This is a genomic window from Cutibacterium modestum (assembly GCF_008326345.1).
Classification (GTDB): Bacteria; Actinomycetota; Actinomycetes; order Propionibacteriales; family Propionibacteriaceae; genus Cutibacterium; species Cutibacterium modestum.
Map to the genome: position 1 here is coordinate 575,888 of NZ_BJEN01000001.1, position 57,153 is coordinate 633,040.

Annotated in this window: 55 protein-coding genes, 1 tRNA gene, 7 pseudogenes and 1 riboswitch (2 of these 64 only partly in view); of the genes and pseudogenes, 13 read left to right on the forward strand and 50 right to left on the reverse strand. The window is 59.5% G+C overall.

Annotated features, from left to right (window positions below; genetic code table 11):
• On the reverse strand, positions 1-595 hold the start of the coding sequence (gene leuS, locus F1563_RS02855; RefSeq protein WP_002527524.1) for a leucine--tRNA ligase. 1,886 nt of this gene lie to the left of the window's left edge; the window shows 595 of its 2,481 coding nt (coding positions 1-595); the start codon lies at positions 593-595; the stop codon falls past the left edge of the window.
• A gap of 190 nt (positions 596-785) precedes the next feature.
• On the opposite strand from leuS, the gene F1563_RS02860 reads away from it, so the two are divergent.
• Positions 786-1,580 (forward strand): VIT1/CCC1 transporter family protein, encoded by a 795-nt coding sequence (locus F1563_RS02860; RefSeq protein WP_172623589.1) that lies wholly within the window; start codon positions 786-788, stop codon positions 1,578-1,580.
• 9 nt (positions 1,581-1,589) lie between these two features.
• On the opposite strand, the gene F1563_RS02865 is transcribed toward F1563_RS02860, so the two are convergent.
• The gene (locus F1563_RS02865) at positions 1,590-2,612 is read right to left on the reverse strand and encodes a DUF4192 domain-containing protein (protein WP_002527526.1); all 1,023 of its coding nucleotides are present in this window, start codon (positions 2,610-2,612) and stop codon (positions 1,590-1,592) included.
• A gap of 105 nt (positions 2,613-2,717) precedes the next feature.
• Positions 2,718-3,071 (reverse strand): hypothetical protein, encoded by a 354-nt coding sequence (locus F1563_RS02870; protein ID WP_002527527.1) that lies wholly within the window; start codon positions 3,069-3,071, stop codon positions 2,718-2,720.
• Between F1563_RS02870 and F1563_RS02875 the strand changes: the two genes are divergently transcribed.
• Complete coding sequence (locus F1563_RS02875) at positions 3,064-3,306, forward strand: hypothetical protein (protein ID WP_002527528.1); 243 nt, start codon at positions 3,064-3,066, stop codon at positions 3,304-3,306. The two genes, F1563_RS02870 and F1563_RS02875, sit on opposite strands and share 8 nt — an antisense overlap.
• A 69-nt stretch (positions 3,307-3,375) precedes the next feature.
• On the opposite strand, the gene F1563_RS02880 is transcribed toward F1563_RS02875, so the two are convergent.
• From F1563_RS02880 to thiM, 4 genes and pseudogenes are all read right to left on the reverse strand, one after another.
• Positions 3,376-5,082 (reverse strand): NAD-dependent malic enzyme, encoded by a 1,707-nt coding sequence (locus F1563_RS02880; RefSeq protein ID WP_002527529.1) that lies wholly within the window; start codon positions 5,080-5,082, stop codon positions 3,376-3,378.
• A 41-nt stretch (positions 5,083-5,123) separates the two neighbouring features.
• Positions 5,124-6,092, reverse strand: coding sequence for an L-lactate dehydrogenase (locus tag F1563_RS02885; protein WP_002546764.1), 969 nt, complete (start codon positions 6,090-6,092; stop codon positions 5,124-5,126).
• A 112-nt stretch (positions 6,093-6,204) separates the two neighbouring features.
• Positions 6,205-6,855 carry a thiamine phosphate synthase gene (gene thiE / locus F1563_RS02890; protein ID WP_036958298.1) on the reverse strand — a complete coding sequence of 217 codons (651 nt, stop codon included), beginning with the start codon at positions 6,853-6,855 and terminating at the stop codon, positions 6,205-6,207.
• Positions 6,842-7,661, reverse strand: a pseudogene (gene thiM, locus F1563_RS02895) (hydroxyethylthiazole kinase). Before thiM ends, thiE begins: the two are co-directional and overlap by 14 nt.
• Positions 7,630-7,743, reverse strand: a riboswitch (TPP riboswitch). Its footprint overlaps the pseudogene before it by 32 nt.
• On the opposite strand from thiM, the gene F1563_RS13995 reads away from it, so the two are divergent.
• From F1563_RS13995 to F1563_RS14005, 4 genes are all read left to right on the forward strand, one after another.
• Complete coding sequence (locus F1563_RS13995; RefSeq protein WP_007433717.1) at positions 7,722-7,937, forward strand: hypothetical protein; 216 nt, start codon at positions 7,722-7,724, stop codon at positions 7,935-7,937. (Overlaps the previous riboswitch by 22 nt.)
• Positions 7,938-8,059: 122 nt before the next feature.
• Complete coding sequence (locus tag F1563_RS14580) at positions 8,060-8,191, forward strand: hypothetical protein (protein ID WP_002527534.1); 132 nt, start codon at positions 8,060-8,062, stop codon at positions 8,189-8,191.
• 15 nt (positions 8,192-8,206) lie between these two features.
• Entirely contained in the window at positions 8,207-8,434 is a 228-nt protein-coding gene (locus tag F1563_RS14000) for a serine hydrolase (protein ID WP_002527535.1), read from the forward strand.
• A gap of 285 nt (positions 8,435-8,719) precedes the next feature.
• Positions 8,720-8,899: a hypothetical protein gene (locus tag F1563_RS14005; protein ID WP_002527536.1), complete on the forward strand. Its 180-nt coding sequence runs from the start codon at positions 8,720-8,722 to the stop codon at positions 8,897-8,899.
• 33 nt (positions 8,900-8,932) lie between these two features.
• Here F1563_RS14005 and F1563_RS02905 read toward each other — a convergent pair whose 3' ends face one another.
• The 6 genes from F1563_RS02905 to F1563_RS02930 form a co-directional block, all read right to left on the reverse strand.
• A complete protein-coding gene (locus F1563_RS02905) occupies positions 8,933-10,291 on the reverse strand; it encodes an MFS transporter (RefSeq protein WP_002527537.1) in 1,359 nt (452 codons plus the stop codon).
• Between the two features lie 34 nt (positions 10,292-10,325).
• Positions 10,326-11,276, reverse strand: a complete 951-nt coding sequence (locus tag F1563_RS02910; RefSeq protein ID WP_149302542.1) for a sugar kinase — start codon at positions 11,274-11,276, stop codon at positions 10,326-10,328.
• Entirely contained in the window at positions 11,273-11,941 is a 669-nt protein-coding gene (locus tag F1563_RS02915) for an L-ribulose-5-phosphate 4-epimerase (protein WP_002527539.1), read from the reverse strand. Before F1563_RS02915 ends, F1563_RS02910 begins: the two co-directional genes overlap by 4 nt.
• An 86-nt stretch (positions 11,942-12,027) precedes the next feature.
• Positions 12,028-12,915, reverse strand: a complete 888-nt coding sequence (locus tag F1563_RS02920; protein WP_002527540.1) for an L-ribulose-5-phosphate 3-epimerase — start codon at positions 12,913-12,915, stop codon at positions 12,028-12,030.
• A complete protein-coding gene (locus F1563_RS02925; protein WP_002527541.1) occupies positions 12,912-13,565 on the reverse strand; it encodes a 3-keto-L-gulonate-6-phosphate decarboxylase UlaD in 654 nt (217 codons plus the stop codon). Before F1563_RS02925 ends, F1563_RS02920 begins: the two co-directional genes overlap by 4 nt.
• Before the next feature lie 5 nt (positions 13,566-13,570).
• Positions 13,571-14,563, reverse strand: a complete 993-nt coding sequence (locus tag F1563_RS02930) for a phosphotriesterase family protein (protein ID WP_002527542.1) — start codon at positions 14,561-14,563, stop codon at positions 13,571-13,573.
• Positions 14,564-14,742: 179 nt separating this feature from the next.
• On the opposite strand from F1563_RS02930, the gene F1563_RS02935 reads away from it, so the two are divergent.
• Positions 14,743-15,687, forward strand: a complete 945-nt coding sequence (locus F1563_RS02935) for a sugar-binding transcriptional regulator (protein ID WP_002527543.1) — start codon at positions 14,743-14,745, stop codon at positions 15,685-15,687.
• Positions 15,688-15,822: 135 nt separating this feature from the next.
• Positions 15,823-16,563, forward strand: a pseudogene (locus tag F1563_RS14010) (Ldh family oxidoreductase).
• Positions 16,564-16,762: 199 nt separating this feature from the next.
• Here F1563_RS14010 and F1563_RS14015 read toward each other — a convergent pair.
• From F1563_RS14015 to F1563_RS02975, 4 genes and pseudogenes are all read right to left on the reverse strand, one after another.
• Positions 16,763-16,957: a glycerol-3-phosphate responsive antiterminator gene (locus tag F1563_RS14015; RefSeq protein WP_230845039.1), complete on the reverse strand. Its 195-nt coding sequence runs from the start codon at positions 16,955-16,957 to the stop codon at positions 16,763-16,765.
• Positions 16,958-17,392: 435 nt separating this feature from the next.
• Positions 17,393-18,046, reverse strand: coding sequence for a class II aldolase/adducin family protein (locus F1563_RS02955; protein WP_002527547.1), 654 nt, complete (start codon positions 18,044-18,046; stop codon positions 17,393-17,395).
• 25 nt (positions 18,047-18,071) lie between these two features.
• Positions 18,072-18,699: pseudogene (locus F1563_RS14020) on the reverse strand (NAD(P)-dependent oxidoreductase).
• Between the two features lie 387 nt (positions 18,700-19,086).
• Positions 19,087-19,521, reverse strand: coding sequence for an FGGY-family carbohydrate kinase (locus tag F1563_RS02975; protein ID WP_230845040.1), 435 nt, complete (start codon positions 19,519-19,521; stop codon positions 19,087-19,089).
• A 375-nt stretch (positions 19,522-19,896) separates the two neighbouring features.
• Between F1563_RS02975 and F1563_RS02980 the strand changes: the two genes are divergently transcribed.
• From F1563_RS02980 to F1563_RS02990, 3 genes are all read left to right on the forward strand, one after another.
• A complete protein-coding gene (locus F1563_RS02980) occupies positions 19,897-20,265 on the forward strand; it encodes a hypothetical protein (protein WP_227431979.1) in 369 nt (122 codons plus the stop codon).
• A gap of 222 nt (positions 20,266-20,487) precedes the next feature.
• Positions 20,488-22,158, forward strand: a complete 1,671-nt coding sequence (locus tag F1563_RS02985) for an ABC-F family ATP-binding cassette domain-containing protein (protein WP_149302544.1) — start codon at positions 20,488-20,490, stop codon at positions 22,156-22,158.
• Between the two features lie 5 nt (positions 22,159-22,163).
• The gene (locus F1563_RS02990) at positions 22,164-22,769 is read left to right on the forward strand and encodes a TetR/AcrR family transcriptional regulator (protein WP_002527554.1); all 606 of its coding nucleotides are present in this window, start codon (positions 22,164-22,166) and stop codon (positions 22,767-22,769) included.
• A 278-nt stretch (positions 22,770-23,047) separates the two neighbouring features.
• Here F1563_RS02990 and F1563_RS03000 read toward each other — a convergent pair.
• The 32 genes and pseudogenes from F1563_RS03000 to F1563_RS03155 all read right to left on the reverse strand — a co-directional run.
• Positions 23,048-23,120: transfer RNA gene (locus F1563_RS03000), tRNA-Ala, on the reverse strand.
• 223 nt (positions 23,121-23,343) lie between these two features.
• Positions 23,344-24,654, reverse strand: coding sequence for an N-acetylmuramoyl-L-alanine amidase (locus F1563_RS03005; protein ID WP_002527556.1), 1,311 nt, complete (start codon positions 24,652-24,654; stop codon positions 23,344-23,346).
• A 137-nt stretch (positions 24,655-24,791) separates the two neighbouring features.
• Positions 24,792-25,418, reverse strand: coding sequence for a histidine phosphatase family protein (locus F1563_RS03010; RefSeq protein WP_002527557.1), 627 nt, complete (start codon positions 25,416-25,418; stop codon positions 24,792-24,794).
• Positions 25,415-25,801 (reverse strand): ribosome silencing factor, encoded by a 387-nt coding sequence (rsfS, locus tag F1563_RS03015; RefSeq protein ID WP_002527558.1) that lies wholly within the window; start codon positions 25,799-25,801, stop codon positions 25,415-25,417. The genes F1563_RS03010 and rsfS overlap by 4 nt, the downstream gene beginning before the upstream one ends.
• Entirely contained in the window at positions 25,798-26,463 is a 666-nt protein-coding gene (nadD, locus tag F1563_RS03020) for a nicotinate-nucleotide adenylyltransferase (RefSeq protein ID WP_002527559.1), read from the reverse strand. The genes rsfS and nadD overlap by 4 nt, the downstream gene beginning before the upstream one ends.
• A complete protein-coding gene (locus tag F1563_RS14585) occupies positions 26,463-26,585 on the reverse strand; it encodes a hypothetical protein (protein WP_002527560.1) in 123 nt (40 codons plus the stop codon). Before F1563_RS14585 ends, nadD begins: the two co-directional genes overlap by 1 nt.
• A 47-nt stretch (positions 26,586-26,632) precedes the next feature.
• Complete coding sequence (locus tag F1563_RS03025; protein WP_002527561.1) at positions 26,633-27,880, reverse strand: glutamate-5-semialdehyde dehydrogenase; 1,248 nt, start codon at positions 27,878-27,880, stop codon at positions 26,633-26,635.
• Positions 27,881-27,950: 70 nt separating this feature from the next.
• Positions 27,951-29,084, reverse strand: coding sequence for a glutamate 5-kinase (gene proB / locus F1563_RS03030; RefSeq protein WP_172623559.1), 1,134 nt, complete (start codon positions 29,082-29,084; stop codon positions 27,951-27,953).
• A complete protein-coding gene (gene obgE / locus F1563_RS03035; protein ID WP_002527563.1) occupies positions 29,077-30,594 on the reverse strand; it encodes a GTPase ObgE in 1,518 nt (505 codons plus the stop codon). The genes proB and obgE overlap by 8 nt, the downstream gene beginning before the upstream one ends.
• 938 nt (positions 30,595-31,532) lie before the next feature.
• Positions 31,533-31,727 (reverse strand): annotated as a pseudogene (locus F1563_RS03040) (50S ribosomal protein L27); the annotation flags it as partial.
• Between the two features lie 49 nt (positions 31,728-31,776).
• Positions 31,777-33,534: an MDR family MFS transporter gene (locus tag F1563_RS03045; protein ID WP_149302546.1), complete on the reverse strand. Its 1,758-nt coding sequence runs from the start codon at positions 33,532-33,534 to the stop codon at positions 31,777-31,779.
• A 90-nt stretch (positions 33,535-33,624) separates the two neighbouring features.
• Positions 33,625-34,233, reverse strand: coding sequence for a TetR/AcrR family transcriptional regulator (locus F1563_RS03050; protein WP_002527566.1), 609 nt, complete (start codon positions 34,231-34,233; stop codon positions 33,625-33,627).
• 100 nt (positions 34,234-34,333) lie between these two features.
• A pseudogene (locus F1563_RS13460) lies at positions 34,334-35,016 on the reverse strand (hypothetical protein).
• A 170-nt stretch (positions 35,017-35,186) separates the two neighbouring features.
• A complete protein-coding gene (gene rpmA, locus F1563_RS03065; protein WP_002527569.1) occupies positions 35,187-35,456 on the reverse strand; it encodes a 50S ribosomal protein L27 in 270 nt (89 codons plus the stop codon).
• Positions 35,457-35,467: 11 nt separating this feature from the next.
• Positions 35,468-35,776, reverse strand: a complete 309-nt coding sequence (gene rplU / locus F1563_RS03070; protein WP_007433702.1) for a 50S ribosomal protein L21 — start codon at positions 35,774-35,776, stop codon at positions 35,468-35,470.
• A 159-nt stretch (positions 35,777-35,935) separates the two neighbouring features.
• A complete protein-coding gene (locus F1563_RS03075; protein ID WP_172623590.1) occupies positions 35,936-38,359 on the reverse strand; it encodes an Rne/Rng family ribonuclease in 2,424 nt (807 codons plus the stop codon).
• A 485-nt stretch (positions 38,360-38,844) separates the two neighbouring features.
• Positions 38,845-39,579: a TIGR03936 family radical SAM-associated protein gene (locus F1563_RS03080; RefSeq protein WP_002527572.1), complete on the reverse strand. Its 735-nt coding sequence runs from the start codon at positions 39,577-39,579 to the stop codon at positions 38,845-38,847.
• 2 nt (positions 39,580-39,581) lie between these two features.
• Positions 39,582-41,538, reverse strand: a pseudogene (locus F1563_RS03085) (TIGR03960 family B12-binding radical SAM protein).
• 45 nt (positions 41,539-41,583) lie between these two features.
• On the reverse strand, positions 41,584-42,000 hold the full coding sequence (ndk, locus tag F1563_RS03090; protein WP_002527575.1) for a nucleoside-diphosphate kinase: 417 nt from the start codon (positions 41,998-42,000) through the stop codon (positions 41,584-41,586).
• Positions 42,001-42,033: 33 nt separating this feature from the next.
• Entirely contained in the window at positions 42,034-42,420 is a 387-nt protein-coding gene (locus F1563_RS03095) for a DUF4233 domain-containing protein (protein ID WP_002527576.1), read from the reverse strand.
• Complete coding sequence (locus F1563_RS03100; protein ID WP_002527577.1) at positions 42,417-43,862, reverse strand: bifunctional folylpolyglutamate synthase/dihydrofolate synthase; 1,446 nt, start codon at positions 43,860-43,862, stop codon at positions 42,417-42,419. The genes F1563_RS03095 and F1563_RS03100 overlap by 4 nt, the downstream gene beginning before the upstream one ends.
• Positions 43,859-44,215 (reverse strand): RNA polymerase-binding protein RbpA, encoded by a 357-nt coding sequence (locus F1563_RS03105; RefSeq protein WP_007433696.1) that lies wholly within the window; start codon positions 44,213-44,215, stop codon positions 43,859-43,861. Before F1563_RS03105 ends, F1563_RS03100 begins: the two co-directional genes overlap by 4 nt.
• 113 nt (positions 44,216-44,328) lie before the next feature.
• Positions 44,329-44,571, reverse strand: a complete 243-nt coding sequence (gene secG, locus F1563_RS03110; RefSeq protein ID WP_181895249.1) for a preprotein translocase subunit SecG — start codon at positions 44,569-44,571, stop codon at positions 44,329-44,331.
• 157 nt (positions 44,572-44,728) lie between these two features.
• The gene (gene tpiA, locus F1563_RS03115; RefSeq protein ID WP_002527580.1) at positions 44,729-45,508 is read right to left on the reverse strand and encodes a triose-phosphate isomerase; all 780 of its coding nucleotides are present in this window, start codon (positions 45,506-45,508) and stop codon (positions 44,729-44,731) included.
• The gene (locus tag F1563_RS03120) at positions 45,508-46,716 is read right to left on the reverse strand and encodes a phosphoglycerate kinase (RefSeq protein ID WP_002527581.1); all 1,209 of its coding nucleotides are present in this window, start codon (positions 46,714-46,716) and stop codon (positions 45,508-45,510) included. Before F1563_RS03120 ends, tpiA begins: the two co-directional genes overlap by 1 nt.
• Positions 46,717-46,841: 125 nt before the next feature.
• On the reverse strand, positions 46,842-47,849 hold the full coding sequence (gene gap / locus F1563_RS03125; RefSeq protein ID WP_002527582.1) for a type I glyceraldehyde-3-phosphate dehydrogenase: 1,008 nt from the start codon (positions 47,847-47,849) through the stop codon (positions 46,842-46,844).
• 232 nt (positions 47,850-48,081) lie between these two features.
• Positions 48,082-49,071, reverse strand: coding sequence for a DNA-binding protein WhiA (gene whiA, locus F1563_RS03130; protein ID WP_002527583.1), 990 nt, complete (start codon positions 49,069-49,071; stop codon positions 48,082-48,084).
• 56 nt (positions 49,072-49,127) lie between these two features.
• Complete coding sequence (locus F1563_RS03135) at positions 49,128-50,096, reverse strand: gluconeogenesis factor YvcK family protein (protein ID WP_002527584.1); 969 nt, start codon at positions 50,094-50,096, stop codon at positions 49,128-49,130.
• Positions 50,093-50,968 (reverse strand): RNase adapter RapZ, encoded by an 876-nt coding sequence (rapZ, locus tag F1563_RS03140; RefSeq protein ID WP_007433695.1) that lies wholly within the window; start codon positions 50,966-50,968, stop codon positions 50,093-50,095. Before rapZ ends, F1563_RS03135 begins: the two co-directional genes overlap by 4 nt.
• Positions 50,969-50,989: 21 nt before the next feature.
• Entirely contained in the window at positions 50,990-53,005 is a 2,016-nt protein-coding gene (gene uvrC, locus F1563_RS03145) for an excinuclease ABC subunit UvrC (protein ID WP_002527586.1), read from the reverse strand.
• 209 nt (positions 53,006-53,214) lie between these two features.
• Positions 53,215-53,526, reverse strand: coding sequence for a hypothetical protein (locus tag F1563_RS03150; protein WP_007433694.1), 312 nt, complete (start codon positions 53,524-53,526; stop codon positions 53,215-53,217).
• A 50-nt stretch (positions 53,527-53,576) separates the two neighbouring features.
• Positions 53,577-55,159, reverse strand: a pseudogene (locus F1563_RS03155) (hypothetical protein); the annotation flags it as partial.
• Between the two features lie 186 nt (positions 55,160-55,345).
• On the opposite strand from F1563_RS03155, the gene F1563_RS03160 reads away from it, so the two are divergent.
• Together F1563_RS03160 and F1563_RS03165 are read left to right on the forward strand one after the other, a co-directional pair.
• On the forward strand, positions 55,346-56,092 hold the full coding sequence (locus F1563_RS03160; protein WP_002527590.1) for a histidine phosphatase family protein: 747 nt from the start codon (positions 55,346-55,348) through the stop codon (positions 56,090-56,092).
• A 24-nt stretch (positions 56,093-56,116) separates the two neighbouring features.
• Positions 56,117-56,524, forward strand: coding sequence for a Rieske (2Fe-2S) protein (locus tag F1563_RS03165; RefSeq protein ID WP_002527591.1), 408 nt, complete (start codon positions 56,117-56,119; stop codon positions 56,522-56,524).
• Positions 56,525-56,539: 15 nt separating this feature from the next.
• On the opposite strand, the gene uvrA is transcribed toward F1563_RS03165, so the two are convergent.
• Positions 56,540-57,153, reverse strand: partial view of an excinuclease ABC subunit UvrA gene (uvrA, locus tag F1563_RS03170; protein ID WP_069181683.1) — the 3' portion only. 2,356 nt of this gene lie beyond the right edge of the window; the window shows 614 of its 2,970 coding nt (coding positions 2,357-2,970); its start codon lies beyond the right edge, outside the window; it ends in the stop codon at positions 56,540-56,542.

Consider the following 57,153-nt stretch of genomic DNA (forward strand, 5'->3'; position numbering starts at 1 on the left):
AATACCACTGGTTGAGCTGACGCTTGGTAACGACCGCACCGCAACGCTCGCAGCACCCATCCTTGACCTGCTCATTGGCGAGCACCGTCTGGTCGTTGGGGCACCAGTTCGCCCAGGAACCCTTGCGGTAGGCCAATCCTTTCTCAAAGAAGCGGTTAAACAGCCACTGGGTCCAGCGGTAGTACTCCTCGTCGGAAGTGTGCAGTCTCATCGACCAGTCGAAAGAGACCGCGTACCGCTTAAAAGAGGCCGCCTGAGTGCCGATGTTGCGGTAGGTCCACTCCGCAGGATGGGTCCCGTGCTTAATAGCGGCATTCTCGGCCGGCAGGCCGAAGGAGTCCCAGCCCACCGGGTGCAGGACGTCGAATCCGCGCAGACGCCAGTAGCGGGCTAGCACATCGCCGATAGCGAATGCCTCAGCGTGGCCCATATGAAGGTCCCCGGAGGGGTAGGCGAACATGTCAAGCACGTAACGACGCTCCTTGGAGCCGTCGTCAAGGGCTGCGAAGGTGCGGTGCTCCTCCCAATACTTGGACCACTTTTCCTGGGCTGCGGCCGCGTCGTAGCCCGTCGTCTCGCGCACTTCGTCGCTCACGTCACACCTCTCGGATCCACTACGGGCCTAACCAGACCCACGACACATACGGACCCGAGTTTAGCGAAACGGCCCCACACCTAGCGTCAGGGTTCCCTGTCCTTCCTTGTGGACAGCTGTTGGTAAGTGCACAGTTGATGTCATGAGCACCGTGACACGATGCGCGAACACGCCCGACGAGAAGACGAAGATGCCCTCAACTCCGGCATTGTCCGCCCTCGCCCCCGCTCACGATACCTCGACAACGACGTGCCAGCCCTTGTACTCCTCCACCTTTGTCAATCAGCCCCGCAAAGCGGACAAGGGCATGGGCAGCCTCAACTCGAAACTCAATTGGCTGCGTGCCGCAGTGCTGGGCGCCAACGACGGCATTATCTCGACGGCGGGCATCGTGATGGGAGTCGCTGGCGCCACCGTCGATCGTTCCTCCCTCCTTATTGCTGGCCTGGCTGGTCTGGTCGCCGGTGCTTTGTCGATGGCTGGCGGCGAGTACGTTTCCGTGAGTTCCCAGCGCGACATTGAGAAGGCTGTCATGGCGAAAGAAGCCGCTGAGCTACGCGACTTCCCCGACGAGGAGCTTGAGGAGCTCACCGGGATATACACGGAGAAGGGATTGTCCCACGGTACCGCTCGTCAGGTAGCTCTGGAACTTACCGCTCATGACCCGCTGCGTGCCCACGCTGAGGCTGAACTAGGCATTGACCCTGACGAGTACACCAACCCGTGGCACGCCGCCTTCGCATCGATGGCCGCGTTTACTGTCGGTGCCCTAGTACCACTGCTGGCCATGGTGTGCTCCCCAACGGCGATTCGGGTCTACATCACCATCGCCGCGACCATCATCGCCCTACTCCTCACTGGTTTGGGCTCGGCAATCGTCAGTGGCAGCGGGAAAACCCGTCCTATCGCTCGCAACATCATCGTCGGTATCTGTTCCATGACGATCACCTATCTCATCGGGCACCTGGTCGGTACCCGGATGTAGCCTCCGTTGCTACGCCGATAAGTTGGATTCCTCACCCACTTGCTCCTCCAGAAGGGGGTGTGCAATCACTGTTGGATCATGATTCATGACGTCCCACAATTTGGGCGGCACGAAAGCGTCAACAATGACTGTCAGCGCAGCAGGCAAGTCAGCTGTTCCCGCCATAAATTCGCATCGACGTGCGCACACCGCTGCCACTGCCCCCTCACCGCTCAACCATCCCGCCAGCCCACAGAGAGACAGTGGAGCTGGCGCCATCCGATCCGGGATGATCTCGACTGCTCGACTCCATATCGCGAGCCAGCGCGATGCGTCGGCCCGCTCCATCGACATCCACAGTCTGCGCGCTATGCCCGGACGCTGGACGGCTACCGCTAGCTCCGTCACAATCGCATCGTCGGTTTCGTCGCGAGACTCAAAGAGGACCTGGCACCTGGTCTTCACGGCGTCGTCCTCCTTGCGGCAGAGCCGCCGCCGGGCACTAGCCAGGAGTCTGCGGGTATCTGGATCACATGTGCGCCCAGGGCCGGAGAGCGTATTGACAAGGCTGGTGCGACTAGGCAGAACAGTCAGCCCGCGATAGACCGCTTCGGCTGCGATGGACGGATCTGGAACAAAGCGGTGATTCTCGCCACAGCCCTGCTCATCACAAAAGATGCTGCGCCAATATTCACCGTCAGTCCACGCAGCATCACCAATATTCATGCTTCCCAACGCTTGGACGGCCGACATCAGAGTGCCCATGGCGCGATCTTGATTGTTACTGAACGCTAAGACGACCGTTCGACCTCGCCCTGCCAGGGGGCCGACCCGTGATGCGAAGGCATCCATAGTCACGGCAGATTCGAGGTCGTCGAGATCGGCTCGGGCAACGAAGCCCTGGCATGCGGCACCGTCGTCGGCAACGATGAGGAGCAGGCTCTCAGTAGGCTGAAACCCCAAGAGGTACGGTGCCAAAGTCACCGCTTCTTCGACGGTCCTGACGGTCAATGGATCACGGCCATCAGTGGTGGAGGAATGTAGTGCTGTCATACCTCCAGTTGTCGTCTCGACCCCGCCGAATCCGTCAAGCAATTTCGAATCTGTGGATAAGTCTCATCTGCGCCATCTCGTCTTGAAGCCAAGCTGTGGACAACATCATCCGTCGACAACAACGTACAGTAGAGCCACCATGAGCCAACCGCCTGACATCAGCCAGTACCAGCCACCAAAACGCCACAGCGGTTGGATCGCCGTCATCATCGTGGCAGCGATCATCATCGCACTAGTCATCATTGCACGCCGGGTCACCAGCGAGCCAGTGAATCCCGTCGCGCCGACACCATCCTCAATTGCGACGTCTACGTCTTCTACTCCAACGTCGATCCCGGCATCAGCTACTGCGGTCGCCTCCTCGTTACCGTTCTCCTCGAAGGACGACGACACCGAGGGACGGTGGTCGATCGACAACGTGAAATGGGGACCTAACACCGTCACTCTCACGGTGACCATTGAGGTCACCAGGGGCTCTCTGACCGACTACACCTTCTTCATCATGGAAAACGAGTCGACCGATATCCATCAGGCGAGCCAACCCTCCACAGGCTCTCTCGGCGCTGACGTATCCCAAGGCCACAAAGTTCACGGCACGATCACCATCGACTGCCCACGGACTAACGCCACCGTCATGCTCACTCACAGATCGGGGATGTCTTCCCCCATTTCGGCATTAACGATCAAGGCGTAGTTCGCGCCCCCTACAAGATATGCGTAGAGGGCGCGAGTCCGGTACCGGTCGTCTTCTCTCCTCAGCGCATCAGTCGACCGCGATGCGCGGGTACCGCGGCTGCCACATCGCTGAGAACACCTTCTCAACGGGATTGTCCGTGACCTCGGTTGCCACGCCCTCCTCCATCGCCTGTTCAGCGACAGCAATGGCCACCGACGCCGACAGCGGCCTCAGATTCTTGATCGATGGCAGCAGCGAGGCCCCCACAACACGGCTGTCGGCGCGCAGCGCTACCGCCTCAGCAGCGGCCGCGATCATGCCGCTGGTGACGCGGGACGCCCGAACGGCGATGGCCCCCAAACCAATTCCCGGGAAGACCAGAGCGTTATTAGCCTGCGCGATCTGGTAGGTCACGCCATTAACCATGACCGGCTTGAACGGAGACCCAGTAGCGACCAAAGCGCGTCCGTCAGTCCACTTGAGGATGTCAGACGGTAGGGCCTCGGCCTTACGAGTTGGGTTCGATAGCGGCATGATTACCGGACGCTCGCAGTGGGAAACCATCGTCGTGACGATGTTCTCGGTAAAGGCTCCAGGTTGGGCGGAACAGCCGATAAGGATCGTCGGGTGGACGTTTCGTACCACGTCATTGAGCGTGTACTGGTCTGGGCTGTCGAGGATCCAGCCTTCCAGCTCCTTCTTGCTGCGAGCGAAGGGGCGCTGGAAGTCGCGCAGCCGTAAGCCTTCACGCAACAGACCCCGTGAACCGAGCCCCCAGAAGTGGGAGCGAGCCGTCTTTTCGTCAACGCCTTGACTAACCATGAGCTGCACCAGCAGATTGGCAATGCCGGTACCCGCCGAGCCCGCCCCGTAGATAACAATGCGGTGCTTGCTCAGCGGAATACCCGAAGATTTGACGGCGCTCAGCACCGCCGCAACGACGACGGCCGCGGTGCCCTGGATATCGTCATTAAAGGTGCAGTAGTCGTCGCGGTATTTGTTGAGGATCCGGGTAGCGTTGCCGGCTGCAAAGTCCTCCCAGTGCAGTAGAGCGTGAGGGAACATCCGGTGGGCGGTTTCGACGTATTGCTGGACGAAGGCGTCGTAACGCTCGCCGCGCACGCGGGGATGGCGCACTCCGAGGTAACCATCGTCGTTGAGACGTTCCATGTTGTCGGTACCGACGTCGAGGATAACCGGGAGTACACGGTGAGGGTGGATCCCTGCAGCGGCGGTGTACACGGCCAGCTTTCCTACCGTGATCGCGACGCCACCGACACCTTGGTCACCGATGCCAAGGATGCCCTCCGCATCGGTGGCCACGATGAGGTCGACATCGTCAGGACCATGACCCAACTGTGCCAGGGCTTGTTCCATGCCCTCCGGATCGTCAATAGACAAGTAGATGCCGCGCGGACGGTCGTACCAGTGGCTGTACTCCTCAATCGCCCTACCAATGGTTGGCGTGTAAACGATCGGAAGCATCTCCTCAATGTGCTCAGCAAGGAGGCGGAAATACAGCACCTCATTGCGGTCATGCATGTGGTTGAGGTACAGGTACTTGGCCAAGTCATCGGGCTGTGCCGAGTACTGTGCGTAGACCCGCTTAAGCTGATCAGTGATCGTCATGACCCCTGACGGCAGCAGGCCGGTGAGACCAAGCGCCTTTCGCTGCTCGATGGTAAAAGCCGTACCACGGTTGGTCAGAGGGTTCGTCAACACCTCCTGGCCACGAGCCGCAATCCTAAGAAGGTCTCCGTCGTCATCGTGCGCATACTGAAAGGGAATTGACATACCCCTAGCTTATGCGACCGGTAGCACAGATGTTCATCAGGTCATGCGATCGATGACAGAGTGTCACGCAGTCGTTCCGCTGAAGCCTTGAGAGAAGCAATCTCTTCGGTATCCATGACGACGGGGACGACCCCCTCAATACCGTCGCGGGAGACGATACAGGGCATCGATAAGGCTACCCCCGAAATTCCGTGCACGTCCGTCATAACACTTGACAATGGCAGGACGGAACGGCCTGGGCGGAGCAGAGCCTCGGCCAGACGGGCACCCGTCAAACCAATGGCGTAGTTCGTAGCGCCCTTGCCCTCAATAATCTTGTAAGCTGCGAAAGCTGCCTCTTGAGCGAGGTCAGCCAGCACCTCCTCGGTGAACACCCGGTCGCCATCGACCGTCCAGTCACGGATCGGCACACCGGAGATATTGGCTGTTGACCACAAAGGGAACTCCGAATCACCGTGCTCGCCCACGATGGTGGCGTGAACGTGACGCTGTTCAACGTTGGCCCACTGACGAATGAGCCAGCGCAACCGCGAGGTGTCAAGCATCGTGCCAGTGGAAAAGACGCGGTTGGTGGGAAGACCCGTGGCCTGCTGAGCAACAACGGTGAGGACGTCGCAAGGATTGGTCACCAACACGAACAGGGCGTTCGGGGATTGCTCAACGAGCTGCGGCATGAGGGAGCGCAAAATATTGGCATTGACGCCGGCAAGGTCCAGACGAGTCTGACCCGGCTTCTGCCTGGCCCCGGCTGTGATAAAAACGACGTCAGAGGCGGCAGTGTCGTGGACGTCAGCGCCGCCCATGACCGAAGCAGGAGTGAACTGAGTGCCGTGGGCGAGATCTGCCACCTCAGCCTCGACCTTGTCCTTGGCGATGTCATAGAGGGAAACGAGGTCAGCCGATCCACGGATAAGGCAAGCGTAGGCCAGTGAAGAACCGACCGAACCGGCACCAACAACGGAAATCTTGGAGGCGCGACGGGTGGCGTCAAAAGTACTCATGACGGTCATCTTAGGGTGCCCTCGCGCCTGGTTCAGAACGCTGCGCACCAGGGCCGCTCATCTGAACAAGATGCCAGTAACTGTGGCCGTTTGTGCATCCCCTGACGTCAGGCCACACTCATCACTCCTTCGCCCTGCGCCATGCCTCGGCGAGTTCCCGTGCACTGGACTCGGGATCGGTGCTGCCGCAAATCGCCGAGACAACACTCAGGCCGTCACATCCCATCCGGGACACGTATGGAGCATCGGATGCGCTCACCCCACCGATGACGCACACCGGCCACGGGCTAGCGTTGACGACATCGCATATCCCAGCCAGGCCGAGCTCCTCGGCCTCCGGCTTGGTACCAGTGCCATGCAGGGCACCAACTCCCAGATAGTCGATGACGTCACGACCATGGGACAGGGCTGCCTTCACATGGACAGGGGCCTGCGCGGACAAGCCGATGAGCAAATCGTCACCTAGAACCGCACGGGCTTGGTCGACCGGCATGTCAGACTGCCCGACATGGGCGCCGTCAGCCCCGATCTCGGCAACGAGATGAACCCGGTCGTCAATGATGAGGGGCACTCCGCCCGAAATACACGCATCCCTGACGCGTCGTCCCAAGGTGACGAACTCATCGTCGGATAAGTCGTGGTCGCGGAACTGGACTAGGGTCACCCCACCGACGATGGCGCGCCGCACGGTCTCGACGACCCCGTCTGGCCCGCCACATTGGGCGGTGTCGGTGACGAGGTACACCGACAGATCAAATTCAGGCCGAGACATCGCGAAGCCCTCCCCGCGCGCCGACTTCATCGGGTGACGCCAGGAATAGCTTGAGCGAAAGCGCCCGGACCCACACTGCGCTCTGCTGCCCGTTCGGCGGCTACGCACAACATGGCGGTCGCGGACGTAGCCGCAATGAGGTAATCATTCTGGACGCCTGCAAAGGCCGCTGTGAGCGCTCCTAGCGAGCATCCCACCCCAGTAACCCGCGTCATCCACTCATGCCCCGATGACACGGTCACATGCCGGTCCGCATCGATGATGTGATCGACGGGACCGCTAATGGCCACCACGCAGCCGTGGTTGCGCACGAGCTGAGCCGCCGACGCCAAAGCATCCTCGACGCCATCTCCCGCCTCCGGCCCCCGGGCGGAGGCATCCGTACCAGCCAATGTCAACACTTCGGAGGCATTCGCCCGGATGACGGCTGGAGCCGCGACGTGCAGGGCTTCAAGGGCTACCTGGGTGCGCCATGACATACCCACTCCCACGGGGTCGAGCACCCATGGCGTGTTACTGCTTGCGGCACCGCGCACAGCAGCAACCATGGCCTCAGCAGTCTCCCGGTAGGGAGTCCCCGTGTTGACGAGCACGCCGTCAGCCACAGAAGCGAATTCCTCAGATTCCTCGGAGTTATCGACCATGGCGGGAACCGCCCCTGCGGACAACAACACGTTGGCGGTGAAATTGGCAACCACAATGTTCGTCAGGCACTGCACCAGCGGCCTGTCCCGGCGCAGCCGTTCCACAGACTCCGCCACTAGATTCGACAATTCAGTCATGTCAACCACTCCCTTCGCCGGCATAACCCGGACAGGTTCAGGCGGTCGGCACCTTCACGGCACCCTCTCAGCCCACAGCGGTCAGTGGGCTCCCGCGTCGTTACCTCCCAACCTATCCCCATACCGAGCGCTCCCGACGTTGCTTTCGTCCTTATGGGGGAACTGCCGTCCCAAGCCAGCTCTACCCAGGCAAACATCTGGGTGGCACAGTGGGCCATCGACGCCCGCCTTGACCCTGCTGTCGAAGTTCTCGACATGGGTGCGTCAAAAGCTACCGAGACCGGGACCTCGTTGTCCTAAGCAAGCGTCTTAAACAGGGAAGTGCTGTACGAGGACCCCAAGGATCGCGTACACAGCATCGCTTCCATGTCGAAGCCTTCATCGTTACCAGCATTCAAGGAATCTGCCAGGGGCTCGTCAACGTGACTTCTCGGCGACCCACTCGTGACGACACGCTGGCACGTTGGATTCCGCAACTGCGGCCATCGGTGACGGGCGCGACGATTCGTGACGCCCTGACGATGTCGACCGGCCTACTACCGGGTGATCCCTGAGCGGACTGCCAGCAGATGATGTCTCGTGACGAGTTCGAGACCCTGCTTACCGAACCATTCCTCACGAATTTCGCCTCGGGCACGAGGTACGCGTACTCAAACCTCAGCTATACCCTCCTCAGGCACGTCGTCGAACTCACCACCGGGCAATCGTTTCTTAATGTCGCCACAGCGAACATGCTGCGCCGGGTTGGGATGACCGAGTCTTATCTCGACGTCGCGCAGGTGCCCGAGGGAAGCTAGTCCCAGGTCTCGGCAAGGGTAGTAACGTCCAGCCCCTGCCCGGCCCCAAATCCTTTCTCCCATTGGAGGTCTCATCTGCACAGCCAAGAAGGTCAGCGTTTAGGTAAGTCAGTTATCACCACATGGACGTCAGGTATTCCGTGATATGCAGCAGATATACCGACATTTCACGATGCATGGCCGGGTCACCGATGAGTCCGATCAGATGAATCCGATTATGCGAAAGTAGCTGACCAATGGATCATTCGCAATTGGTCGGACGTCGATCGTGATTGGAGCCCGAGGGTGGATACGGATCTTCCATTGGATCAACGCAAGGTGGCCTTCGCGGACATTGTCAAGGTCACCGGAGAATCTCCTGATGCCGCTGCCAACCTCGTCGAAACCGCTCCTTGTCGCTCAATCTGGCGTGTCGAGGGCCCCGGCCACCCGCAAGTCACGGCTTCGGCCGACCCTTTGAGTTAAGTACAAGCCCTCGACGTCAGGATCGTCCGTCGATCAGATCGTGTCGAGCGAGGTGCCGCGAGTTTCACGCGCGAACATGTACGTCACACCGCCAATAACCAGCAGCACAGTGAACAAGATGAACGCCGGGAACACCGCATCCAAGGTGACATTCTGCTTGACGGCAGATCCACCCACCATGAGTCCCATGAGGGCCGGACCGATGACCTTAGCGGTGGCACCGATCCCATAGCCCAACCCCAGGCCGGTCGAGCGAGCCTCGTTGGGGAATTGCTCGGCACCGAACGCATTGAGAATACCGAAGGCACCGTCGGCGAAGGCCATCGCAACGAGGACACCGACGAAGAAGATCTGCCAGCCCCAACCCAGGTGGGCCGAAAGCGCGACAATGAGGGTTCCTGCTGCACCGATGAGACCGAACGACAACATGGTGCTCCTCCGGCCGATGCGGTCAGCCAGCCATGCTGACAGAAAGCGGCCTACGAGATCCGCCAGAGAAACGAACATGAATAGGATCCCAACTTGTTCGGGAGACTTTCCGAAGCCGGTTTTGAGCAGCGTCTGGCCCCACGACTGGATCGTGAAGGAACCCAGAATGAAACAGAACGATCCCAGACTGACGATGAGAAGGCTCTTGCGGTACTTACCAAAGACGAGCGAGTAGGAGGCGTCTTGGACGTGCTCGACGGCGGGCAGATCTCCAATATCGTCAGCGGGCATCTCGAGTGCCCAAGCCAGGGCTTCACGGGCTTCCTTCTCGCGTCCATGACTCTGCAAGAACCGTGGCGATTCGGGAACGAAACGGATCCACACCAGCAGAAAGACGGGAATAGCGCCTAAGGCGATGAGGGCACGCCAATTATCGCCCAAGGCATTTTGAGCGAGGGATCCCAGGAACAGACCGAGGGGGATAAATACCGACGCCAGACCGGCGAGAAGACCGCGCTGCTTCGCAGGTACGAATTCCTGAACGTAGGGAATCGAGGTGATGTTGAGCCCACCGACGCCGATCCCCACACCAATACGCAAAATGGCGAGCATAATCCAGCCACGGTCCGGGGTAAGCACCGACACTACGGTGAACACAACGAACATGAGCACGCACCAGAAGAAGGAGGAGCGGCGTCCAATCTTGTCGGCGAAGCGCCCCCACATGATGGCACCGATGACCGTCCCCAGACCGGAACAGGCGAGGATGACGCCTGCTTCGGTGCCAGTCAGGTTCCATGGCTTAGTAAGGACGGATACAACGAAACCAATGAGGAAAATGTCGAAGAACTCGGAGATATTTCCAACAATGGCTAACGCAACAAGATTCTTCTGATTACGCGTCAACGGACGCGAATCAATGAGGTCTAAGGCTGATTGTTTGGCTGTTGTTGAGGTGGACATGTGAGTGTGCCTCCTATCTACGCCGTGATCGGGGTCAGCGCAGAATGTCGGTATTCGGGGGAATGTTGAGTTCGCTGGGACTCACACGAGTCAGATCACCGTAATGGGTCAAGGCGTAGGCGGAGGTCCGCTGACCATAATGGATTCCCTGCACCACGTCACCTCCGAGGTACCCGTGCAGGGTTCCCGCGACGAAAGAGTCTCCAGCGCCTGGCCGGTCGACGACGGGCACCTGGACCACGGGGAAGGTACGGTCTCCGCGTTCAACGTCCGAGAGGTACACACCGTTAATCTGATCGGTGGACACGACCGTCGGGGTTCCGAACAATTCACGCAATTCGCGGCATGCCTGTTCCCCGTTGGACTCAATACCGAAGACGGCTTTGCCGTCGCGCACCGAGCAGAAAACGATATTCGACATCCTCGCAATAGGTTCCAGCACCGCACGAGCGCGCTCCGGGTCCCATAACAGAGACCGATAGTTGACGTCAAGGGCGACGGAAATGCCTCGACGGTGGGCCTCGTCAACAAAGTGACGCACCACGGTCGCGGTGTTCTCGGTCAGGGCAGCGGTGATGCCTGTGATGAAGACCAGGCGGGTGTCGAGCAGTGCCTCCCAGTCGAGGTCCTCAACGGTGACGTCGCGGAAGGGGGTGTGTTCCCGGTCATAGAGCACGCGGGCAGGCATCGGGTATTCGCCGGGCTCCATGAAGTACAGCGCGACGCGTCCCTCGGGTTTCATGCAGATGTGGGAAACGTCAACCCCAACGCTGCGGAACTCATTGACGACCCGGTCAGTGAGATCACCCTTGGGCATGACGGAGGCCCAGCAGGTGTTGCGTCCAAGCTGGGACAGCAGGCCCGACACATTGGCCTCGGAGCAAGCTGCGGTGGCGCGCAGTTGCTGGGCATTGATAAGCCGTTCACCTTTATAGCAGGTAAGCCTGATTTGTCCCTCACCAATGGTCGAGATGTCGTACGTCATGCCGTCACCCCCGTGGATGCTGCCGCGGTGCCATAACGGTTGGTGTATCGATCGTGGTTGAAGTCGATCTCCGACTGCGGAAGTGAGGAGATTTCGCCGATAAGTGTGGCGTAGGTGAGAGTCTTGGCGACGTCCTCGACCATGACGGCTGCCTTGACGGCCCTTTCGATGGAGGTGCCGACAGTGAAGACACCGTGCTTTTTGAGTAGCACCGCCGGAGACTGGTCGATGAACCGCATAATCTGCTCGCCAATCTGTTCGGTGCCGATCTGGGCGTAGTCACCGCACGGCACTGGCCCACCAAACTCGTCAGCGATGGCTGTTATTGCGCAGGGGATGTCCTGACCGGTAGCCGCCCACGCGGTGGCGAAGGTGGAATGGGTGTGGATGATGCTCCGAATATCGTCGCGACGCCGGTATACGTACAGGTGTGAGGCGGTGTCCGAAGACGGTCCTCGATGCCCCTCGACGACCTTGCCGTCAAGGTCGACGACAACCATATCGCCTGGGGTCATGTTGTCGTACAGCATCCCAGACGGCTTAATGACGACAAGGCCGGTTTCAGGGTCTCGGGCGGACAAGTTGCCCGAGGTCCACGTCACAAGGCCATGACGGGGCAGTTCGAGGTTACCTTGACAGACGTCTGTCTTGAGCTTTTCCAGCATGGAAGGTTCTCCTTTGAACGGTGATGAAAATTTGTTGGGATTCAGAGCCGGTCGACCCGGGACCATACCGGGCTTACCAGCCATGGTCAGACGACGGCGCAGCGGATCGGGATTCCGGCGGCTCGAAGATGGTCCTCAATGAATGTTCGTGCTGACGCGCTGCGCCTGTTGGAATCGGGAGCGTCGTCGTTCCACATCTCGATCATCATTCGGCCGCGCCAGGTCTGTTCGGCAAGGATGGCGAAAGATTCGTCCCAGTCGACGGTTCCCTCCCCCATCGGCACCCGCCGGGGCTCGCCTGGGCGAACATCCTTGACGTGAATAGCGACCATGTGGCCGCGCCCAGCCTCAAGTTCGGTCGCGGCATCGAGCTGCTGCTCGGCGATGTTGCCGAGGTCCGGGTACACTTGCAGGTAAGGCGTGTCGGCAAGCCTGACAAACTCCATCGCCTTGCATATGGAGGTGACGTCGGTGCCGTCAACGTTTTCGATGCCCATGACGACCCCCAACCGTGCGGCCATCGGGACGGCGTCGAGCAGGAGGTCGGTGTACCACTGCTCGGCATGGCCGTTCATCTTCTCGTAGTAGCAGTAATACCCCGCAACCTGAAGCACGGGAGCGCCGAGGTCGTGGCACAACTGCAGTCCTTCGGCCATCGTCTCCCGAGCGCGCTGACGCATGGCTGGGTCGGCACTGCCAGGGCCAATGCGCCGATGTACCGACAGACATATGCCACCAATCGCAGTTTCTTCAGCCTCAGCGCAGTGGCGCACCATGCGACGCTGGCTCTGATCCCATCCGAGCCGTGCCATCCTCTCCTCGGTCTCGTCGACGGACAGGTCAATGAAGCTGAATCCCGCTTCGGGCACCTGGCTCAGGAAGCGTCGCCAGTCATCGTTGGTGGTCAGTGGATTACTGATGAGGGCTTTCTCATAGATGCCGAGTGTCACCCCGTCGGTCAGTGATTCGGTCATTGCGGCCACACCTCGTTCAGGGTGGATCGCAGCCGTTGCGCGGCAGCCTTCGGGGCTTTAGCGGCGACGATCGACCGGCCAGCAATGACGATGCCGACCGGGTGTCCAGCGAAAAGCGGGAGATCCTCGGGGGTGATTCCTCCGGTGACGGTGACGGTAAACCCCATCTGGGCAAGTTCGTCAACTCGCCCGAGGTCCTCAGGCTTCCAGGAGAGGTCTCCGGCAGCTTCGCGGTCGCGGGAACGCTTGACGATGACATGCTGGACACCCAGTTTGCGCCAGGCGCGGGCGCGGTCAGCGTCGTACCACTCGTCGGCGAGCTCAACCTGTACCTCACCGTTGAACTCCGCTGCCACCTTGCATACCTGGTCGATAGTCGTCAGGGATGCCCCAGCGACGCAGGAGACGAGGTCGGCGCCTGCGTCGAAGCACATCCGGGCGATCTTCGCCCCAGCTTCAGCGATGCGAACGTCGGCGAGGATGGCCTTGTCAGGGTAGGCGGCCCGAATGGCACGCACCGCACCCATTCCCTCAGCGAGGACGAGAATAGTTCCGCACTCGATGACGTCGACCTCGTTGGACACCTGAGCCAGCGGAGCGAGGGCCGACGGCAGGTCATAGGTGTCAAGAGCAACTTGAAGTCGTGGCATCGTCGTCACCCGGCCAGCGGCTCGAAGCCAAAGAAGGCGGCCGCGTTGTTAATGAGGAGGTCGGTGACATAGTCGCGATCGACGCCTTCGTCCTCGACAAGGCGCGGGCAGAAAACGGCCGGATCGTAGTCGATACCTGAGACCGAACCGTAAACTTTCTGGTAAGAAGCCTTGCCAGAGTCGGTACCCAGCAGGATCTGCTTGCCGTAACCCTTTTCGCCGAGGGTCTTCACCAGGTTGACGCGGGTGTTGTCCGGGACGTACTTGATGCGGTTAGTGCCGTCGAGCTCGACGTAGCAGCCGAGCTTGCAGATCTGCTCATGGACCCACGGATCCCAGTTGCGCTGCATGTGTCCGATGGCGATCTTGGTGGGATCAACACCTTGATCAACGAGGAATCGCGCCTGATCTGGACCGCAGGTTCCAGCCGTGACGTGGGTGTTAATGGGGCAGCCGGTCTCTTTAGATGCGATAGCAACGGCCTTGCCGGATTTCTTCTCCCACTCGGTGATCTTGCCGTAAGCGGTGGCCCACTTGATGACGCCGGCCTTGACGTTGGTGCGTTCGACGATGGGGCCCATGTAGTCGAAGCGGTCGATGCCCTCCACAATGTCGGCGATAAGTAGATCGGCAATCTGGTTGACGGTGTACTGGTTGACCCAGCTTTGGCGCCACTCGAGGTAGACCTTCTGCTGGTGGAAACCAGTGGCTTGGACAACCTGGAGGTCCGGGACCTTCTCGACGACCTCGAGGGTTTTGAGTACGCCGCGGCCCGAGGATGCGGGGCACATGTCGATGATGGTGCCGCCGTTGGCCCAGTTCTTGGAGGCCTCAACGAAATACGTAGCTTCCTGGGCGGCCTTGTCGACGTCGTCGAGCAAGTGGTCGGGATCAATGTAAACTTCGCCGGCTCCGACGCGGATGAGGTGATCGTGGGCGTTGACAACGCCGAGAGTGTCGGGTGAAACGTCGCCATTGATGGTGCGAACAACGGCCATTGGAATGATTCCTCTCTCACGACTGCGTGACGGGGACTATTCAGCCGCCGTCACAACAACCCCGCAAGGTCGTGTGCTCACACATGTGAATTCTCCATCAGCAGAGGGACTAGTAAAGTGGCTTTACCTCCCGTTTTAAGTGAGCCTCAGCGACAAAGATTCACATTTGTGAGACACCCATGACTAATCGAGAACACATCCAAACCCTCTTGACGGTGGCGAGACGGTACTGGTTGGAACAGGTCACTCAGGCCGAGATCGCCGCCGAGATCGGATACTCCCGGTCGATGGTGTCGCGTCTGCTCGACGAGGCCCGGCGTCGTGGAATCATCACGTTCACCGTGCAGCACCCTTTGGAGCGCGCCATCGAGTTGGAGGATGATCTGACGCGAACCTTCGGGCTTGCGTGCGCGAGAGTGGCACTATCGAGTAACGACTCGGCGACCGACGAAGTGTCGCGGATGGCGGCCGATCTTGTGAGGACGTATATGCACCCGGATTCGGTGATCGCATTATCGAATGGACGCGGGGTAGCCTCGGTGGTACATGCCATGGTGCCGATACGTTGTCCGGCAGTAACGGTGGTGCAAGCGATTGGTGGAACGGCACGCGGGAACCTGTTGTTGGACTCCCCCGAGCTGTGCCGCCAGATGGCAGAGCGAATTGGCTGCGCTTACCGAGTGATGCCCGCACCGGTGCTGGTGTCGAATCCACAGGTGGCGGCAGCATTAAAGGCAGAGACGTCGGTTGGAATGACGATCGCGATGGCCTCCCACGCCGACATCCTGGTGACGGGTGTGGGCGCGGTCGGGGTGAACTCAGTAGCGCCGATTTTCGACCACATGATGCCCGAACGGGCTCACGCCGAGTTGTTGTCGCGGGGAGCAGTCGGCCACATCTGCGGACACCACATTGATACGCGGGGCCGTCACGTGGATGCGGACTTCTGCCAAGGGTTGATGACGATACCAATTGACCGGATCCCTTCCATCACCCACGTCATCGTCAGTGCCTTTGGAGCCGAGAAGGTGCCAGCCTTGACAGCAATCCTGCAAGGTAATTGGGTAACGGACCTGGTGACCGACATGGCAACAGCGAGGGCAGTGCTGGACCATCCTGACTGAGATTTCGGTGACTAGTCCGCTGTTAGCGTCGTGGGTATTCCGAGCCGACAAGGATTCCCGTGGCCGCTGACGCCCGCCCCCATCACCACGAACGAGCTCATCGCGGCTGTCGCCAAGACGGTGATTGACGCTGGGGTGTCTCGGGAGGTGGCGCAGGTGTTAGCACGCAATTGTGCTTCATGTAGGCGAGACGGCACGACCGGCCACGGACTGTTTCGGGTCCCGGGATACGTAAAATCCTTGACAAGCGGTTGGGCTGACGGGACCGTCACCGGCGAAGCGCACCAAGTAGAGTCGTCTTACCTGCGCGTTAATGGCCGCAGTGGGTTTGCTCAGCCTGCAACGGCCGCCATCGAACAAACCACCGAGCAGATGCTGACCGAGACGGGAGTCGCGGTGGTCGCTGTTCATGACACTCATCACTTCAGTGCGCTGCGGCCAGATCTGGAACCTTGGTCCCGCAAAGGTTTCATCGGATTGGCGACGGTGGCCAGCGGTCAGTTGTCGATGACGGCACAAGGGAGAACCGAGGCCGTCATGAGCACAAACCCGCTGGCCTTTGCGACGCCGGTTGCCGGCAAGGACCCGTTGGTGTTCGACTTTGCGACCTCGTCGATCTCGCGCGGGAACTTTTACTGCTGATAGCACGCAAGGACCAGACGGCCCCCAGAGTCCGGTATTGATGCCCAAGATCAGGAGACCAATGATCCCTCAGAGATCCTCGAGGAGGGCAGCATTCTGCCCTTCGGTGGGCACCAAGGGAGCTCTCATCGCCATGTGATCGAGATGACGGCGGCTGGATTTACGGGTGCCGAGTTCTCCTATCAGGTGGCCGCCGAGGCCCCAGAGAGTGTGTCGACCTTCCGCACCGGCTAGCTGTACATCTTGTTGGATCCAGCTCGAGGTGGGAATGACATCTATGCTGAACGGACCAAGGAGTTCGTCGACATGCTGGGGCAAGCTGGATGGAATCACATCCCGGCTCGCAGCAGGTTCTCAAGCGTGACAAGGCAATGGAGATGAAGAAGGGGATTCCGATTACCGAGGAGATTCAAGCGCTGTTGATCTGATTGGGTCACCACAGCGGACGGAACGACGTCGTCACCGCGTCAAAGCCAGCTGAGAAGAGATCATTAACCATGGTTTGAGAGCGGATAAAACCTCCTGCGATGACGGTTCGCTTCGGGTCCGTGCTTCGCACGGACTGATAAGCACCCTTCGCCATTGGACCTGGGAGAATCTCGACAGCGTCTGTGCGTAGCTTTTCCAAAATTCGAAGAGCAGTCCGCAGAGCGATCGAGTCGAGCAGAAAAATCCTAAAATCGTGTTGAGGCCACTTCGCTGCGCAGTGTCAATCGTTCGTGCGTTCGAGCTAATGACAGTGTCGACGCCGCACTGTTTGCTCAAGAATGACAAACCGGCGGAATTGGGTGTAACCCGGAAGCCATATCGACGTGAACAACGACCCTCTTTGCTGCGTCTACTACCTCCCGCGCCTTTGGACAGACGGTGGCGAGGGTAACGTCAGTAAGTAGGACGTATGGTGATGCCGTTTTCAGAGCGGCCTTCATCATCGTTGTATCCGCTGATGGAATGACTAAGCCTCGTTCAACCGTCAGCATTGTGAGCCCCCTTCTCCATCTCAGCGGCGAATATGACCGGGCTGCCGTAACGGTGAACTTATTACGACAGCCCGAGGCGAGTCTCAGTTCTCGCTGTCCACGCTCTTTGGACTGTATCCGGCAACACCTTGCACGGCGTCGGCCATTTGTTGATCGTCAAGAATCTTGATCGTACGCCCAGTCGACATGGCTCTGAGGTGGACCTCGCAGATATACTCAAGGTACGGAAGCAACGAAAGAGCCTTGTCAATACTCGGTCCTGTCGTGATGGCCCCATGATTAGCCATCAGGGCGGCGTGGCGATCTCTCAATGCGTCCATCACGTTGAGAGCAAGCCCGTCAGTACCGAACTCGGCATAAGCCGCAACACGCACTGTACCCTCGAACATCGCTGAGTAGTAGTGCGAGCACGGCACCTCATCTACGACGAGACCTAAAGCGGTGGAGGCCGGAGCATGGTTGTGGGTGATAGCCACAACATCGCTACTGTGATACACGCTCAAATGCAGTGGCAATTCTGATGACGGCTTGTAACGAGCTTCGACGGGACTGCCATCGAGACGGTGCACACCGATGTCTGCAGCTGTCAATTCGTCATACGGAACTGCTGACGGTGAGATAACGACAAGGTCATCAACGCGGATAGAGACGTTTCCTGCAGTTCCCACAGTCAAGCCCTGGTCTTGCATCGTGTGGCATGCGTCAACTACCGCTTGGCGTTCCTGCTCTAAAATCATGCCTTCTCCTTACTTATGTTTTCTTTCAGCGATTAACGGTTGGATTAGCTAGGTGCTTAGGACAACGACCATCTACAAAAGCGGCTACATCTGCCGCACCAATTCGTGCCGCTAACTCCGCAGCCTGTTTTGAGGCGCCAGCAATGTGCGGCGTCAGCACAACTCGCGGAGTCCTTAGAAGGCGAGAGGTAGCAGGGAGCGGTTCTTCCGGTAGACAATCGAAAGCAGCGGCGTACAAGTGGCCACTATCAATGGCATTACAAACCGCTTCATAATCCACGAGCACAGTTCACGAAGACAGATCCAGCCGGCATCTTCTGCAACTCGTGCGCACCAATCATGTGGTGGCTGTCGTCAGTGACACGAGCATGGACAGTGACAATTCGACAGGATCCCATGAGATCATCCAAAGAGTCAGTGAGCGTGATACCTGGTTCGAGTGCCTTCGGATCGGCCCATGGATCATGAACGAAAACGTTGGCACCCATCGCGGTCATTATCACGGCCACTCTCGAACCGACCGAGCCGTAACCGATGGCCCCGCCACGAATCTCCATTCCGACATCGTCGTAACGGTAAGCCGCCCTTTCCCAATTGCCTGTAACGAGGCAATTGTGGTGAGCGGGAATCTGACGAACGGCTGCCAGGATCATGGCTACGGTGTGTTCTGCCGTCGCTGTGGCATTCCGGCCTGGAGCATAGGTGACCTGAACCCATGCCTCGTCGCGGAATCGATGTTCACATTTACCGGGCCACCACGCATGATTGTCACCTGCTGTAGAGCGGGACTCGATTCAAAGACACGGTCGATGAATGGAAAAGTATGACTGACACACACCTGGACGTCCTCAAGAGCCGCGATCAATTCATCGACGTCTCTCGCAGCTTCGTGAACCTCGTCGACATTCCCCACGGGTATCATGGGCCAGTTTGACAATAGCTCTTTGATACGAGCCCTCGGAACCGAATTGTGCAACGCATTTTTGAGAACCTCAACCGTCTCAAACTGATCCCCCGCCACAAGGATCGTGATTTCATTTTCAGTTGACACTGTCAGCCTCCTTCATGTTTCTGATTTCACGCATGCTTGGCCAAACAGGGCGAATGGCTACACGGGATTCGAAATAAACCTCGGCTACGGCTCGGTAAATGCGGCCACGTTCTGGATGTGGGTCGAAGCACTCGAAGGAACACGTCATCGCAGCCGCGGCATCTTCGACAGTGTCGTACCGCCCAGCCACAGTGAGCGCCAAGACTGCAGCACCCCGGGCACCAGTTTCTGGTGCGCTTTGACGAACCACAGATCGACCGGTCACATCGGCTAAGACTTCGCAGATGAGGTCTGACCTGAAACCACCACTCGACACGACAAGGTCCCCCGTCATCCCCAGATGATCGCCACAGTCAGCGAGGGACAGTGCTACGCCCTCATAGACACTGCGCAACACGTCATCGGGGGTTGTCGTGAGCGACATTCCCATCCACGAGGCACTCGCAGAGGTGTCAACGAAAGGCGCTCGCCACCACCGAGCGATGCATAAGGCAAATAAATAACGCCATTCGCACCTGGACGTGAGTTTCGCGCGCGTCCTGGTGCATCGACCGCGAGTATTGCTGTTCGACGAACCTCTAGCTCACGTAGATGCCACGTCGAGGCCGAATTTGCGGCAAGAACTCGTGCGAGTCCACCGACGGATGGACTGCGCGACAATCCCGTAACCCACGATGTTCGCGAGGCATTGTCGATCCCAGACCGGATCATGTATTTAGCTGACGGCCAGGTCGCTTAGGACGACTATCCCGAGGACGTCCACGCGACCCCCGCAATGCTGGATATGGGAGCAACGACCATGATCTCCTGCACTGCCAGGATTACCGGACAACCGCCCATGGCCGAAGCGAGGATTTTCGACCAAGCCATCCGGGTAGCAGCTCACCCGCATTTCGACGATATGGTCGGTACCGAGCAACAAGTGGTGTTGGTGGGCTACCCCGGCAGTATCCGTATTTCTCGAGCAAATGAGCAGATCCGCATCCACGGGTGCCATGGCCAGATTGTCAGCCACGTGTTCGACGGCGAGTACTACCTCGTTGGCATGGAGACTGAGTATGGCATGGTCACTGCTCGGATAGCGGTCAGTGCCGAACCCATGATGGTCGGTGACGCGGTAACGGTAAGCGTCGTGACGTCAAGATTGTGGGCATTACCGGTGAAGTGATGGGCTACTCGCAAATAACGTTGCGCTAATCGCGCCGAAGAGCATCGGCGTAAACCGTCGCTTAGGGCAACGTTGAAGAGAAAGAAGAGAAACCTGCGTTATTGCTAGCAGCTAACATGCCCCCGTCCAACGCCAATTTAAAGTCAAGACAGGCGGGGGTCGTGTGTTCCTACCAGCGCCAGGTTCAACTCCCATTTATCACAGGTGTGATAGTTTGGCCTCATGATTCATCTCGATGTCACATCGGTGACGTACACCTTGCCGGATGGACGGCCTCTACTACGTGATGTGTCCCTGAGTCTGGGTTCCGGAGAGCGAGTCGCCATTATCGGCGCGAACGGAGCTGGCAAGAGCACGCTTCTGCGCATCGTCACGGGTGAGCTGTCACCAGGTTTAGGTAATGTAACATGTACTGGTAGCTTGGGCGTGGCGCGTCAGTTCATTACGGGCACGACTGTCAGAGAATTACTGCTGTCGGTAGCGCCCCCGGCGATCCGTGACGCTGCCACGCAGCTCGCGCACTCTGAGGCCACGATGAATCAAGAGGGCACCACCCAATCGCAGATGGCATACGCGTCCGCAGTTGCCTCATGGGGTGAAGTGGGTGGCTACGGCGTTGAGGTGTTGTGGGATGTCTGCACAGTCGCCGCTCTCGGGATACCTTTCGATCGGTGTCGCGACCGCTCACTAGCTACGTTGTCGGGTGGTGAACAGAAACGACTCGTACTAGAGGCGCTACTGCGCGGCCCCGATGATGTGTTATTACTCGATGAGCCGGATAATTCTCTGGATGTGCCAGGCAAGCGCTGGCTGGAAGAGCAGCTGAGCGCGACAGACAAATGCGTGCTGTTCGTGAGCCACGATCGTGAGCTACTGGCACAAACGGCAACCTCGATCGTGACGCTGGAAGTCGGAGCAGCGGGCAACACCGCGTGGACACACGCCGGTGGGTTCCGCACCTACCACCGCGCACGAGAGCAACGCTTCGAACGGTTGGACGAGTTGCATCGCCGGTGGAGGGAAGAGCATGCAAAGCTGCGCTCCCTCATGCTCATGTACAAACAGAAGGCCGCTTACAACTCCGACATGGCCTCTCGGTATAGAGCGGCGCAAACCCGACTTAACCGCTTTGAGGAGGCTGGGCCGCCGCAGGAACCGCCTCGAGGACAGCACCTTCACATGCGGCTGCGTGGCGGGCGCACCGGGAAGCGGGTGCTGACCTGCGAGGCACTCGAGTTGACGGGCCTGATGCACCCCTTTGACTTCGAGGCCTACTTCGGTGACCGGGTTGCGCTTCTTGGTTCAAATGGGTCCGGAAAGTCGCACTTTCTGCGCCTACTCGCAGCCGGGGGCACTAACCCTGCACTGGATCAGGAGCCCGTAACCGGAACTAGGATCGAACCTGTGCCTCACGAGGGTTCAGCGCGTCTCGGTACGAGGGTGCGTCCGGGATGGTTTGCCCAAAATCGCAGGTGCCCCGACCTCACCGGCCGCACACTCCTGGACATCCTGCACCGTGGTGATGAGCACCGCACTGGTCTTCCCCGGGAAGACGCTTCACGAGTGCTGGCTCGCTATGAGCTGGCAGAGTCCGCAGAACAATTCTTCGACTCGCTTTCAGGTGGTCAACAGGCAAGATTCCAGATACTGCTATTGGAACTTAGCGGGGCGACGATGCTGCTACTAGACGAGCCCACTGACAACCTCGACCTCGTCTCCGCCGAGGCCCTCCAAGAAGCACTGGCCACTTTCGAGGGCACGGTACTCACAGTGACCCACGATCGATGGTCCGCGCGCGACTTTGACCATTTTCTGATTTTCGGAGAAGACGGAAATGTCTATGAAAGCAGCGAGCCCGTGTGGGATGAGGCCCGCGTCACCAGGGAAAGGTAAGTGTCATGCCCGTACGGATCGACCCGGAAAAGCGTCGTCAGCAAGTTCTCGAAGCGGCTTTCCGCCTCGTGGTAGCCGAGGGAATCGATGGGGTATCCCTGCGGAAAGTCGCCGAAGAGTCCGGTCTGAATATCGGCTCAGTCAGGCACTACTTCGACGGACACCATGATCTGCTCAACGCCGCCGCAAAAGAGGCAGGCGCCAGAATGGGCAAGCGTCTCGAATCCCATCCCGCCGAAAAACTGCGCGGGCTCACTGGTGAAGCAGCGCTCGACGCCTTACAGGCCCTCGTCGAGACGGTCATGCCGGTCGATGAGGCACGCCGCGACGAGGCGATCGTGGTAGTTGAGCTGATTATGGCTTCCCGAACGATGCCGGTGTTCCGTGCCACGTCTGCACGAATGGCCACCAACCTCGATGCTGTCCTGCTCGAGGCACTTGAGTGCTTACGCGTACCGGAAGCCGACCTTGCTGCGGCGCAACTTGCAGCCATCATCGGCGGGTTGACCTTGGACGCAGTTACCCCACATGGTGCCCTGAGCGTCGACCGTTTGCGAGCCGTCCTCCGTTCACATCTGCGAATGCTCCTCGCCACCCCGCACCACGGATGAGAAGTATTCCTCTTTGGTTATTCGCGCCGCTCGCAACTGCATTTATGGTCCACTGCGGCTGGGAAAATCAGCTGATCCGTCCGCCTGATAAGCCTCAATGAACTGGGCTGCTCGTTCATGGAAGCGAGTGACGGATCTGAGTACGCGAATGTGGTCTCCGAATTGAAGTAGCTGTCGCACAGACTCAACCGAGAATTGTCCAGACGGATAGAGGAACACAACGTAGACGAAATAAACCCCGCCCACCGGGCGGAGCACGTCTCGACTCTCATCTTACGTGGAGCATAGGGGATTCGAACCCCTGACCTCTTCCATGCCATGGAAGCGCGCTACCAACTGCGCCAATGCCCCAGAAAACATTCCCGAAGGAGCCGTTTTCCTCGTTCCCCCGATTGCCCGGGCGACCCGCCAAACGTTACCGGACCCCACCCATCCTTACCAAATCGCCCCAGGCGAAGCGACTACCTCGACATGGGTAACAAATACAAATCACCAAGGAAACTCACCACGCGCACGAAGGGCCATACATCACGGCATTCCAGCCATGTCGCACGACCCTTGATGCCGGCGCCGTTCAGCTCTGCACGTCCTTGGCCTTCAGATAACCCTGACGGTGCCCTAGGAAGACGCACACGTACCGGTCCTTGCCGGTGACATTGACGTGGTCCTTGGGTGGCGGAGCGTCGAAAGTCTTGGAACGGTAATAGTCTGTCGCAGGCTCAGGATCGATGACGACGTAGCGTTGTCCGCGCTCCAACACGTACGGCAACGCGGCATCCGGCTGCACCCAGGCTGGGTCCGGATAAGCGGAGGCCTCCGGGAAGGCCCGGCCGTAACCTGACGTGCGCGAAACCACAGTAACCGTTCGCGCCCCCGGGACAACCCGCGCCACGGGCCGCGTAGCGGGGTTGTGGAACCACGCCTTGGCTCCCAGGTACCAGACGGCGACCCACTCGCCGTCCTGCCCTCCGACCTCTGCGACGACGTACTCCGCACCCGTATTAAGACGAGCGCCGACGTCGGAAGGCTCTGTTGTCGCTGGCTCCGGCCTGATGCCGGCATCAACAACAGTCGGGGCATCCGGTGAGGGGGCTTGCCGCGCCGTCACAAAGTTCACCCCTGTGACGACCTGACCGTTGAAAACCTGCGTGTTGGTCTCGAAATCAGGCAGGATCCTCACGACGTCGCCGCGCTTTGGCCTGGTGCTCACCGTGCCCTTGAAGAGTGAGCTTCCTAGTAGTTCGAAGTACCGAGTCCAGTTCCAAAATGGGCCCGGATCCCAGTGCATCCCCTTGATGTGCTCGGTATCAGTCCCTGGAACTTCATCGTGGCCGATGACGTGGCCACGTGTCATCGGGATCGAATACTCGTCGCACAAGTAGCGGACTAGTGTCGCACTGGAGCGGTACATGGCGTCCGTGTACCAGGTTTTCCCCTCGAGGGCCTTGCCTTCATGCTCGAGGCCGAGGGCGTGCATGTTGTAGTACCAGTTCCCTGCATGCCAGCCGATATCTTTGGGATCGAGGTGCTGCGCAACGTGACCATCAGAAGACCTCAGCGTGTAGTTCCACGCGAGGTAACTCGGCTTTTCAACGAGCTTAATGGTGTTGTCATAGGTCTCCTCAGTGTCGTGGATGACGATCCTCGTCAGCGAAGGAGTGGAGGGGCGGTGCGCGACGTCGTGATTTCCGTACTTGACCGGATCCGTCCCGTACTGCTGATACGGAGCTGGTAGCCATTCGATCCGAAGGCTATCCGGACCGTCAATCGGAGGGCCGGAGACCCTAGCCCTAGCAACGCGGTCATGCTCGGGCAACGCCGCGCGGCCAATGAGCGGGCCGAAAACCGTCATGACAGTAAAGGAACGGCGGCTGATGTCAACCATCGAAAGAGTCCTCCTGATCGGTAAAACTGCTTATGAACTCCCTAAAGGAAGTACAAGCAAACCACAAACAAGGGTCAGGACAAGGAGGATCACCACATAGGAGCGTTACCGCCCTGAATCCCCGCGCACCATCAAGCTCACATTACGGTTGCGTTATACGTCCGCAATCGCCAGCAATCGCCTAGTCGGTAGGCATCACCCAGCCCAATCCGGTCTAGCACGGTCCACGAGCAGTTGCCCAGCCCACCAAACCGTAGAAATTCCGGGTATCCACCGCCGAGCAGCCACACCACTGCCGCCCGCAGCGCAAAACCGTGTGCGACCAGGCACGCCGTCTCCCCCTGATGCACACGCACGGCGTCGTGGATAGCCGATGTCACCCTCTCGGCAACCTCAGCGGTAGTCTCACCGTCAGATCGCCGAAAATCCTCCCCAGAGGTCATCAGGCGGGTGTAGTCAGGGTCATTGCGATGCAGATCAGGAACAGTCTGACCTGCCCACTGGCCGACGTCGACCTCTTTGAGCCGCTCGTCGATACCAACGTCAACCCTAGCCGCCCGTCCAATCGCCTCCGCAGTGACCCGAGCACGCATCAACGGCGACGACAGGATTGCCACCGGGTTCATCCCGGCGATCACCGGCGCCACGGCCTCGGCTTGGGACACACCCCTGGCCGAGAGTGGAACGTCCATCTGTCCCTGCAAGCGTCCGTCGGCGTTGAACTCGGTTTCCCCGTGTCGCACCAGGACGATCCGCGTCGTCACATTTGGTCCCAGTCGAGCTGCTCTTCCGGCAGCTGCAGATCAACCGCGGGGCAGTCCTTCCACAGCCTCTCCAGCGAGTACAACTCGCGCTCCTCCTGGTGCTGCACATGCACCACGATGTCGATGTAGTCGAGCAGCACCCAACGGTTCTCCCGTTCCCCTTCGCGACGCGCACGATGGACCTCATGCTCGTGCATGGCTTCGTCAACAGCGTCAACGACCGCTGACACCTGGCGCTCGCTAGCCGCCGAAATGACAACGAAGATATCGGTAATGGCAAGATGCTCCGAGACGTCAATAGCGACGATGTCGAAGCCCTTCTTCTCAAGCGCGGCATGTGCCGCCACACGGGCGAACTCGATGGCCTGTTCAGTGGCGCTCAATGATCCTCCGGAATGGTTTGGTCGTTGTCGCGGTAAAGACCGCGCTTGTTGATGTACTGCACGATGCCGTCTGGCACGAGGTACCAGATTGGCATGTCCTCCCCAACCCGCTGACGGCAATCGGTCGACGAGATGGCCATAGCCGGCACTTCGAGAAGAGTGACCTTCTCTGCCGGCAAGTGAGAAATGTCCTTGACTCCCAGCGGCACACCGGGCCGCGACACCCCGATAAAATGCGCCAGATCGAACAATTCCTCAGCCCCACGCCACGTAAGAATGTGGCTCAACGCGTCCGCACCGGTAATGAAAAACAAGTCGACGTCACTGCCACGCTCTCGGCGCAAATCCTTAAGGGTATCGACGGTGTAAGTGTCGCCCGGACGATCAATATCGACCCGCGACACCGAAAAAGTCGGATTCGACGCCGTCGCGATAACGGTCATGAGGTAACGGTCTTCAGCCTGCGAAACTTTGCGTCCCTTCTTCTGCCAAGGCACGCCGGTAGGTACGAAGACAACCTCGTCGAGGTCAAACCTGGCCGCAACCTCCGAGGCTGCGACGAGGTGGCCATGATGAATAGGGTCGAAGGTGCCACCCATCACCCCGAGCCGGTAGCGGCGTCCGATGTGGACCCGCGCCAACCCCAGTTCAACACTTGGCATCAGGAATGCGGCCGACCCTTGCCGATACCACGGACGATGGCCAGCGCGATCAGCAGCACCAGCAGCGTCAAGATGCCGGCGGTGAAGGCCGACGACTCCATCAGGAGAGGAACGATGCTCATGGCGCCTCAGCCTATCCCACAACCGCACCACGACAACCGATAACCGGTCATTGACGGGTCTGACCGTCCCCATGCAGGACGTAAGTTGTCGTCGTCATTTCCCGCAGGCCCATCGGTCCGCGCGCGTGGAGCTTCTGGGTCGAAATGCCGATCTCGGCTCCGAACCCGAACTCGCCACCGTCAACAAATCGACTGGAGCAATTTATCAGCACGGCGGCAGCGTCCACGCTTGAGGTGAAAAACTCCTGCGAGGACATCGACCTAGTGACGATGGTTTCCGAATGCCCCGAGCCATGCTTGGCGATGTGATCGACTGCCTTTTCCAGGTCGTCAACGATGCGCAGCGCAAGATCTAGGGACAGGTACTCATTGTCGTACTCGTTGGGGGCGGCCGGTACGATCCTCGAATCCAGTCGGATGCTCTCATCATCACCGTGCACCGTCACTCCGCGGTCACTCATGGCGTCGACCAGCGGAGGCACTGCCGAGTCCGCTATTCCCCGATGTACCAGGACCGTCTCGATGGCATTGCACACACTGGGGCGTTGGGTCTTGGCATTAACGACAATGTCGATTGCCATCTCCACATCGGCGCTGACGTCAATAACGAGGTGGCAGTTGCCGGTACCGGTCTGGATGACGGGAACCTTGGCCCTAGTCACGACGGCGTTGATGAGCCCGGCACCACCGCGCGGAATAAGCAGGTCGACATAGTCTCGGGCAGCCATGAGCTCATCGGTAACCTCGCGGTCTCCCTCGACGAGTTGCACCGCTTCACGAATCTCCTCCGGTAGCCGTGAGCGCATCGCCATGATGACTGTCCGGTTGGACTCCAAGGCCGACGAGGAGCCTCGCAACAAACACGCATTTCCAGACTTCAAGCAGATACCCGCAGCGTCGGAAGTAACATTGGGACGGGCCTCGTAGATGATCCCGATGACGCCAATCGGCACCCGGACTTGCTCGACCTTGACTCCCAGCGGGGTACACCAGCCGCGCACCACCTCGCCGACGGGGTCGTCGAGACGAGCAACCTCTTCCAAACCGACAGCCATCCCCTCGATTCGCTCTGGGGTGAGAGTTAGGCGGTCGAGAAGAGCGTCGTCCATCCCGGCCTCGCGACCACGGTCGAGATCAGCACGGTTAGCAGCAAGGATCTCATCGACACCCGTGCGCAACCCGGTAGCCATTGCCGTCAGCAGGTCATCTTTATCAATATGGCGCAGCCGGCGCAATATTGTGGCAGCAGATCGGGCAGCTATGGCCTGTTCGATGACTCGCGAACTCATGGCCATATGGTATTCGCCAGCTGGGAATCACTAGCCTGACGATCAGACGGTGAGTCGTAGGGTCACACCTGACCCTTTACTTCTTGGCTCCTCGACGGCGGTTCAGCACCATGGCATCGCGGTGGATGATCTCGCGAGACGCCGCCGGACCCATCTCCGCAACTAGCCAGGCACTTGAACGTCCTCTCATGATTCGTACCTCGTCATGGGAGAATTGGACGATCCCACGACCGATAACCCGACCGTCGGGGGCCAGAATCGTCACGGGATCGCCCGCTTGGAAATCCCCATGCACCCGAGTGACACCCACTGCCAACAACGAGGAGTGACGCTGAGTCAGTGCTTCGACAGCTCCGTCGTCAATGACGATCTGCCCCTGCGGAGTGGCAGCGTCGGCCAGCCATAACAACCGTCGGGGTCGTCGCGTTGCCATCGGGCGGAAGTAAGTACCTACGGGGTCGCCAGCCAAAACGCCACGGGCGTCCGCCATCGCTGCAAGCACCACCGGCACCCCGGCGCAGGTGGCCATTCGGGCGGCCTCGAGTTTCGTCGTCATGCCGCCGGTTCCCACCCCCGAACCAGCCTTATGAGTATCGACATCCAATGCTTCGATGTCTTCAACAACCTCGACGCGACGAGCGTCCGGCGAATCCGGATGGGTGGTGTACAGGGCGTCGACGTCAGAGAGCAGGACGAGGGCCTGAGCGCGCACCAGCTCAGCGATCAGAGCAGCGAGCCGATCATTATCGCCAAACCGAATCTCCCCGGTGGCGACCGTGTCATTCTCGTTGACGATCGGTACGACGCCCAGCCCGAGCAGAGTGTCGAGGGTTGACCAGGCATTACAGTACGAGGTGGGTCGCACGAGATCATTGACAGTGAGTAGCACCTGCCCCACCCGCAGCCCGTGGCTAGAAAACCTCGACGTGTAGTGAGCCAGCAAAATCCCTTGTCCGACTGACGCTGCCGCCTGCTTGCCAGCTAATGTGCGTGGACGATGAGTCATCCCCATAGCGGGAAACCCGGTTGCGATCGCTCCGGAACTCACTAGAACGACTCTCCGACCGTCCTTGACGACCTCACTCAGCACATCGACTAGATCGTCGACACGGCGCACGTCGATTCCGCCGCCAGGAAGGATCAGAGAGGACGATCCGACCTTGACCACCACGGTGGTGGCCTCGCACATGGCTCCACGCAGATCAGTCACGGCCCTCGAACCACTCCTCTTCGGCAACGCGAGCGCGCCACGACTCTCCGCGTGGGTCGCGTCCGACCTGGCCGTATTCCTCGCGGGCGCGATGGTATTCGCGGTCCATCTCGCGACGACGAGCAACCGAAGGACGCTCAGTCTCCAAACGCTGGTCCTCACCGCGGCGAGACAGTATCTCGGCGCCCGACTCGATCTGCGGAGCAAAGTCGAAGATGACGGCGTCCTCACCACCGACAGCGACGGTGTCACCAGCAATGGCGCCCATAGCCAGCAACTTCTCCTCGACGCCCAAGCGGTTCAGGCGATCCGACAGGTATCCGACAGCCTCGGGGTTATTGAAATCGGTCTGGGCAACCCAGCGGGTCGGTTTGTCGCCAGTCACGCGCCACAAGAATCCGCCTTCGCCGTCGCCCTGGCGCTTGATGGAGAACGCCTGACCTTCATCCTTGGTCTTGGGTCGAATGACAATACGCTCCGGCTCTGGTTCAGGTTCCTTGTTGCGGGCCTTCTCAACCAATTCGGCCATAGCGAATTTGAGGGCATTAAGCCCCTCCCCTGATTTCGTGGAAATGCGGAATACCGGCCAGCCACGCTTGGCGACGTCATCGAAAACGATATCGGCTAGGTCAGCGGCATCAGGGACGTCGACCTTGTTGAGCACCACCAGGCGCGGGCGATCCTCAAGACCACCGTGGGAAATAAGCTCACCCTCAATGACGTCGAGGTCACTGACCGGGTCGCGGTCGGGCTCGTAAGTAGCGCAATCGATGACGTGGACGATGGCCCGGCAACGTTCAATGTGACGCAGAAAATCAAATCCCAGACCCTTTCCCAGAGAGGCTCCTGGAATGAGGCCTGGCACGTCGGCAACGGTATACGTCGTCTCCCCAGCCACGACGACACCCAAATTCGGCACTAAAGTAGTGAATGGGTAGTCAGCAATTTTCGGCTTAGCTCGTGAGATCGCCGCAATGAGACTGGATTTTCCTGCGGAGGGAAATCCCACCAGGCCGATATCGGCGACCACTTTGAGTTCGAGCAGGATTTTACGTTCCTCCCCGGCCTCACCGAGGAGGGCGAAACCAGGAGCTTTGCGAGCTGAGTTCGCGAGGGCTGCGTTACCGAGGCCACCGCGTCCGCCAGCGGCAACGACGAGTTCGGACCCCGCGCCGACGAGGTCTCCGAGCAGCTCTCCAGTGTCGGCGTCGGAGACGATTGTGCCCTCTGGGACACCCAAGACGATATCGGACCCATTGGCTCCAGCCTGGTTATCACCGCGTCCGGGCTCTCCATTCGTGGCCTTACGGGTGGACTGCCAGTGATAATCCACGAGGGTCGTCACCTGGGGATCAACGCGCAGAATCACGGAACCGCCGTTACCGCCGTTTCCACCGTCGGGCCCACCCAACGGCTTGAACTTCTCACGCTTGACGGAGGCGCAGCCGTGTCCCCCCCTGCCCGCCACGGCGGTCAGCGTCGCGCGGTCCACGAACGAAGGGATGGCCATATCTCTATCTCTCCTTAAGCATAAACCGGGTAGCTTTCGCCCAGCGTGGGATTCAAAGCACTAAGCGCAGCAGACCGAAACACGATGGACACTCCACCCCAAGCGACACCGAACCATCTCCACTCTACCTTAGCTGACACCTGCGTCTATGAAAGGAAGACCCAATGAAGTCCAGCAAGCGCGCCTGCCTCATCACGTGGGCTATGGGTTTAACGATGCTGCTTACACTAACACCCATGCCCGCTCACGCTTCTCCACGCTATGAAACATAGTGCAGCACCGGAATTACTAATGTGTCTGTTCCCAACCCTAAAACCCAGCAAGCTGCGGAGCAGGATATTGGTACGTAGTTTTTGATAAAACAAACAACAAGGAAGTCCTACGTATCAGCATTCCACCAAATCAACGCCCATTGAGGCACTGAAATCTGGATATAATGCCGTTAATAGGTTTTGCGCTGCTAACTCGACATTATGCAGCCTGATCACCACTGTTGGGGTAGCTATAACCCAATACAGACTGGCAGGAAAACAAGAGCCATGAGCCCCCTAGACGCCACCAAAACGGATTTATTTGATGTAATTCACGATCACTGCATCCGGGTTGAACTAAAGCTTAATCCGCTTCAGGCCTTATCCATTGCGGTGGAACAACATGAAAGGAGTAGCAACATGAGCACGTTTTTCACACGACATAACGCTGTAAGCAGTCCTGCTGTACGGAATCCTGCAGACCATCTGGATAACGCTCATAGACCCTTCGCAACACATGACCTTTCTCGGGCTCATGACCTGTGCAGCGGCATCTCTTACGGTGACTGAAATACTGCGCAGGGTTGCGAACCGGAAACTGCGTTAAGTCCCAAATCGTCTCAACGTCATGATACGAAAACCGGCTCCCGTCACTGTGACGTGAGCCGGTCACATCCACGTGGGGTCTCAGACCTCAACCGGAGCTTCCACCAGGATGACATTGCCGACCTTGCAGCCACGATGAGTACTGAACTCGACATTGCCCTCACGCAGTGCGAAGAGAGTGTCGCCGCCACGACCAACCCCGTCACCAGAGTGGAAGTAAGTACCGCGCCGGCAGATGATGATCTCGCCGGCCTTGACGACCTGACCGCCAAAACGCTAAAAGCCGAGGCAGCGCAACCCCGCCCAGGTAAAACGCCTGGCTAGGTTACGTCTCTGCCGGCTGATCCGATCCGGCGGAACGCCGTGGCGATGCAGCTTCGACCTTCCTCACGCCAGCCGCACGACGCGCCGGAGCTTCCGCCACAGTGTCAACAGGACTTTGCGACGCACTCTCCTCGCCGTTCGCCGGCACACCCTGAGCAAGTGCATCCTGAGCCTCGGAGGCGGCACGCATCTGCAATCCCGTGTGATGCGATAGCGGCACGTCCTTGAGTAGCAGAGCCAGCAAACCTGCCGCAGCCACCATCGGGGCCATCCACAGGAACAACGGGGTCAATGAGTTGACGTACGCCTCAATGATCCCCTGACGAATAGATCCGGGCATCTGATTGACGGCACCAGGCGTCAGCGAGGCCGCAGCATGGTTTTGCGAACTCATAGCGCCCAGTGCCTTGAGGACCGCGGGGTCCTTGCTCGTAGCCAAAGATGCGAACAAGTCGCCGACGCGGTTCGTCAGCCGGGTCGTGAAAGCCACGCCAATCAAGGACGATCCTAGGCACACACCAATCTGGCGGAAGAAACTGTTGTGGCTGGTGGCCGTGCCAAGCAGAGTCGGTCGGACGTCGTTCTGCACCGCCATAACGAGCAGCTGAAAGAACATGCCCATGCCCAAACCAAGGACGAAGGTATCGCCCATGATCCGCCACACTGGCGAGTTCTCGTTGAGGGTGGACATCAACACCATGCCGCCCGCCGCGACGATCGGGCCGATGATGATGAAGATGCGGTAGCGACCTATACGGGACGTCAACAGGCCAGTCACCGCCGAGGCCAACAGAATACCGATCGTCATGGGGATGAGCAGTAGACCAGACACCGTGGCCGAATAGCCGTAGGTCATCTGCATGTAGGTCGGCAGGTAGGCCAGCACACCGAACATGGCTCCCATGGCCAGCATGCCGATGATCGTCGCGACGACGAAGGTCCGGTTGTGAAACAGTTCCAGCGGCAGAACCGGATCCTCGACACGACGCTCCACGACGGGGAGCCAACCCCATGCCACAACCGTGACGACGCCCAAACCGATGATCTGCCACGACGACCAGTCGTATTGGGAGCCACCCCAGGTGGCAAGCAGCACGATTGCCACAGCGCCAACGTCCATCAGCGTCAGTCCCAGCCAGTCAATCTTCGTCTTCAGCTCGTGCTTGGGAAGTTTGAGGGCGAAAAGGCAGGCGACCCACGCCACCACACCCAGTGGCAGGTTGACCCAGAACACCCAGCGCCACGAGATCGAATCGGTGAGCCAACCGCCCAGCAGCGGGCCGAGCACTGAAGAGACACCAAACATCGCACCCATCGGCGCCATGTACGCAGCACGAACGCGCGGCGGGATGAGGTCACCGGTAATCGCTTGGGACAAAATCATGAGGCCACCGCCACCCAGGCCTTGGATAAAGCGGTAGAAAATGAATGCCACCATGGTGCCGGCGGTACCACAGAGGGCAGACCCCAGCAGGAACAGACCAATCGCAATAAGGTAGAGCTTTTTGCGACCAATCAGGTTGGACAGCCGGCCATACAGCGGCATACCGACCGTGATCGCGAGGGTATAAGCGGTGATAACCCATGCCATGTGCTCGACCCCGGACAGGTCCCCGACAATAGTCGGAAGGGCCGTTGCGACGATTGTCTGGTCCAGCGAGGACAGGAACATCACCATCATGAGGCAGAGATAGACAACCCAGAACCGGCGGTCCGGTTTGAACTTGACAGCCTCCGGGGCAGCAGCAGTTGCGGTCATAAAACAGCTTTCGTAACGATCTGGGACGGATGGAATGGTGCGTTTAAATACGCAGAATGGGAGCGTCAGGTCTTGACGGCCAGGACTCGATCAAGGCGTGGTCGACGAGGTATCTGCGATGAGCTCGGCGGACAGTCTGGCCCAGACGTCGACGACACGATCGAAAGTGTCGGCCACTTCGGCTGAGCTTCCCCCAGAGCGCACCACGACCGATTGGAAGGCGGAGCGTTCCATCGCCTGGACGGTACTGACCAAAGCCAGCACCTCTAACGAGTCCTCAGGCTTGCCCGTGCGCCGAGCAGAGGCAGTCACTAACGCCGCCCGCTGGCCATCGACAGCCTCCTTGAGGGCCATTCGGAGTTCCGAGCTCTCCCCTCCGATTCTCATGAGAATGCATAGATCGTCGAAGTCGACGTTCGCCTCGCGCCAGCGAGCCTCAAGCAGGTCACGAATGAGCTGAGCGAGAGGAGTCTCGACATCCGTCGCGAAGGCCTCCAGGGTGTCTTGCGGATAGGGGACGAGGGGCGGTAGATAGACGTCATACTTGGACGGGAAATGGTTGAAAACGGTGCGTCGGGAAACCCCAGCACGCTCCGCAATATCATCGACGGTGACGTCATCAACTGGCTTTTCGATCGCCAGCTCGATGGCGGCACGGCGAATGACGCCTTGGGTTCGAATTGCTGTCGGTGAGGTCACAACAACAATTATGCACCCAGTGCAGATTTTGCATCAAGTGCAGAAGGTGCACTCAGTGCATACGCTGTCACGCTTTCGGTGAACGAGGTTGCCAATGACGTCATCGGAATGCTTTCCACGCAGCTCGCAAATAGGGCCAGGCTCGCTGGGCCGAATCTTTCCATTGGTCAAGTGATCCTGTGGCTCGGTGCACCCACGAACCGGCTTCCTCGCCTACCGATGGCGCCAACCACAGCACCCCGACGACGACAGTAAGCACGCTCACGACGAGGGCCACTGCGACCATGCGGGCCCACATCCCTCGACGTTGGCGAGCTCCGGAAACACTGTGGTGAGTCCGGGAAAAACACCGCGTAAACAGCGCACCACCTAAGGCAATGACCAAACTCGTGACGGCAGCTCCGATCATCGTCCCGCCGATCCCGAGGCCACCGACCACCCCAGTCGCAGCCGCAGAAGCACAGGCACCAGCAGCCACCTCGTACGGGCGAGGCCATCGATGACGAGTCTGGGGCTGCGAGACAGAAGCCGCGCCACGATGACGAGGCTTACTAGTCTGCGAAGTGGTTGGTCGACCGGAACGAATCGGGGGCAGCGGCGCGGTGACTTTGGGCAGTGACCTTGTGAGTTTCGGTGCATCCGACCCCGGCTCGATCCGGTATAACCACCGCTCGTCCTCACTGAATTCCCGGTCGCCCACGGTTCTCTACTCTCCCCTCACTATGCAGTCGATATCGACCACCAGTTTTGAGAGTAGGTCGTCATTCCGTCACTTCCAGCCATTGCGTCCCAGTGACGACCACAGTCGCGCAAAAGGTCCGACGACGGTCGCAATCGCCGGCGGAATTCTCAATTAGCGCTGAGTCGATAGCACACACTCGCTCAGCTTGCCTCAGACACAAATTGGCCCCCGCTACAACAGCGGAGGCCATTCAGCTCTCTATCGTGGGGGCTCAAGCCTCGACCGGGGTCTCCACGGGATTTACGTTGACAACCTTACGGCCACGACGGGTACCAAACTCGACATTGCCGTCACGCAGGGCGAAAAGAGTGTCGTCGCCACCGCGGCCAACCCCGTCACCAGGGTGGAAGTGAGTACCACGCTGACGAACGATGATCTCACCAGCGTTGACGAGCTGACCGCCGAAACGCTTCACGCCGAGACGCTGAGCGTTAGAGTCACGACCATTGCGCGAGGAGGACGCGCCCTTCTTATGTGCCATGTCTGTCTACCTCAGCCTTCGATTCCGGTGACCTTGACCTGGGTGTACTTCTGACGGTGCCCCTGGCGCTTCTTGTAGCCGGTCTTGTTCTTGTACTTGAGGATGCGGATCTTCGGGCCCTTGATCTCGCCGAGAACCTCAGCGGTGACCTTGACCTTCCCGAGCGCGTCCTTGCCGGAGGTGACGGACTTGCCATCAACCACGAGGAGCGGGGTCAGCTCGATGCTGCTGCCCGCCTCGTCGGCGACCTTGTCGATCTCGACGACGTCACCCACTGCCACCTTGTGCTGGCGGCCGCCACTACGCACGATCGCGTACACGCCTGACCTACTCTCGTTCTTGTCGTACATTTCCGGGGACCGGAACCACTGGCCCCGGACAAACCTGACCGACAATTCGTGTCGGACCGGCTACTTATCCTACATTTCATGCGGTGGACGGTCAAAACAACCACCCACCAGTCCTCTGTGGGCCTGATCTCACTTGGCGTGGGACTTAGCCGAGGAGCCCCTATGACCGCGTCCGCGACCCTTAGAACGCTCGCCACCGTCGGCCGGAGCTTGAGAATCCACCGGCTTATCGAAGCGGTGGTAGCCCCGACCGCCACAGGCCTCACACTCCTCAGTAAAGGCCTCGGCCAGCCCGGTACCGATCTTCTTGCGGGTCATCTGAACCAAACCCAGCGATGTCACCTCAGCGACTTGATGACGGGTACGGTCGCGTCCCAGACATTCAGTGAGACGACGCACCAGAAGCTCGCGGTTAGTCGGCAACACCATGTCAATAAAGTCAACGACGATAATTCCGCCAATATCGCGCAGCCGTAGCTGACGCACGATCTCCTCGGCCGCCTCCAAGTTGTTGGCGGTAACGGTGGCCTCGAGGTTACCCGCCGACCCAGTGAACTTTCCGGTATTGACATCGATCACCGTCATAGCCTCGGTACGGTCAATGACAAGGGATCCTCCCGAGGGGAGGTACACCTTGCGCTCCAGAGCCTTCGCGATCTGCTCATCGATGCGGTACTCAGCAAAGGGGTCCTTGTCGTCGTGCTTCCAATGAGTCAACCGCGACACCATCTCCGGTGCCACGTGATCGACGTAGGCTTTAATAGTGTCGTAGGCGTCGTTAGGGCCGCCGTTGCCAGCGATAACGAGCTCAGAAAAGTCCGCAGTAAACAAGTCGCGGATGATACGCACCGTCAGATCGGGCTCGGTATACAGCATCAGTGGAGCCTTGCTGTTACTGGCCTTACGCTCAATAACCTCCCACTGGGCCTTGAGACGGTTGATGTCGCGGATCAGATCTTCCTCGGTAGCTCCCTCGGCGGCAGTGCGTACGATGACGGAAGCATCCGACGGGATGTTGTTCTCGACGATCTTCTTGAGGCGTTTACGCTCCGAATCAGCTAGCTTGCGGGAAATCCCCGAAAGGTGGCCGCCGGGCGAGTAGACGACGAAACGTCCAGGCACCGAAATATGGCTCGTCAAGCGAGCACCCTTGGCACCCACCGGGTCCTTGGTAACCTGCACCAGAACCTGGTCACCGGATTTCAGCGCGTGCTCGATGCGCTTGTCCTCGCCTTCCTTGCCGTACTTGGCCCAATCGACCTCGCCAGCATAGAGCACAGCGTTGCGACCACGGCCGATATCAATGAAGGCTGCCTCCATCGACGACAGAACGTTCTGCACCTTACCCAGGTAGATATTCCCAATTGAGGATGTGGCAGAGGCACGGTCAACGTAATGCTCAACGAGCACCCCATCTTCAAGTACCGCTAGCTGTGAGTAGTCGTCGGACTGGCGCACAATCATCTTGCGATCAACTGACTCGCGACGGGCTAGGAATTCCGCGTCGGTAATGACGGCACTGCGGCGACGCCCGGCGGCACGTCCTTCCCGACGGCGCTGTCTCTTAGCCTCAACGCGGGTTGAACCCTCGATGTCCGTGACCTCATCAGCCACCGACTGACGCGACCGCGGCTCGCGCACCTTGATGACGACGTCGCTGGGATCATCGTCAGAACCGCTAATGTCCTCACCACGGCGACGACGGCGACGACGGCGACGGTGGGTGCTGTCCGAGTTATTGGATTCGGAATCACTGTCAGAGCTGGTCTGTGAGTCGTCGCTCTCACCCGACTCGTCCGCGGATGTGCTCTCCTCGGTGTCTTCGTTGCGACGGCGACGACGCCCACCGCGACGACGGCGACGACGATTCTGACCGTCCTCCTCAGCAGTCTCTTCAGCATCAGCGGTGGTGTCTTCCTCCACTGCAACCATGGCGTCGTGATCAGACTCTTCGCTCTTTCTAGCGGAGCTGTGGCGGCCCTTGGCCTCGGTCAAATCCGCCTCAGCCAGGGCCACCTCGTCGGTGTTTTCCGCAAAGTGGCTACCGGCTTCCGAAGGGCGAGTAGCACGACGGCGACGACGCTTCGGCATAGCGGATTCTCCCCCGCCGATCTCGGCGGCCAACGAGTCGAGGATGTCGCTCGTTGAGCGTTCCTCGCCTTCTTTAAATCCAAAGGGGTTGGCCAAGGCACCCTCAACCTTGTGGCTACGAACTCGGGCCTTGGCTTTCGTCAGCGCGGCATTGATGGGATCGTCGCCAGCACCATCGCTAACGGTATTTGCCTCAGTGGTCCTCGCCTCGGTCATGCCCTCGACCTTCTCTGCGGACCGAGAGAGGCGACGGCGAGTGGCGCGACGACACTGTGAGGTGCCACGCTCGGCCTCAGTGGACGGCGCGGTTTCAGAAGCACCACGACGGGTACGGCGCGACTTCTCCTCAGGCTTCGCGTCTGTGGACTTGGGCTCCTCCGAGGTCGGCTCCGGAGCGTTGGTCTTAACAACGTCAGTCTCAGCAACCTGCAGGGTGCTCATCGCCTTGCGACGCCGTCCCATCGGAGGACGAGGCAGATCGGATGCCTCAGCATCAGACGTAATAATCGAGCCACCCGATCCGGCAGCAGTAATCGCCACTGGGACACTCGCCGTCTCGACGGGGACCGGGGCCCCAACGGGACGCGATGCAGCTCGACGGCGTCGAAGAACGGAAATTTCAGCGGTGGAATTCTCGCTAGAATTCAATGTGGTGTTGTCAGTCTCATCGAGCACTGTGCTCTCCTTGGCCTTTCGGCACGATCAGTGCCCACCCGGGTCACGGCCCTGCAGGAATCCTCCCGCGGGCGTATGCACACGCCTCGCACTGTATTGACGGCGTCGTTCCCCGGCATGGGGCAAAAACTTGCGGTGAGCCCTCGAGTCCCCCGCGGTCGCCTCTCGGCGTCGCGGTATAAACCGTCGAGTGGGGTGGCACCCCGTTCACCTAAGCCCTAGTATGTCACGTCCCCCGCGTCGATGCCAGATTTCGCACACTCGCTCGCCGCTCACCACACCGTCACGGCAGCACCAGTGAACGGATCCGCCAACGCGATCGACACCCCGCTCGCTTTCTCATCACAGGCCCCTTGAGCCAGTCGCGTCACCCGTGCCCCATCGAGAGCCGGACACTTTTCGGTCAGGGCACGCAGCACATCGTCAGGCCGGACCAATGGCGTGACGTGGCGCAGCATGAGACGCACCTGTCCGTCTGCGACATCCAGTCCAATGAGGGCGGCGCGCACATCGAACGTTCGCATACCCGACTTCGTCATCCGCTGCACTTCGACGGCTTCAGCTGCCATGAGAGCCTCCACCGCCGCCGCAAGCCCTGGCGCGTCACTAGCGGGCTCAATCAACCAAGCAGACGCCGTCAACAGCTCAGTGAAGGGGGTGCGATCGGTCTCGACTACCTCCAAGACCTCCATTCCAGGTGGCATCTCGCGACCTAAGACTGCCAGAACCTTCCCCGGATCGCGCTCCTTAGCTAACGCGACCTCGAGGTATTCCGCCTCAGAAGCTGCCCCAGTAGCTGCGGCGTTGGCATAGGAGATACGTGGGTGCGGATTAAATCCTGACGAATACGCCATCGGGATATGTGCTCGATTCAAGGCCCGTTCAAAGGCACGAGCAAAGTCACGGTGAGAGGTGAATCTGGCCGTACCGCGCTTGGCGTACCGCATTCTCAGCCGCTGCTGCGGCGGGGTCTGCTGCTCTGGCTGTTGTTGCGCACGCTTTAACATCGTCACTCCTCCTCTGATGGTACGAGCCTCGATGGTGCAAGATCAGGCACCACTAGCGTCAGCGGAATCAACGGATGGCCCGACGGTCCCACCTGAATCTCGGTGCCCATCTGCGGGCACACCCCGCAGTCGTAGCAAGGGTTCCAGCGACAGTCATTGACGGCCTCGCCGTCCATAGCGTCCTGCCAATCGTCCCACAACCAGTCACGGTCCAGCCCAGAATCCAGGTGATCCCAGGGCAATACCTCCTCGTAATCACGCTCACGGGTGGTAAACCAATCCAGCGAGACGCCCAGAGGCTCAAGTTCTTGCTCACAGCAGGCCAGCCAGCGGTCGTACGAGAAGTACTCGTTCCAGCCGTCGAAAACTCCCCCGTCGCGCCACACAGCCTCAATGACGTTGCCGACGCGACGGTCACCGCGCGAAAGCAACCCCTCGATGATTCCTGGGCGTCCGTCGTGGTATCGCATGCCTATCGACCGACCGAACTGGCGATCGGCGCGGATGGAATCACGCAGCACTGATAGGCGATGATCAACCTCGTCGGCGGAGGCTTGGGCAGCCCACTGAAACGGGGTGTGAGGCTTGGGTACAAATCCACCAATGGAGATCGTGCAGCGAATATCTTTGCGCCCGGCAGCGGCTCGACCCGCCTCAATGACGTGGGAGGCCATGTCATGGATCCCCAGCACGTCCTCATCCGTCTCTGTGGGCAGACCACACATGAAGTACAGCTTGACCTGACGCCACCCGTTTCCAAAGGCCGTGGCAACCGTACGAATGAGATCTTCCTCGGTCACCTGCTTATTGATATCGCTCCGACCCACCTTCGGGGGCGAAGGTCAAACCAGAACGACGACCGTTACGGCTCAACTCGTTGGCCAGATCAATGTTGAAAGCATCGACACGGGTGCTCGGCAAGGACAAAGAGACGTTCGTGCCCTCGTACCGATCAGCCAGCCCCTTGGTGATGTCGGAAATCTCCGAGTGGTCGGCACTAGACAGACTCAACAGCCCAACCTCTTCCAGGCCGGTTGCTTGCAGGCCGTCATCAACCATCTGGGCGATAGTATCGATAGACCGCTCTCGCACCGGGCGGGTAATCATGCCCGCCTGGCAGAACCGGCAACCACGGGTGCAACCCCGGAAGATTTCTACCGAGTAGCGTTCATGGACAGTTTCAGCGACCGGCACGATGGGACGCTTCGGGTACTGCCACTTGTCAAGATCCATGACGGTGTGCTTGGCAATGGTGAAGGGAGCCTCTGGACGATTCGGGGCGATTCTTCCAATAGTCCCGTCGTCGAAGTACTCGACGTCGTAGAAGGAGGGCACGTAGACCCCACCGGTCTCGGCGAGCCTCACCAGCAGACCTTCACGGCCACCAGGGCGGCCCTGTTCTTTCCAGCCCCGGATAATCTCGGAAATCTCCAAACAAGCCTCTTCACCGTCACCGAGGACAGCAGCATCAATGAAATCAGCTACCGGCTCGGGGTTGAATGCGGCATGACCGCCAATAAGGACGATGGGGTCGTCTTCGGTGCGGTCGGCTTGATGAATGGGGATACCGGCCAGGTCGATGGCGTTGAGCATGTTGGTGTAACCCAACTCCGTCGACAGCGAGACTGACATGATGTCGAAGTCGCAAACCGGCCGGTGCCCATCAAGGGTAAATTGGGGGATCCCGGCCGCCCTCATCTGCCTCTCCATGTCCGGCCACACTGAGTAGGTGCGCTCAGCCAGCATCCAATCACGCTCGTTGAGCACCTCGTAGAGGATGGCCACGCCCTGGTTAGGCTGGCCAATTTCGTACGCGTCGGGGTACATCAGAACCCAGCGAACTTCAGCGTCCTGCCAATCCTTGACGATGCTGTTGTGCTCTCCACCCACGTACTGGATGGGTTTATTGACTCGGGCCAGCAGCGGCTCAATCCGACCGAGGAGATCCTGGGTACTCACGAACGGCCATGGTAGGCGGTCTGGGCCAGACTATGGAATCACATATCACACTAGGTTGGGGAACCAGAGGCTAATCTCACGTTCGGCGGACTCTGGGCAATCGGAAGCGTGGACGAGGTTATGGTTCTTCTCCGTGCCAAAGTCGCCGCGGATAGATCCAGGAAGGGCCTCAGCACAATCCGTTTTCCCGTTCATGGCACGGACAACCGAAATAGCCTTGCGTCCTTCGAGTACCAAGGCGACCAGTGGTCCCGAGGTGATGAACTCCTCCAACGGCTCGTAATAGTCCCGGCCAACGTGCTCGGCATAGTGCTTGCGGGCAGTCGTAGCGTCAATTGTGCGCAGCTGCATCGCCCGCACCGTCAAACCCTTGGCCTCATATCTACCGATGATCTTGCCAATGAGATGGCGCCTCACGGCATCCGGCTTCAACAGGACCAAGGTGCGTTCCCCGTCACTCATGGGGCCCAACTTATCGCAGTGAAGATCGACACCTCATCGCACCTCAAGATTTCCATCAATACGCCTTCCGAGCACCATAATTGCCACCCAGATGGCAGCAAAGATGACCCCAACAACGTACATCATCGGAGTGGCCAATCCGAGCAGAATGCCGAAGATCTGAATAGCCCAGGACAGCAGGTACCCCCACGTGCGAGGCACACCAATGGCGCACACAATCGAGAGGATCATGCCGACACACCCCAGGATAACCGACGTGGCCACGCTGATCCTAGATACAAGGACCATTCCCGGGATGGCCAGTCCAAAGACGATGACCTCAAAGGCCAGGAAGCTCACCACAGTCTTCGTCATCGGGTTATCGGCGGCAAGGGTGAGGATTCCACTCTTCCCAGCCTCGGGCCACGCGGTCAACGTCACCAGCCCCCGTCGTCGTTCATGTCGTCATCAGGCAATGGCTCGAGTTGGTGCCCCTCCATTGCTTTGATCTGGTCCTCGGATAAATCCGGACTCTCGACGACGGCGGTCTGTGGGGCATCCAGCATAGTGCCATCCGGGCGAAGGATAGCTCGAGCACGTCCCGCCAGAACCACCGATCCGGCAACAAGGACCCCAGCCCCCGGACCACACGAATCCGCGATGCGGAAAGCTTCCTCGAGTGCTTCGCGAACGTCAGCAACCCGGGTGAGGTGATCCGAATCCCAATGGGTTGACGCCTTCTCAGCTAGCTCGTCAACGCTCAGGGCGCGCGATAGATCCGGCATTGAGGTGACGACGAGGTGGCTCACCGCATCCGAAAGCACCGCAAGCACACCGTCGATGTCTTTATCAGCCATCGCTGCCACGACTGCAATTAGAGGTTCAGCCTCGAAGGACTCGCGCACCCCGGCCATCGCTGAGACGGCACCGTGTGGATTGTGGAAGGTATCGAGGATGACCAGCGGGGAACGTCGCACCACCTCAAGGCGAGCCGGAGCCTCCACAGCTGCCAATCCCTGTTCAATAATCGCGGGCGTAAGCGGCCCAGTGAGCGCCTCCGCAGCTGCCACTGCCTGAGCAGCATTGTGGGCCATATGCTCCCCGAAAACCGGGAGGAACAACTCCCCTAGCGGGCCGGATGCGGTCTGGATGCGAAGGACTTGGCCGCCGACGGCGCTGCGTCGATCCAGTAAGCCCCAATCAGGACCTTCCAGCAAGGGTTTGACGCCGACATCGGCACATTGAGCCAACAGTACCGGGGCAGCTTCCGCCTCCTGGCCAGCAATGACGGGGATGCACCCAGGTTTAATGATCCCAGCCTTCTCAGCAGCGATCTTGTCAATGCTATTGCCGAGAATGCGCATGTGGTCCATGGCAACGGGGGTAACGACGGCGACATTCGCATCGGCAACGTTAGTCGCGTCCCAGCGTCCTCCCAGGCCCACCTCAACGACGGCAACGTCCACCGGCGCATCGGCGAAGGCGGCGAAGGCCATTGCCGTCATCACCTCAAAGAAGGTCATATCGATACCGTCGATGCGCTGGGCGTCAACCATGCCCACCATGGGCTCAATCTGACGCCACGTCTCGTCAAAGAGGCCGTGGCTGATGGGACGACCATCGATGCAGATGCGCTCGTTGACGTCGACCAGGTGCGGGGAACAGTATCGACCTACCCGTAGACCAGCCGTCCGCAACAGAGCGTCGACCATGATCGCCGTCGACCCCTTGCCGTTAGTACCGGCAATCTGGATTACGGAGCAGGCCTGCTGCGGGTTGCCGAGCAGGTCAAGGAGGGCTCGTTCCCGATCTAAACCGGGGCCAATGCGATGCTCGGGCCAGCGCGCAGTCAGCTCCGCGACGAGCTGGTCGTAGCTGCTCAATAGATGACCTCACCATCACGGCGACGTTGACGCAGGTTCTCCAGTGCCTCAGTGAGAATTGCAGCGGCCTCAGCCTTGCTACGACGCTCCTTCACGTAGGCCAAATGGGTCTTGTAAGGCACGATCTTGGGTGGGGCAGGAGGATTCGCCTGGTCGCGGTTGGCCGGCAAACCGCACTTGGGGCAATCCCAGGTGTCGGGTATCTCAGCCTCCGCCGCGAAGGCCGGACGGATCACGTGGTGGTTGGCGCAAAAGTACGAAACGTACTCGCGAGGGGCGGCCTCACCGCGCTCTGCCTCTCCCATGGGGCCGGCACCGACGCGACTTCCACGGATGGCACTTCCACCGGACATTCGTTCACTCTCCTCGAGGGGTCACAAAGCTGCCTGAGGGCAGCACTTTCAGGGCTTGGGAAGGTCAGCGCCTTCATGCACTCCGGCGCGGCAGACGGCCGCCCGATTCCGGCTCAGGAATGGCTGTAGAGCACCAGCAAGACAATGATGGAGACTAGCCACAGTAGGCCAATAACCACCGTCAGCCGGTCCAGATTTCGCTCAGCCACGGAGGTTCCGCCCATCGAGGTCGACACGCCTCCACCGAAGAGGTCCGACAAGCCGCCGCCCTTGCTTTTATGGAGCAGGACGAAGAGGGTAAGGATGACACTGAGCACACACAGGATGATGGACATCGTCAGTACGGGCCAGGTCATAAGGGGAGCCGAAATCACACCGTACAGGGTAACCCACGAGCCGTCACTTCCCCACATTGGAGCCCCGATATATGCGCGAATCTGGCTCCTGGATCAGGGGATAGACGACGACGGTCCCCGCACCACCAGGTGCCGGGACCGTCACGAAACTGATTGCTCAGGCCTTGTAGAAGGTCACGATCTTAGAGAAATCGCCAGCCTTGAGCGAAGCTCCGCCAACGAGAGCGCCGTCGACGTCTGGCTTGGCCATAATTTCAGCGACATTGGCTGGCTTGACCGAACCGCCGTACTGAATGCGCACAGCCTCAGCAGTCGGGGCGTCGTAGAGCTCCTTAATGGCCTCGCGAATGGCCTGGCAGACCTCCTGGGCATCGTCAGCGGTGGCGGTCTCGCCGGTGCCGATAGCCCAGATAGGCTCGTAGGCGATAACGAGCTTGGCAACCTGCTCGGCGGGGATACCGTCAAGGTCAGCCTTGATTTGGCCGACAGTGTGTTCGACGTGCTTGCCGGCCTTGCGGACCTCGAGGGCCTCACCGCAGCAGATGATCGGGGTCAGATCGTTCTCGATAGCCTTCTTAGCCTTCGCGTTGACCAGCTCGTCGGACTCGTCGTGGTATTCGCGACGCTCGGAATGGCCCACAACAACGTAGCCGCAACCCAGTTTTGACAGCATGGTGCCGGACACCTCGCCGGTGTAGGCACCATCGTCGTGAGCCGAAATATCCTGGGCACCGTAGGCGATTGGCAGCTTGTCACCATCAATGATGGTGGCCACGGTGCGGATATCGGTGAACGGCGGGATGACGACGGCTTCCGACTTTGTTGGGTCGTAGCCAGCGGACTTGAGGGCCTCTCCGAGATCCTGGACGAGGGAGGTGGCGGCAATGTGGTCGAGATTCATCTTCCAGTTGCCGGCCATGATTGGGGTACGGGACATCAGTTGCTCTCCTTGAGGACTGCGATTCCGGGCAGCTCCTTACCCTCCATGAGCTCGAGGGAAGCACCACCACCGGTGGAAATGTGGCCGAACTGGTCATCGGCGAAGCCGAGGGTGCGTACAGCGGAGGCAGAGTCTCCGCCACCGACCACCGAAAGGCCGTCGACCTCAGTGAGTGCCTGGGCAACAGCCTTGGTACCGAGTTCGAGACCCTTGATCTCAAACACACCCATCGGCCCGTTCCAGAACACGCTCGCGGCCTTACCGATTGCTTCGGCGTAAAGCTTCTCAGTCTTCGGGCCGATGTCCAGCGCCATCTTGTCACAAGGAATCTCGTCGACAGGTACGACGTCGATTTGACCGACAGTGCGAGCCTCGAAATCGACGTCGGAGACCACTCGCACGTCAACGGGAAGCAGGATCTCTTTGCCGGCAGCCGCAGCCTGTTCGAGATACTTCGTGCACGCGTCAATCGAATCCTCGTCGAGGAGGGAGTCGCCGACCTCGAGCCCCTTGGCCTTGAGGAAGGTGTATGCCATACCGCCGCCAATGACAAGAGTGTCCGCAGCCTTGAGCAAGTTGTCGATGACAGCGAGCTTATCGGCCACCTTGGCACCGCCGAGGACGACGACGAACGGACGCTTCGGATCGGCAGTCAGACCCTCAAGGATCTCAACCTCCTTGGCAACGAGGGAGCCGGCAGCGCTCGGCAACAGCTTGGCAACGTCGTAGACAGAAGCCTGTTTGCGGTGCACGACACCGAAGCCATTGGACACGTAAAATTCGCCAAACGAGCCGTATTTCTTAGCGAGCTCGGTGCGCTCGGTCTCGTCCTTGCTGGTCTCGCCCTTTTCGAAGCGGACGTTTTCAACCAAGGCGATCTCGCCGTCAGCCAGCGACTCAGAAATCTTGGTGGCGGAGGCCCCGACGACATCCTCAGCGAGTTTAACGTCAAGGTTCATGAGCTCACCGAGGCGCTTGGCGACTGGGGCAAGCGAGTACTTGGGATCGACGGCGCCCTTGGGGCGGCCGAGGTGGGCGAGCACGGTGGTGCGAGCGCCAGCGTCGTGCAACTGGGTCAGGGTAGGCAGAGCGGCCTTGATACGGCCGTCGTCGGTGATCTTGTCCCCATCGAGCGGGACGTTGAAGTCGCAACGGATAACAACGCGCTTACCGCGCAGATCTCCGAGATCCTCAACAGATTTCATATGTGGAAGCCCTTTCTTAAAGTGGTAATCGTGAACGGCGTTTCGCGGGCGTCACGGCCCGGGTACAGGTGACGGCCCCGCGCCCGCACGGGCATCGGGACCGTCATCAGCTCACGATGGTGAGATCAGGCAAGCTTGCTGGCGACGAGCTTAGTGAGATCAACCAGACGGTTGGAGTAGCCCCACTCGTTGTCGTACCAGGAGAGAACCTTGACGAGGTTTCCGATGACCTTAGTCTCGGTGGCGTCGAAAATCGAGGAATGCGGGTCGCCCTCAATGTCCTTCGACACAATCGGATCCTCGGTGTAGGCCAGGATGCCCTTGAGCGGACCCTCGGCAGCCTTCTTGACAGCAGCCTGAACCTCCTCAACGGTGGTTTCCTTGGAGGTCTGGAAGGTCAGGTCAGTCAGGGAACCGGTCGGGGTCGGAACGCGGACTGCGAGGCCGTCGAACTTGCCCTTGAGCTCCGGGAGAACCAGGGCCACAGCCTGGGCGGCACCGGTCTTGGTGGGGATCATGTTCAGGGCAGCAGCGCGGGCGCGACGCAGATCCTTGTGAGGAGCGTCCTGCAAACGCTGATCACCGGTGTAGGCATGGACGGTGGTCATGATGCCACGCTCGATGCCGAAGGCGTCATTGAGGACCTTAGCCAGCGGGGCGAGGCAGTTGGTGGTGCACGAAGCGTTCGAGATGATGTTGTGCTTCTCGTTGTCATAGTCGCCATCGTTGACGCCCATGACGAAGGTGCCGTCGACGTTCTTGCCGGGGGCGGAGATGATGACCTTCTTGGCGCCAGCCTCAAAATGGGCCTTAGCCTTCTCACCATCAGTGAAGAGTCCAGTGGACTCGACGACGATTTCGGCGCCGAGCTCCTTCCAGGGCAGGTCAGCGGGGTTACGCTCGGCGAGGACCTTGATGGTCTTGCCGTCAACGGTGATGGAGTCATCGTCGTAGCTGACCTCACCGGAGAAGCGACCCATAATGGAGTCGTACTTCAGGAGGTGGGCCAGGGTCTTGGTGTCGGTGAGGTCGTTGACGGCTACGACCTCGAGGTCAGCGCCCTGCTCCGAGAGAGCACGAAAGAAGTTGCGGCCAATGCGGCCAAAACCGTTGATACCAACCTTGACGGTCATTAAGGAATCTCCTCCAGATGAGGTTTGTGCGTTCAGCACTCGGACGAACCCCAGCATAGCGACTAAGGACAATGAACAAACCGGAAGGTCCGTATTACGGCAATGCCACGGGCGAACGATCACCAGTGCCGATCAGATCGACGCACAAATGACCACAAGGTTGCGCGAATGCCTTCCCAAGTGGAAAAGGAATCCGTCCTACGTCTTATCCCGGGCAGCACCAAAACGGCCGTCAGCCGCGATCATCGCGCATCTCCGGGGGAAGGCTCTCCAGAGTGGTCGGTTCTCCGTTGCTCCGGGCTGTCTTGTCGGCAAGGGCCAGCAGGCGACGAATCCGACCAGCAATGGCGTCCTTCGTCAACGGAGGCTCATGCGCCTTGCCCAATTCCTCCAAACTGGCATTTCGATGCTCGAGTCGAAGTCGACCAGCCGCTCGAAGATGGTCCGGAACGGAATCCCCAAGGATTTCTAGCGCCCTTTCTACGCGGGCACTGGCGGTAACGGCAGCTCGTGCGGAGCGACGCAGGTTCGCGTCGTCGAAATTAGCCAAACGGTTAGCTGATGCTCGCACCTCTCGGCGCAACCGACGATCCTCCCAGGCCAGCACCGATTCATGGGCTCCCATGTGGGTGAGCATCGCTGAAATAGCATCGCCGTCCCGGATCGTCACCCGATCGACATGACGAGACTCGCGCCGCTTCACGGCGATCTCCAGCCGCCGGGCAGCCCCAACGAGGGCCATGGCGGCGGCCTCGCCGGGAGCGGTGATTTCCATCGCCATGGAACGTCCGGGCTCGGTAAGCGATCCGCGAGCCAGGAAGGCCCCGCGCCACGCCGCAGCCTGACAGCATCGTCCACCACCGACGACGGGAGCTGGAAGACCCCGCACGGGATGTCCACGACGATCAAGCAATCCGGTCAAACGAGCCAGATCAGCACCCCCGCGCACCGTCCTCACGAGGTAGCGGGTGTAGCTGCGTAGCCCGGTGCTGTTAACGACTACGAGGTCAGTATCAAAACCGAACACTTCCTGAATGGACTGACGCAGTCGTCGTGCGGCTCCTCCCGTGTCGACCTCAGCCTCGATCGTGAGGTGGCGATGCTGCACCAGATGAATTCCACCTGCGAATCGCAGGGTAGCCGCGATCTCCGATCGGCGGCAGCACAGCTTCTGCACCGGCACCGTTGCGAGTTCGTTCTTCACCTGCAGGGTGAGCGCCATGTGGGTCTAGCCTCCGAAAGGGGTAACGGGTATAACAAGGTGATCTTAGGCGACAATCAGCGGGGCTGAACTCCCATGATGTTGGCGTACGCCGACGCCAACCTCAGCGGATCGTGCCGAGCCGAGCCATCACGCATAGCCAGATCATCAACGACGATTTCGGCACCAAGATTGCGGGCAAACGGTTCCAGATGGGGGTCCTGACCGGCAAACCCGCGATCAACGAGAATGACGTCAAAGCGCATCCGCGGCTCATGTTCGGCGATAACCTCCAGATGTCGCGCTGGGCTGAACCCGTCTGTTTCGTCAGCACCAGAGACGTTAAGAGTGAGGATCTTTCGCGCCTTCGACTCCAAAATCGCCTCGACGATTTGCGGTACGAGCAGGTGGGGCATGACAGATGTGAACCATGACCCGGGACCAAGGACGAGGTTGTCAGATCCACGAATCGCCTCTAACACTTGGGGACACGCGTCCGGCTCGGGGGGTTCCAGGCCCACCTTGAGGACCTCTGCCCGAGTTTTCGCGACCGTGGCCTGCCCAGTGAGGGTGTACTCCTCGTCAGGCCGGTTGGGGTCAAGACCGACGACCTGAGCACTGATGTCCAGTGGGGTGAGGGACATCGGCAGAACGCGTCCACGAACGTCAAGAAGCTGGCCCACCATGTCGAGCCCAGAGACCGGGTCGCCAAGTTCTTGCCATAGTCCGGCGATCAAAAGGTTGCCGATGGCGTGACCAGCAAGCTCGCCAGTGCCGTTAAACCGCGCCTGCAGAACCTCAGCCCAGGTGCGACCTAACCGATCGTCGGCACATAACGCGGCGAGAGCGCGGCGCAGATCCCCAGGGGGCAGAATGTCGAATTCGTCGCGTAATCGGCCCGAAGACCCACCGTTGTCAGCGACAGTCACGACGGCGGTCAGACTGTCAGTAAGCCGGCGCAGTGCTCGCAGGGAGACAGCCAGCCCGTGCCCGCCGCCGAATGCCGTGACGACCGGCAACTTGGAGGGGGGTGACACCATCGTCATTCCTTCCCGAGGTCTCGGTGCAGGACAGCGGTGCGGTGCCCCCGAGCCGCTAACCGAGCGGACAGCTCCTCGGAGATGGCGGTACTGCGGTGCTTCCCGCCCGTGCAACCAACGGCCACCGTGACCTGCTTCTTGCCCTCCCGAAGATACCCTGGAGCCATGCCAACTAGGAGTTCTTCGACTCGGTCAATGAATTCTGAGGCACCAGCTTGGGCCATGACATAGGAGGCAACGTCAGAAGACAGGCCGGTCTTAGGACGCAGCTCAGGAACCCAATACGGGTTTGGCAAGAACCGAACGTCAAAGACGAGGTCAGCGTCGATCGGGACCCCGCGCTTGAACCCAAAGGACATCACCTGGAATGCCAGCCCTTCGTCAACCCCCACAGCGAAGGCATGGTCGATGCGCTGAGCTAGCTGGCGGGCAGTGATCGAGGTAGTGTCGATGACGAGATCAGCCTCGGCCCGCAAATCGGACAGCATCCGCCGCTCGAGGGCAACGGCGTCAAGCAGGTGGCCGCCTTGCTGTAACGGCAACGGGCGGCGGCTGGATTCTTGACGGCGCACGATCGTCTCATCGGAGGCCTCCAAGAAGACGATGGCAGGGTCAATGGCGCGCTCGTCGAGGGCATTAACGGCCATCCCCAAAGTGTCAAACATAATGCGGCTACGCACGTCAAGGACCACCGCTAGGCGATCAATGTCATTGGCGGCTATTTCGTCAACGAGGGCTCCCAACATGGCGGGCGGAAGATTGTCGACGACGTACCAACCAAGGTCCTCCATGGCGTGGGCTACGGTACGACGACCAGCACCCGAAATGCCGGTGATGATGACAACTCGTGGGGTCTTCGTCGTCTGCTGGATGCTCACGGCTCAAGGGTAGTGCCGTTATCACCCCTCGTCCGGGCCGTCAGCATCAACAACCTCACCAGTAGCCGTATTGATGGCCTCGGCTGGTTTGTCCTGGGACAGAGCCGCGACGACCTCACCTGCCAGTTTCGGTCCAAAGCCTGCCACTTCGGCGATGTCGTCAACGGTAGCTTTGCGCAGCGCCCGCACCGATCCAAAGTGGGAGACGAGGGCTTTACGTCGGGTCTCCCCTAGCCCTGGTATGCCATCGAGGACGGACTCCACCATGGCCTTAGAACGCTTTGAGCGGTGGAAGGTGATGGCGAAGCGGTGAGCCTCGTCGCGTAGACGCTGTAATAGATAGAGCCCCTCGGAAGTTCGCGGCAAGATGACCGGCCATTCTTCGTCAGGAAGCCATACCTCCTCTAGACGCTTGGCCAGCCCACATAACGCGATTTCGTCCTCCAGACCGAACTCTTCAAGCACCTGCTGGGCGGCATGCACCTGAGGTGCACCACCATCGACGACGATGAGGTGCGGGGCGTAGGCGAATTTTCGAGGGGCACCGGTGGTTGGATCGATGAGGGAACCGACGTCACCGTCGGGAGCTTGGGCAGCGACCATAGCATCGCGGTCCTCAACGAGACGACGCAGTCGACGAAACAACACCTCGCGCATAGCAGCAAAGTCGTCGGACCCCTCAAATCCCTTGATAATGAAACGACGGTACTCAGATTTGCGAGGCATGCCGTCCTCGAAGACCACCATTGACCCGACGACATTGGTGCCCTGGATATGGGAGACGTCGTAGGACTCCAGCCGTAATGGGGCACGGTCCAGACCGAGTGCCTGCTGAATTTCCTCCAGAGCGCGAGTACGAGTGGCAAGGTCAGAAGCCCGCTTAAGCTTATGTTGGGCGAGTGTTTCCTGGGCATTGCGGGTGACAGTGTCCATGAGGGTCGCCTTGTCACCACGACGCGGGACACGAATCTCGACGTGGGAACCGCGTTCAGAGCTGAAGATCGTCGACATGACGTCGGGATTCGTGGGGTTGGTGGAAACGAGCACCAGTGGCGGGATAGCGTTGCCATGCCCATCGTCGCGAACCTGACCGTCACTGGCATTGACGCCGTACAACTGAGTCAAAAAGGTCTCCATGAGCTCGGCCTCATCGGCGTCGTCAGCACGATCAGCCACCCAACCGCGTTCACCACGGATGCGGCCACCTCGGACATGGAAAATCTTGACGCCGACTTCCAACGGATCGAGGGCCATCGAGATGACATCGGCGTCGGTACCATCACCGAGGACGACAGCGTTGCGCTCCAATGTCTTGGACAGGGCGCCCAGGGAATCCCGGATCACCGCAGCACGTTCGAATTCAAGATTCTCAGAGGCCTGCACCATCTCGGCTTTAAGCCGTTTGACGATTTTTGTCGTGCGTCCGGCCATGAAATCACAGAACTCGTCGACGATTTCTCGATGGGTCTCGGGTGTGATCCGCTCAACGCAGGGGGCCGAACATTTACCGATATACCCGAGTAGACAAGGGCGTCCTTGGTTCTTCGCGCGATTGAAAACCCCAGTTGAGCAAGAGCGCATCGGGAAAACACGCAGCAGCGTCTCGACGGTGTCGCGAATCGCCCACGCTTGACCGAAGGGACCGTAATAACGCCACCCTTTGTGGTGAGCACCGCGTCCGACAAAAACACGCGGGTACTCGTCGGTCCAGGTAAAACATAGCCACGGGTAAGACTTGTCGTCGCGATACATGACATTGAACCGCGGATCGAATTCCTTGATCCACGTGTATTCGAGCTGGAGGGATTCAACCTCGTTTTGAACCACTGTCCACTGCACGTGCGCCGCCGTCGTCACCATCCGTTGAGTGCGTGGATGGAGAGCCGAAATATCCTGGAAGTAGGAATTCAACCGGTTACGCAGGTTCTTGGCCTTGCCGACGTAGATGACCTGGCCGTGCTCATCACTGAATCGGTAGACACCTGGCTGTGTGGGAATCGTGCCCGGGGCAGGACGGTAACTCGACGGGTCGGCCATGTGGGCAAGGTTAGACGGTCACGACAACCGATCCACTCAGCCGTGGGCGTATGCGTTGGGAGCGGCGCTGCAGTGCGCTTTCATAGGGCTCAACAATCCCGCCGACGGCGGCCGCGAAGCCGACCAGTCAGCAGCGGCGAAGCTGGCAGGTGTTGTCCGGCGCCCTCGTAACCCACGAACTCACCAAAACAATCATCACCGACCCCATACTATTTACGCACCGGGGCTATATAACTCATAGTCCAGACCGATGAAGTTCCACCACATAAGGATGCAACGATCTCGTCATCGACGGGTACTCCGGCCAGCAAGATGACTTGTACCGGGTCTGTCCCAGCCATCATGGTGAGGGTCGTCAGGTATCCAAGCTCACCACGATCCAGATATTGACCCTCAAGAGCGATTCGCCCAGTGTCGGCCGGCGCAGCATGCTCAAAGTCTTCCCTGACGTTCAGGACAGCATCAATGCCCAACTCGACGCCCAGCAGCCGGCGGCGGGGAACGATCGGGGACGTATCCACGCCTGGCAGCACTCCGACTGACCCGGTATCACACCACGGGGCCGAGTGGGTCGCGCTACGAATCTGCGCGGTTCTCGTTCTTGTCCTTCGCTGTCAGCTTCGATAAGCGTTTGCCGCAAATTCCGCCGATGACTGCGACGATCACTGTGCATATGAGACCGGCCACGAAGAGGCCACAGTTTGGATCAGACTTAAGGGACAGAAGCGCCAAAATCGTCGAAATGATGGTCAGAACAAGAACGATGATCTCCAGGCGCTTTTCGGCCGCTTTCTCCAGCTGCACTCGGCGACGTTCCTGCTCCATATTAACCTTATCCCTCGCGACATTATCGATGCGACGTTGCACCTCGACTACTCGCACCAAGGATTCCTGTTCATCCCGCAGTTCTTTGAGCAATACGGGAGTGCCAAGGACCTTTTGAAACTTGTTCATGACGAGGGTCGCCTCGCGACGCCCGGGAACCTCAGTGAACCATAGCCTATTAAGGAAAGCAGTCACCGAACGCTCACGATCGAGTAGCCTGTCGAGCTCCTCGTCGCCCCAATGATTCTTCCCAACCAAGACGTGGGCCTCACTTTCGGCATTGCGATCAAGGTAGGTACGTTGCCGCAGACACAGGATCACGATGTCGAGCATTCTGCCGTGGCACAGAAGACACAGGGCTCCGGCGTGCTTGCGGTTATCCTCTTCGAATAACGTCGACTGAGTCATGATTGCCATGCCGGCTTCCTCGATTCTTGCCCATGTCGCATCAAGGGAGAACATCCCGTCACTCGCAGCATCCTTCGTGTCACTGGGCGGGATCCCTCGGTAAATTCCAATCCCGCCGGTTGCTAGGTGGTACAGCCAGGCCTGTGTCGGACTCCACGCCTTGTGGTGTCCGAAATAGGACGGGTGCTCCAAGTCCTGCGGATCCACTTCCGCGAAGGTCACCACGAAGAAGCGGTTACAATTACGAGAGGGCGACTCTCCAATGTCACAACTATGATCACGCGAACCGTCCTTCTCATGACTGCGCTGGGAGGAGCTTAGGGAAAAGCCTCCCCAAGAGTACAAACATCCTCCCAGGCCGATATCGCACAGAAGAGCGGACAGGTACTCCGCGTCTCCTCCCGGACGTTTAAGCCATGCGGCCGCCGTTTCGACCGCAGCGTCTGGGACGTCATCAAGCCGAAAGTGCAAAACGGCGTAGTGGAATGCCTCACCACCCGCAACGTCCCCAAGACTATCTTCGTATTCCCGACGCTCAGCCCCCAAATAACGAAGACCATCGGGAATGTTGAGTCCAGATCTCTTATATGTTCGCCGCCTTTCCGTAACCTTCACGCGAATAGCATCATCCCTCGTCGCGTCATAAAAGGCGTGACGATATATCCTGGCCGCTTCCCGAATCCTCTCCGAAAAGTAATATCTGTGAGGTTCGCATGCTTGACTCCGGGAAGATTTCAGAATATCTCTGGCTCTTGAAACGAGAGAATCGAGCACCTCCGCCGGTTTGACGATCTTCGATGCCATAGCCTCAATGGGCTCGGTGACCCATTCCGGCCGATAGGGAACGATGACAGAGAAAGTTACCTTCCGCCACATCCTTTCTACATTCCTCATCGAACCATCAATGACTGCAGTCGTCATCGAACCCAACCTCCAACTCTCATGAACTCTCGTCGCCTCTGGCTACGGCGGGACATTCTCCCAACTGACGCGCTGACGCGGTTCAGAGCAGTCAGGCAAGGGTAGACTACCCTCATTCATGGAATCCGAGGTGACACCGATGCCGGGACGTCGCCCACCTGCGGGACTCGTCGGTAGGCTGGGATTGTGCATCTTCTCCTCATCCGCCACGCCCAGTCCGAAAACAACGCCGCCGCCGCGCAATCCGTCGAGGCTTACCAGCAGGGTCGCAAACCTGACCCGGAGCTCACCGAACTAGGACGACGTCAGGCGCAGGCCTTAGGAAAGTGGATCGGATCCGTCTCCCCTCGACCAACGAAGTTGTATTCCTCCCCTATGATGCGCACCATCCAGACAGCTGCCCCTATCGCTGAGGCTTTTGACCTACCTATCACCATCAATGACCTCATCTTTGAGCGCCCGGGCCCAGTTCAGGTCGTTGACGGCACCGAGACCGGTCATCCAGGATCGCCGCGATCAGCTCTGTCGGCCATTACAGACCGTGCCGTCTTCCCCGATTCCATTACTGAGGAGGGATGGCGTAAGGCTCGCATCGAAACCGTCTCCGAGGCTGCCGAGCGCGCCGGCTGCATTGCCCAATGGATCCGCAGGGCCCATAAAGATGACGAATGCATCGCGATCATCGCTCATGGCGCGATCGGATCGATGGTGTTGCTGCATCTTATCGCCCCGCAGTTCGCCGCTAATTTGCGCAACCACGCCATCGGCAGCGAACCGCAGTGGGTGGGGCTGCAGAACACCTCCACATCAATGATCGAGTTGCACCCGAATGGATACGAAATTCATTGGATCAATCGGGTGGATCACCTCATTGAAGCGGGTATGGTTCACGGCGCCATCGCCGTGTCCACCGGCGACCCTGGCACCCGCTGAGCACGAAGGAGAAAAAGGAGAAAGATGTTTCCCACCCGACGCGAGGTCCTGCGCACCGTTGGAAGTGTCACTGCCTTGGCCACCACCGGCGCGGTCACCGGATGCAACACCTTCCAGAATTCCAATGACGTTCACACCGGCCCGGCCACCGTCAAGGCAGCTGATGTCCCCGTTGGTGGAGGCACCGTCGTTGACGGCACCAACTTCGTCATCACCCAGCCCACGAAGGGAATTTTCAAGGGATTTGTGCGAGTATGCCCACACGCTGGGTGCCAGGTCGACGAGGTCCGGGACGGGGCAATCCTGTGCCCTTGCCACGGATCGAAGTTCGCCATCACCGACGGTCACGTCACTCAAGGCCCGGCTACTACCGGTCTGGGCAGGGCCACAGTCACGGGGAAAGGCGACACTCTCACTATCAGCGGTTCCTGACTGCCTAGCTCTTTCTCAACGCGACTTCTTGCGTGAGGTCGTGGCCTTCCTCCCCTTCCTCTTGGGAGTAGTTTTGTTCTTCCCGCCACTTGTCGGCTCCCCGATGAGTGTCGGCTCGTCCCCGACCGGCACCTCACGCCCAGCCAGGATTTCTGAGAGATACTGACCTGTGTAGGAACTCTCGACCGCGGCCACCCGTTCCGGAGGGCCCTCAGCGACGACGGTGCCGCCGCCATTTCCTCCCTCGGGCCCCATGTCGATGATCCAATCGGCGGTTTTGATGACGTCGAGGTTGTGCTCGATGACGAAGACCGAGTTGCCCTGGTCGACAAGACGTTGCAACACCAGCAACAGCTTACGGATGTCCTCGAAGTGCAGGCCGGTGGTGGGCTCGTCAAGGACATAGAGCGTCCTACCTGTGGAACGTTTCTGGAGCTCCGATGCCAGCTTCACCCGCTGCGCCTCACCACCGGACAGAGTGGTCGCGGGCTGACCGAGCCTCACGTATCCCAACCCCACCTCGACGAGGGTCTTGAGGTGACGATGGATGGACGAGATCGGCTCGAAGAAGGTACAGGCCTCCTCGATAGGCATGTCAAGCACCTCAGCGATCGTCTTACCTTTGTAAT

What these genes read in the sequence shown, in the direction of transcription:
- F1563_RS02860 (WP_172623589.1), top strand. Translation starts at nt 786, where the DNA reads ATGCCCTCAACTCCGGCATTGTCCGCCCTCGCCCCCGCTCACGATACC.
- F1563_RS02865 (WP_002527526.1), bottom strand. Translation starts at nt 2,612, where the DNA reads ATGACAGCACTACATTCCTCCACCACTGATGGCCGTGATCCATTGACC.
- F1563_RS02870 (WP_002527527.1), bottom strand. Translation starts at nt 3,071, where the DNA reads ATGGTCACCGTGAGAGTGACGGTGTTAGGTCCCCATTTCACGTTGTCG.
- F1563_RS02880 (WP_002527529.1), bottom strand. Translation starts at nt 5,082, where the DNA reads ATGTCAATTCCCTTTCAGTATGCGCACGATGACGACGGAGACCTTCTT.
- F1563_RS02885 (WP_002546764.1), bottom strand. Translation starts at nt 6,092, where the DNA reads ATGACCGTCATGAGTACTTTTGACGCCACCCGTCGCGCCTCCAAGATT.
- thiE (WP_036958298.1), bottom strand. Translation starts at nt 6,855, where the DNA reads ATGTCTCGGCCTGAATTTGATCTGTCGGTGTACCTCGTCACCGACACC.
- F1563_RS14000 (WP_002527535.1), top strand. Translation starts at nt 8,207, where the DNA reads ATGATGTCTCGTGACGAGTTCGAGACCCTGCTTACCGAACCATTCCTC.
- F1563_RS02905 (WP_002527537.1), bottom strand. Translation starts at nt 10,291, where the DNA reads ATGTCCACCTCAACAACAGCCAAACAATCAGCCTTAGACCTCATTGAT.
- F1563_RS02910 (WP_149302542.1), bottom strand. Translation starts at nt 11,276, where the DNA reads ATGACGTACGACATCTCGACCATTGGTGAGGGACAAATCAGGCTTACC.
- F1563_RS02915 (WP_002527539.1), bottom strand. Translation starts at nt 11,941, where the DNA reads ATGCTGGAAAAGCTCAAGACAGACGTCTGTCAAGGTAACCTCGAACTG.
- F1563_RS02920 (WP_002527540.1), bottom strand. Translation starts at nt 12,915, where the DNA reads ATGACCGAATCACTGACCGACGGGGTGACACTCGGCATCTATGAGAAA.
- F1563_RS02925 (WP_002527541.1), bottom strand. Translation starts at nt 13,565, where the DNA reads ATGCCACGACTTCAAGTTGCTCTTGACACCTATGACCTGCCGTCGGCC.
- F1563_RS02930 (WP_002527542.1), bottom strand. Translation starts at nt 14,563, where the DNA reads ATGGCCGTTGTTCGCACCATCAATGGCGACGTTTCACCCGACACTCTC.
- F1563_RS02935 (WP_002527543.1), top strand. Translation starts at nt 14,743, where the DNA reads ATGACTAATCGAGAACACATCCAAACCCTCTTGACGGTGGCGAGACGG.
- F1563_RS02955 (WP_002527547.1), bottom strand. Translation starts at nt 18,046, where the DNA reads ATGATTTTAGAGCAGGAACGCCAAGCGGTAGTTGACGCATGCCACACG.
- F1563_RS02975 (WP_230845040.1), bottom strand. Translation starts at nt 19,521, where the DNA reads ATGTCGCTCACGACAACCCCCGATGACGTGTTGCGCAGTGTCTATGAG.
- F1563_RS02980 (WP_227431979.1), top strand. Translation starts at nt 19,897, where the DNA reads ATGATCTCCTGCACTGCCAGGATTACCGGACAACCGCCCATGGCCGAA.
- F1563_RS02985 (WP_149302544.1), top strand. Translation starts at nt 20,488, where the DNA reads ATGATTCATCTCGATGTCACATCGGTGACGTACACCTTGCCGGATGGA.
- F1563_RS02990 (WP_002527554.1), top strand. Translation starts at nt 22,164, where the DNA reads ATGCCCGTACGGATCGACCCGGAAAAGCGTCGTCAGCAAGTTCTCGAA.
- F1563_RS03005 (WP_002527556.1), bottom strand. Translation starts at nt 24,654, where the DNA reads ATGGTTGACATCAGCCGCCGTTCCTTTACTGTCATGACGGTTTTCGGC.
- nadD (WP_002527559.1), bottom strand. Translation starts at nt 26,463, where the DNA reads ATGCCAAGTGTTGAACTGGGGTTGGCGCGGGTCCACATCGGACGCCGC.
- F1563_RS14585 (WP_002527560.1), bottom strand. Translation starts at nt 26,585, where the DNA reads ATGAGCATCGTTCCTCTCCTGATGGAGTCGTCGGCCTTCACCGCCGGC.
- F1563_RS03025 (WP_002527561.1), bottom strand. Translation starts at nt 27,880, where the DNA reads ATGGCCATGAGTTCGCGAGTCATCGAACAGGCCATAGCTGCCCGATCT.
- obgE (WP_002527563.1), bottom strand. Translation starts at nt 30,594, where the DNA reads ATGGCCATCCCTTCGTTCGTGGACCGCGCGACGCTGACCGCCGTGGCG.
- F1563_RS03045 (WP_149302546.1), bottom strand. Translation starts at nt 33,534, where the DNA reads ATGACCGCAACTGCTGCTGCCCCGGAGGCTGTCAAGTTCAAACCGGAC.
- rpmA (WP_002527569.1), bottom strand. Translation starts at nt 35,456, where the DNA reads ATGGCACATAAGAAGGGCGCGTCCTCCTCGCGCAATGGTCGTGACTCT.
- F1563_RS03075 (WP_172623590.1), bottom strand. Translation starts at nt 38,359, where the DNA reads ATGGGACGGCGTCGCAAGGCGATGAGCACCCTGCAGGTTGCTGAGACT.
- F1563_RS03080 (WP_002527572.1), bottom strand. Translation starts at nt 39,579, where the DNA reads ATGTTAAAGCGTGCGCAACAACAGCCAGAGCAGCAGACCCCGCCGCAG.
- ndk (WP_002527575.1), bottom strand. Translation starts at nt 42,000, where the DNA reads ATGAGTGACGGGGAACGCACCTTGGTCCTGTTGAAGCCGGATGCCGTG.
- F1563_RS03105 (WP_007433696.1), bottom strand. Translation starts at nt 44,215, where the DNA reads ATGTCCGGTGGAAGTGCCATCCGTGGAAGTCGCGTCGGTGCCGGCCCC.
- secG (WP_181895249.1), bottom strand. Translation starts at nt 44,571, where the DNA reads ATGACCTGGCCCGTACTGACGATGTCCATCATCCTGTGTGTGCTCAGT.
- tpiA (WP_002527580.1), bottom strand. Translation starts at nt 45,508, where the DNA reads ATGTCCCGTACCCCAATCATGGCCGGCAACTGGAAGATGAATCTCGAC.
- F1563_RS03120 (WP_002527581.1), bottom strand. Translation starts at nt 46,716, where the DNA reads ATGAAATCTGTTGAGGATCTCGGAGATCTGCGCGGTAAGCGCGTTGTT.
- gap (WP_002527582.1), bottom strand. Translation starts at nt 47,849, where the DNA reads ATGACCGTCAAGGTTGGTATCAACGGTTTTGGCCGCATTGGCCGCAAC.
- whiA (WP_002527583.1), bottom strand. Translation starts at nt 49,071, where the DNA reads ATGGCGCTCACCCTGCAGGTGAAGAACGAACTCGCAACGGTGCCGGTG.
- F1563_RS03135 (WP_002527584.1), bottom strand. Translation starts at nt 50,096, where the DNA reads ATGACGATGGTGTCACCCCCCTCCAAGTTGCCGGTCGTCACGGCATTC.
- uvrC (WP_002527586.1), bottom strand. Translation starts at nt 53,005, where the DNA reads ATGGCCGACCCGTCGAGTTACCGTCCTGCCCCGGGCACGATTCCCACA.
- F1563_RS03165 (WP_002527591.1), top strand. Translation starts at nt 56,117, where the DNA reads ATGTTTCCCACCCGACGCGAGGTCCTGCGCACCGTTGGAAGTGTCACT.